Origin of the sequence: Occallatibacter sp. (assembly GCF_049582745.1) — a bacterium.
GTDB lineage: Bacteria > Acidobacteriota > Terriglobia > Terriglobales > Acidobacteriaceae > Telmatobacter.
Genome location: NZ_JBAUUO010000175.1, coordinates 1 through 57,671 on the forward strand (window position 1 = coordinate 1; position 57,671 = coordinate 57,671).

Consider the following 57,671-nt stretch of genomic DNA (forward strand, 5'->3'; position numbering starts at 1 on the left):
CCTCATCGTCTTCCTCCCTAACGCGAAAAACGGCGAGCCTACGCTCGCCGTCTTAAACGTTATAGAAACAAACAATATGACCTCCGATATGACTCCCTCGGAGGCCGTGATGAGCCCTGAACTGAACAAAATTTCACTTCTAAAGCCTGCGTATTTCCCTGCTCGCGCGCTCGCTCCATCATGCACGCAGTGGACCAGCTCGAGAACCCAAACTCAGCAGTATTTTAGACTAGCGCCACAGAGCTGATGCCTTGCCTGTAGTCGATTTTGTGGCTTTGAAAGCACCGCGAAGCGATCAATTTCAATAACGTTCAACAAGAAGCTTGTAATACGTTCAATCAGAAACAGTTACGAACTGCACGATTCCATAAATTTCAATAATCCCGGAATTCCGGTTCGGGACCAGGTTCTCTACCCTAAACTCCTCCCTTAGAATCAGCGAGTTGCAGCGGCATGTTTGTGGAATCTGGGGTTCTGTGGTGATCCTTGAGGTTCAATTTCGACTACAGCTAGCAGTCTCGGTGGTTGGCTCACAATCGGAAGATCCTCAATATTGAGCTCGTTAGCAATTCAGTGAGGCAGGCCGACCCTCTGGGTTTGAACCAGGAGCTTCCCTGATATCCTTCGTACCTGTCGTTGCGCACAAGGGTCTTTTCCGGATCGAGGGCGAACTCGACATTCCCGCTACAATTCACTGGCCGTTTTCGAGGGCTGAGTCGTTACCATCCATCGCCCAAGACGCGCCAAGAGAGCTCTGCCAACGTTAAGGGTCGCGTCTACCTTCTTTGCCGGATTGAAACCATCACTCCTCTTGTCCTTCCGGTTATTGGGAGTCAGCGGATTCTGGATAGCTAAGCGTCTCCGGCGAAGCATTACGGCCTTTCATTAGGAGCCGGATTGGTCGAAGTAAACGCGCTTGCCATTCGCGACGCAGATGAAATCGATCGGCGAAGACAAGATCTTCATCAATGAGGCGTGTGGCTAGAATTCGCTGATGACGAATGCGGCGACGCAAGCGGCTCCAACCAGGAGATTCGACTTCGATATAGAAGCGATGCTGGGCGGCCCAATCGAGCGCTGGCTGCGGCCAAAGCATCAGTTCCTGCCAGAGCCGGTCCGAAATCTTCTCCAGCCGAATGCGATCTCTGGAGCTGATTCGCATCATTTGCAGGGCAGGAATATCTGCATCGAGATGAGCGGCCATCATCCAGCCAAGAACGAGAACGTTGTTGAAAACGGAATCGGCCCAATGGGGAATGCTTGCGACGGGACGCTGAAGTCTGCGAAAGGCGAGACTGAGGTCGAGAATCAGACAAATGCGGTCGAATCGATGACGAACCGCATGCAGGCAGAGGTAGAGCAACTCGTCAAAAGGCGCCATGTAAAACATTGGAACGCCATGAAAGTTTGAAGGGATAGCACGCGACCAGGTCCCCTCGATGTCAAACTCGAACGCGAGCGGATTCTCTACGTTGTGATGTAATTCGAGGTTGATCGATTTGCGGCTGAAGGCACGATGATAATCGTCGGCGCGGCCGTTGGGAGAGAAACCAATATCTCCAAGTAATTTTTCGGCCTTATCAACGTCGTTGCTGCGCACGAGCAGGTCAAGATCGTAGCACGTGCGCAAGGAGGAATCTCCATAGATGCGTTCAGCCAAAGACGGCCCCTTGAGCGTTATCACGGGAATGGCGGCGCGATGAAAGGCATCAAGAGTGGCCTTGAGTGTCTCGGCCCACACGAAAGCAGAAAACTGAGCAGCGCGAAAGAGGTCATCTAGTTTCTGTTTCTGCTGAGGTGAGAAATCAACATCTAGACGGCGCAAGCACTCGACCACCCAAGGAACTACGTTCTCCTCCTCCGCAATCCCAAGCAGGAGAGCAAAATCAGGTTCCAACCACCGACATTGCTGGTAGTGGCCTTGGAGTACATCCAAAAGACACTGGATTCCAGACCTCATGCCAGCGCCTCATTGAAGCCCAGAAATCTGGACCAGATCGCCGGAAGCCTCCGGAGGACGATTGCCACTTCGAATCATAGCGGCGGAAGGGATGCCGGTGCGAGCGTAGGACTTCTTGCAGTCTGCCGATGACGGACCGCGGAAGTCTCCCTCCATGTAGGCAAGTCCCGGGCAACGGGAACAGTATGCTGTGTGGCTGCATTGCGAACAGGTGTGCAAATCGCGCACATGCACCGACCGCAATTCCTCAAAGGCCGCGGAGTGGAACCAGATTTCGCGGAAGCGCTGCTTGCGCACGCTGCCGCATGGCATCGGAAATTGCACGCACGGAAATACGTCACCAAACGGTGAAATGTACGCCAGCGTGTGACCGGCGCTGCAACTATAGCCCTCAAGAATATCATCGCCGACGGTGGAGACTGGAGCACAGAACTCGGCAACGTCCCCAACGAATTCTTCGGTGCGCATTACTGCTTGCAGGTCATCAAGAGTGATCCCAAGCTTGGTGATTGACCGGTCGCCGTTCAGCATCGGAGTAATGGTCGGGTCGATGACAAAACTAACGCCCAATTCTCTGGCCATTTGCTTCACTGCCAAGCCATCCTGGCTGTTGGATCGCATCAGCACGTTGGTGATCGAGACTTTCACGTCGTTCGCTTTGAGGCGCCGAATTGCATCTATCGTCTTGCGCAGCGAGCCTGGCAACTTCGTGATGGCATCGTGGACTTCGGGACGGTGCGAATAGACACTAATCTGGACTTGTTCAATTCCGAGTTTTCTCAGATGTTGCGCTTCTTTCGCACCGATCATTACAGCGTTGGTCTTAAGCTTTACATTGAAACGTAATGAGCGGGCGTACTCCAGGATCTCGAAACAATCGCGACGCAACAGCGGCTCGCCGCCGCTGATGCTGAGGAAGAAGGTCCCGACTTCGGCAAGTTGTCCGATCACGTCCTTGATTTCTTCTGTGGTCATCTCGCCTTTGCCATCGTGGTCGAGATAGCAATGCACACACCGTTCATTGCACCGCCAGGTCACGTCTAGATGTGCGCTCAGCGGTACTCCGCGAGCAGTTGCCTTTTCATTCATTTCATCCAGTAGATTCATTGACCCTCCACCCCGGAAACCGGAAGACCCGAAACCGAAAGTATGCCGTGTTCGGCAAGTTGATGGACAAACTCTTGCGCATCCACAAGAGCCTCTTCATCGCTGATATCGAATTCAGAACAAACCCGATCACGAACTATCTGCGAAAGCGGGGTCTTACCATCCGCAGCGTTCCATATGACAGTGCCAACCGCATTCAGCACAAAAACTGTTGAATCCAGCGTCGACATGATCAGCGTATCGTCCCCGATAGTACGGGCAGCGATGTCAGTACTTTGGGAGAGAAACATTTCCGCAGATTCCATGGTCACCTATAAGTTCCCAAATTCGCCGATCAGGGAAGAATGAGAGTTCGTAAACCGGCACTGCTTCCACGAAGGCGCAGGCCGCATAAAACACTTGCCGAACCATCTCTGGCTGATGCGCGAAAAAGAGAATGTTCCGGAGAAGGCAATGTATCGCTTCCGCCGAGGTCATCGGTTCGATTCGATTTTCTCGGGCTTTCTTCAACAGGTAAAGCGCAGCAACTGGCGCTGAAATGTTCTTGCCCGGCTCTCCAAGCTCGCCGGCAAATGGAGTGCCAAAGGCAAAGTATTCTTCGTTGACTTTGCGCACATAAGAAGCCTCATCCGTAAGCAGCGTTACATCCTGAGGCGCCAAACGTGCCATCGTTGTCTTTCCCGCTTCGGACACCCCCGAAAAGAGATATGCCTTCCCGGAGCGAACGGCGCTAGAGGCGTGCAGCAAAAATCCACCCTCAGGAGCCAAAATTAGCGTGTGGAGAATGCGAAGCACCGAGTCGATCGAGTATGGATTGGCTGACTGTCTCACCTCTCCGCGGCGCTCGGTCGTACTCCAACAGGCATGGAAATCACCCCGTTTCATTCGCCACTCAGTGCCCTCCAGCCACACCTCCGCATCACCGTCCAGATCGCTAGGATCGGGGGGCGCTATTTGCACACGGAGTGCAAAGATCGGCTCACTCCCCGGACGAATGAAATCGCGATAACGTCCCCGCAAAACATGCTCGAATTCTGGATCTGTCGTCTGCACTTCGATGGGGACTCCACCAATTTCAATGACAACAGTACGCGTGGTTTCGACTTCGGGGAGTTGCGTCGATACCGACATACTGTTCTTCGCCTCCTAAGAGAACATTGAAGTTTCCGTGATTAGGTTCGCACTCTGAGCATCGACAGCTCAGTTCGACCCACAGAGATCACGCCAAGTCAGGAATTCGCGTACTAGAACTAAGTCGCAGAAACACACGGGCAAACCATTCAGAATGCCGAAGCACGAAAGCAATCCCGCTATGCCAGAGCGAACCCTCCAGATCTATTGATCGTCCATTCCGGACGACCAATTCGACGCGTCCAATGACATCAGCGAGGCAGACCGGCTCATCGAGCCAGGAATGAGCGTCGCCCCTGGCAATAATTTGGTCTGGAGTCCGGAAAATCAACCTGTGAACAACCAAGCCCCCGTTGCGTCGAAACATAACAATGGATTGGGGCAACAACTCAGAGGGTTCGCATCGACGAACAACAAGCTCGTCGCCGGGCCAGATCGTAGGGACCATACTGGTGCCGGTCACTCTCAGTCGCACTTTGCCGGAAATGCGCGCAACATCCACTGCGAGATCGCAGCAAGCTCTCCGCAAATGTGCTCCCTGGATCATCTCGGCAGTGCTTATGAGTTCTTGCGGTTGAAGCCGCACCCTCTCTGCGTCGACTGTACTTTCCCGCACGAAAGCGCCATCGTTTCAAACACCCGTTCATGCCGCACGATTGGCTTTACATAAGGCCTTTTGGTCGAGTTCTTGGCGTCACTCTGAGTGGCGGGCCGCTGCTTCTGATCAGAAGTGTTCGTGTCCAAATTGGACCTCACTCCCCTAGGGGAATTGGTTTGCTTGCGGTTTGTACTTTGGATCCAAGGTACCAGACAGGGAGCTAATCGACAAACGGGCCGGGAAATTTCAGGACCTGTGAGGCCCGAATTCCACAAGAGACTCGGACTTCGGGATGAACATGAACGGGCAATGAGATCGACGAGAAATGTAACTCAAACGTTAAAGATCACTTTCTTGTCTTGAAAATTCTCTTCCGGTGCTTTTTAATCGCTCTGAGAGTAGTTGGCCTATTTCCACGGCTGCGCGGGGGCGTCCTAAGCCTGCGTGTTTTGTGGCAGATTGCTACTTCACGTCACACCCATCCAGGAAAGACCGGCGTTCTGCAATTTCAGATATTGGGGTGTGCTTTGCGTCACAAGATCCAGAGTTGAGATTGGAGTGCGCCGATGTTCCATGCAGTTGGTTCTTCGTCGAGAATCATGGTGTGCATTTTGACACTGGCGGCGATACCTATCGTCGCACAACGGGCAAATGGCCAGCAAAAACCGGATCTTCCGGACGTTGCTAAGAAGCAAGATTCAACCAAAAAGCCTGATTTTGCGCGGTATCAGGCCCGGCCAGACGGTTCTATGCCGTTGATTCAAGATTGGAGCAACCGCCACGTCATCTACACAGCGGGTCACACCGACGAACAGGCCGACAGGATGGCAAAAGACCCGCGCGCGTATGTATCGTTTTTGGCCCACGGCATTGTTCGCAGGCACCACGAGCCGACCAAACCTCACCCAGTCTCTCTGCACGGAAAGCTGAAACGCGATTGGGCTGTCTCGCTAGGAAATGCCGGCTCGTATTCTTACCCCGCAAAATACACCTTCGATGTGAATGCACCGCCGAGTTGCGCAAACGATTTTGTGGTTTTTTCCACCTCTGGGACTGGAAGTTCTCGCGCCAACGTTTACGGAACATTTACTAACGACCCTGCGATCGGCCAAACAGTGTCCATCACGATCACTCCCACGAGCTCGAGCCCCATAACACTGACGCTGACCGCCGGCACATCGAATTCAGGGACGACGTTCGCGGTGAGCGGCACGAACAATACGGCAACTGATGCGGGCAATTTCGCGGCAGCCATCAACCGGAACCTGAGCAGCATCGCGCTCGACGAGTTGGCTGCGGTCGAGAATCCGAGTTCAGGTTCGTCCAGTTCCGTTACGGTGTATGCGCTTACCCCTGGGACGGGAGTCACCCTTAGCACTGCCAGCCATTTAAGCAACTTCAGTTGGGGCTTGCCTACTGCGGGAAGGAATGGAACAGGGGCGAATATAGTAGGACTCAACAATCTGTATGCGGGTTCCGGCTCTCCGTTGTGCTCGGGCTACACCTACCCAACGTTCACCTTTTCCTATTCCGCTGGCACTGGGTCGATACCGACCTCGCCCGTTCTCTCGCTCGATGGCCGGAAGATCGCATTTGTCGAGAATGCGATCTCTGGACCAATCCTGCACGTGCTGACGGTGGGCACGGGCACGGAACATGGAAGCTGCACGAATAGTGGGACGGTAGCCCCGACTTGCGCCACAGCGGCAGTCATCCCAGGCAGCACGCCCGGCAGCAACGCCACCGATTACATGCTGCCGATGTGGCCGGGCGGCTTAGGCGCGACAAACGACACTCTTTCTTCACCATTTGTCGACTATGCAAACGATGTTCTCTACGTCGGCGATGACAGCGGTAACCTCTATTCCGTGTCGCCGGTCTTTGGCGGTGGCACTCCGACGATCAGGAGCAGTTTTCCGGTTGTTGTGGATACCCTCAATATTGGTCTGTCATCACCGGTAGTGGATGTCGGTAACTCCGGTGATGTCTTCGTCGCAGACGCGGCGGGAGCGCGCCTCTACAAGGTCACAAGCGACGGTGTTGTTGAGGGATATTCGACAATCGGGACCCGCGAAGGTAGGGTTGCTGACAACGGTCCCGTCGTGGATTCAACAAACGGGGTGGGTTATGTTGCCTCCCCATGTAACGCGGCGAACAGCAGCTCACCGGTTGTTGTTCAGTTTTCAACCACCGGGACCGGAAGCCCGGAGCTGCTGGCAACCGCGGACCTTAGCGCTTCGGCTTGCTCTGCAATCTTCGGCCCGACGCCGGACAATAACTACTTCACCAAGGGGATTTCAAGCAGTACACCCGGCAACAATGGAGAGTTGCTAGTCGCCTACGACAGCAGACCCGGCAGCTTGACGCAGATTCAATTCACGTCGGGGATCATGAACACGACGGCTGAGTATACAGACACCGATAACGGCGGCTTCGGCAATCTTAATTTCTCTTTCTCGCCCCTAACGGAGTTTTATGGGAATGACCAGGCGTACGCGATTAGCGCGGTGACGCAAAGCGGGAACAGGTTGACGGTCACGACCACCGCGAATGCATTCGTTTCCAACCAGGTGGTGGTGATATCGGGGGTGGTGGCGGGAACGGGCGGATGTACCAGCGCCGCAGTGAGGGCAATGGGCGGAGAACCGACCGTCACGGTTACAAGTCCGACCACTTTTTCCTTCACCAGCGCGGTGGACGCGAACATCGGGGGCGCCAACGGAAACTGTAACTTGGCCAGTGCGCTGGCGATAGGCCCAACTCAGGACTATTTGTTTTTTGGTTCGGCTTTTCCGGCCGAGGTGTCTACCTTCGACCTGCCGCTGACAAGCGATACTCAGACAGCGGCAGCCACCAACGCCACAAGTGTGGGCTCGAATGGCACTAGTGGAATTATTATCGACAACGATTCCAGCGAAGGCCAGGCATCGAGCATCTATTTCACCACACAGGGTACAACTTCGAGTTGCGGAATATCCTCCTATTGCGCGGTCAAGCTGACGCAAGCAGGGCTGAACTAGGCGGATCTCGTCTTCACCGCCTCCAGCGTGATCCGCAGGCAGGGACACTTGGCACCATTGCTCGCACCGACGGCTTGGGAATCCACGCTCGGAGCACTTAGCCGCCATAGGAGAAGATGCGTACTTGTAGTCGATTTTGTAGTGCAGAAATCACCAAGGAGTGATCGATTTCAATCGTTCTCAACACTAGACGTGCAAACTATTCAATCGAAAATAGTTACAAACTGCGCGATTCAATAGATTTCAATAATCCCCGAAATCCGGTTCGGGACCAGGTTCCCTACGTGAAATCCTTTTTGTAACTCATTTGTTTTCAATTCCTGGTTCTCGGCAAGTTGTTGAACCGTGTTGAATTTAGAGGATCTGACAGCTACAAAATCGACTACAGTCGCACATCGAACACTGCTGGACGCGCCAGAGTGCATTGAGAATACTGGATTTATGAGGAAGTCTTCGCAGGCAGACCTTCTGGGTTTTGCCCAAGGGCTTACCAAAGGTCCACCTTGTCTTCGGCCAGGTTCAACCATGGTAGACGCGGAAGGTCCCGACCCATTCAAGAACTGGAGATCGCCAGCCGTCCCGTTGACTGAGAGGATTGACCAGATAGCAAGTGGCGCAGTCGGGGTTCTGATAGCGGGGCGCGGCTCTCGGACTGGCGACAATCTTGTGGTCGGCAGGAGGCTCAGGAACTACCTCCAGGGGATACATGCGGTTCTGAGTGAGCGTCAACTTGACGGCGAACAGCCCAAATCCCGGTTGGCGCGCCATTCGTCGTCTTGGCCATTGGCGGCGCCTTAGCTCTTGAGTTGACTAAGACGCATGGCTTTTCAATGACTTCGCACTCTATCCGAGCGTTCCGTTCGTTTGGGTCCCAGATCATGCTCATGGAACGCAAGTCCACAGGCTGACCTAGTGAGACTCGTTGCTATGCGCAGCGTCATTTCTTCCAGTTCAACCGGGCTCGGAGATGTGGAAACCTCTATTTTAGGCACTGGGTTCCGCTGTTGCGTATGATCCAATCGGAGGTTCATACATTATGCCCGACCAGCTTCCCGCCGGTCCTTATCGCCACGTCACATTGGCCGACGGAACCGATGTTCCCTACTACATCATTCCATTTGACAAAAAAGGCCGCTGCGAGGGTCCGAAAACTCGCCAACATTTAATCGACTACGCCAAGGAATACACTGACATATATCTGTTCTCGCACGGCTGGAACAACGACTGGAAGACCGCCACCGATCGCTACGAAAGCTTCATCCAGGGCTTCGTCAAAATGCGGAAGGACAACTCACTCGCAATGCCGCCTGGCTACAAGCCTCTGCTGGTCGGAGTGTTTTGGCCGTCCGCGATCCTGGTGAAAGAGAGCGAAGAAGGACCACAATTCGCGGCCGGCGATCCCGCGATTATGGATGCCGAGATAGGGGCAGCACAGCAGGCCCTGCACGATCTCGCGAGCGAATTGCCCAACGATAAGGTGGAGCGCTTCTACGAACTTGCACAGAAGGATGGTTTCAGCGAGGCGGAAGCTCTGGAATTTGCCAGAATCTTGCAGCCGATTTACACCTCCGGAAACGATGAGGTCACCGGCGCCGCCGCTCGTAGCCCCGAAGAGATCGTAGCGAGTTGGAAACAGCTCGCGCCGCAGGCCGACGCGGCTGTCCCAAATCTAGATGACTTCGGAGTGACTGGCCAATCGAGTGGGGCGGTAGCAGCTCCCGCAGGCATCATCGATTTTATGCGTGACCTGCCTCGCAATGCCCTGCGCGGGGTCACCGTGTGGCAGATGAAGGATCGCGCAGGGACTGTGGGCGCCAACGGGGTGAGCCCGCTGCTTGTGGATCTGCTCAAGAGTACCAATGCGCACGTGAATGTCATCGGACACTCGTACGGAGGCAAGGTCGTATTGTCAGCGCTGTGCGTGCCGGACCGATTGCCCAGAAAGGCGCACTCGGTGCTTCTGCTTCAGCCGGCGGTTTCGCATCTGTGTTTTGCGGAGCAACTGCCCATCACCGGCAAGCGCGGTGGCTATCATGAGGCGTTCGAACGGGTTGAACGGCCGATCCTGTCGACGTTCAGCAAGCGCGACATCCCGCTCACTCAAGTCTTTCACCTCGCTCTGATCCGCCCGTCCGATTTGGGCGAAATGAAGATCGCGGCGGAGGGCGAGCCCCCCAGCATATTCGCTGCCCTCGGCGGATTTGGACCGCGCCGTTGTGGCGAAAAGCTGATCGACATGCAAGATGTGAATCAGCCATACGCGTTGGACTCCGCAGTCCGGATTTACGGCCTGCGCGGAGATCGCACAATCGCCGGCCATGGTGACATAAGTAACCCGTCGACTTGGTGGGCTCTGTACAATCTCGCGAAAGCATAGGTGTTGCAATGGCGATGTTGATTAAGAAGGCATACAATCTCGCGGGGCTTAAGGTTTCGTTGGTGACCGGCGGCTCCGACGCCACAATTCGACTGGAGTTCGAGGTCACGGAGTCGCATAACCCATACACAATTCGATCATGGGAAGTGGAGGCGAGCCAATTCGGTCTGCCTCCCCGCTTTGATCCTGACAAGGTGCTCTATCAGGGCTACCAGTTTCGTTTGCCGCAGCAAATACAGCAGGAACTGCGCGAAGAGCTGAACAAACTCGATCACCCCGGCACGATCTGGCTGCATCTTGTGAAGCCTTACGGTTACCTGGGGATCGTTCCATGGGAAGAGTTGCTGATTGAAGCCGTACCTCACCCCATCCTTCGTCTGCCTGACGTGTGGTGTGACCCTCCAACCGAGATCCCTTCCACTCTCGACGTCGCCCTGTGCGCAAGCGAGCCGGTCGCGGATACGCCGTTCAATGTCGAGCAAAACCTCATCGGAATTACCGAGCACTTGCTGAAAGTTCCCCGGTCCCATGTCCGCGTCGACATATTTACAGACCTGCGGTACGCGGGGCGGCTCGAAAGCTATTGGGCCGGGCAGGGCGAATTGAACACGAGAGTATTTGTGCATGATCCCGCCTCCGCGGCGTCGTACGCGATCCCACGCAAGAGCCTTGAAATCAGAAGCGTGCCTGAGATCGAGAGTCCCTGGTTACTGTGGATGCGCGAAGCCCTGCAGGGCCGTAGCGTAGATCTAGTCCACTTCCAGGGTCACGGCTACTTCTCCGGGACGAAAGGAGCCCTCGGGTTCGCAGAATCGCCCATGCTCAATCAGGATGCTTCCTGGTGCCGCTTTGTGGGAAGCGATGAGCTGAACCTGTTTCTGCGCCAAGTGGGTGCATGGTCCGTAGCGATCGATTCGCCGATCGGAAATTACTCGGAGATGGGACTACGCGCGGTTGCGGATGACCTCGCGCAGCGCCGCCCTGGCCCGACTCTGCACCATGAATCCAGGCTGGACAGAACCGATCTGTTTGAGCTCAATCAGGCATTTCTATTCTTGTTCAATCGCGAGCTAATCCACCCAGCCATCACTCGTTCGATTGCGCTTTGCTGCCAACCTTTCCGCGTGGCGGGCTATAAGCAGCAGGCCCTAGAATTAGAAGGCATTCGTACTCTCGAATCGGAATCGCTCGCTTTTCGAGCGACCGCGCTGGGCGACCCCTCTTCTGAGGAAAACGTCCCGGCTTGGATTGCAGCCACGCAACGCTATGTCGAACAGAAGCAGTTCGAGGTCAATCAGGTTCGCAAGACCACCGCAGCCCGCAGGCTGGCGCGCACCAGTGCCCAGACGGCTGGCGTTGAACGGGGCTTGGACGAGATCAAACAGGCCATAGCTCTAATGGCACAAAAATCAAGGGTAAAGCTGTGAACGGCCAAATCGTTGTCCGCATCGCGCGTATGCCGGGCAACAGACGCTTGGTCGAGTTGCAGCGCGCTCCCAACATCCCGGATTTCGGCCCAACTCAATTCTTCGAGTGCGACCCCTCGTCGCTTCCGGACTTGAATCAGCCGGACACGATTCGCTTGTATGGCCAAGTGTTGCTATCGAAGCTGACCTCTTCGAATGAGATGGTACGGAAAGCGGTGGATTACGCACTCGGTCTCGGTCCCGCCGCCAGTTGTCCAATTTATTTCAATCTTGGGGGTGTCACCGACGTGGAGCAATTCTTCTGGGAGGCGCTATGTGACGACAAAGGCAAATTTCTCGCCTGGGATAAGCGCTGGCAGGTGGGACGAATTGCGGACTCTCCAAGGTCGGTGCCCAGGAATCCAGTTCCGTTTCAGGCTCCCGTGAAGATTATGGCAATCGTGTCGGCGCTGGGCGTCGACGCGATCCCAGAGTGGGAGGCCTTTTACAAAGCGGTGAATGACGCGCGGGCAACTGGGCTTCCGCTCCGAGTCTTCGCCGCGATCGGCGATGAGCACCTGGCGGATAGGGTTAGTGCCATTGTCGGCGACAATCAACTCACCAGCGTGACGATCACTAATCAGACGGATCTGCTGTCGCAGCTCGACAAATTCGGCCCGCACATAGTTCACTTCTTCTGCCATGGTTCCACCGCGTTCGGGCAATCGGAGCTGCAATTGGCGACGTTTAACGACGCGGGTACGAACAATAGCTCGGTGAAGCTAGCGATTGACGATCTGCTGACCAGTGCCGGCGTCCGGGACGCCTGGTTGATTACCCTTAACTGCTGCGAGGGCGGCGCGGCCACGAAGGAAGTACATTCGTTGACACAGTCGCTCGTGTCGCAAGGCGTTTATGCGGCCGTCGGAATGATGGAGGCCGTGGATGCGCTGGATGCCCACGAGTTCTGCAAGTATTTCTATCCTGCTATTTTCCAGAAGCTTGGCGAAATCCTGCAAGGCATTGAGAGCGGCGATATTGAGACGCTCGATTGGGTGAGCGCGCTGCACGCCCCTCGCGTCGCCATTCGGGACCGTCACCAGAACCTGAATGAGAAGCTCGGAAGGCAGTGGGCTTTGCCTGTGCTATACGTCCAGCCCGAGGCGCTCCGCGTGCGCCAGCCACTGCCTGCGGTGCCAGTCACATTCGGCGTGGCCGGCCCTACGCAGACGTCCCAAGACGAGGATCGTGGGCACGAGGAGACCATTGAAGGACTGCTGGCGATGATGCCACCCGATAAGAGGCAGGGATTCTTGCAGGCACTGCAAGAAGTTCGAGCCAGAGCCAAATGAGCAACGAAGAGTCACTCCCAAGCACCTTCTCCATCAATGCTTGGACGGGTGCTGAGGTGCCAGCTACTCCTGTTGCATCCACGTGGCGGCAGTGGGCCGTGGCGCGCCATCAGCAGATCAAGGTAAAGCCACTTGCCGCGGACGAACCGGTCGATTTGCGGGACTGGTGGGATGAGCGCGTGGGCTGGGGCCTGGTCCTGCGCGATAACGATGCGTTAAGCGAGAGCAATCGCGCCACAGGAACCGATGTTCCCGAAGAGCTGCGTCCACTGCTCGAGAAGCGCAGGGGATCCCCGATCTTGCGATACCGGCCAGAGGCTGGCGGCGAATCGTTGCGTCGCTATTATACGGATCGTCCGGCGCAGAGCGTAATGCTTTCTGGATCGCAGCGGGGCACCGCGCCGGGACGCCTTCCACGTTACCTGCTCATCTACGGCTCGCCGACCGAGGTTCCATGGGATTTTCAATATCTTCTGAATGGCCCTTGCTACACCGGCCGCCTCGATCTGACCGGTGAGGCGCTGTCGAACTACATAGCGGCGCTGATTAACAACTGGTGTGATGCGAAGGTCAAATCTGACCAGCCACTCATCTGGACGGTCGACAAGGGTCCAAATGACATCACGTTCCTGATGCGCTACCTGATCGCAGAACCGGTGCGGGCGGCTCTCGATAAGGATCCGCAGGTGAAGGGTAAGGTAAGGCATCTGGCGGGTCCAGACGCGACGGTCGATAAACTTGCAGCAGCACTTAAAGACCCGGACCGTCCGCCCGCGATGATCGTGTCCACCAGCCACGGCATGACCGGTCCGATTGACAACCCAAAGGTCATGGGTCGGGATCTGGGTCTGCTGGTGGATGCCAATTCGCAATTGGTTCGACCCGAATCGATGCTCGACGGCTGGAATCCGAATGGAGCGATCTGGTATTCGCATGCTTGCTGTTCGGCGGGATCGAATAATAAGACGGCCTACCTCGGACTCGTACCGCCCGGGTCACCGGTAGAGCAGATTCTTCTGGCCGTGGCGGGCCTTGGGGCTCACATGGCGCCGTTTCCCCGAGCGTTGCTCGGAGCGAAGCAACCCTTGCGCGCTTTTATCGGTCATATTGAGCCGACCTTCGACTGGACGATCCGCAATCCAGAAAGCAAGCAGCCCCTTACTTCGACGGTCGTCCAAGCGTTGTACAACCGTATGTACCGGACCAGACCGGAACCGGTGGGGCTGGCGTTCTCGGATATGTTCGCGCTGGTAGGCCAGCTGTTTCAGCAGTGGTCGCAGGCGAAAGACGGCGCGCTGGATGCTGATGCGGCGATCAGGCAAAGAAATCGTGAGGTCGCTTTGAGAACTCAACTGACCGCCCTCGATAGGGAGGCTTGCGTAATCCTTGGAGATCCCACGGTGGCGCTCCCGCCAATTTAGTGCTCAATCCTGCTGGCGAATGTTTCCTCCGGCGCCTCCGAAACTGCCGTCCTGTGTGATTTCGCGGTGTGGGTGTAGGTTTCACCGACGCCAACCCCTAGGCGCCAAAAAACGCCGCAGTGTCCGGCCATCCACGTGCGCATGACGGGATGGCGTCGCAAGTGTTCTGAGGTATTTTCGGGCCAACAACGGTCGCTCGTGCCTCGGGCCGTCGACAGCTTTGGAAATGTCGTCTCAGGCGCGTTTGTGTCCGGTAACAGCTGTTCGACCATCGATGTCTTCTGGCCGAGGGAGTTGCACCCGTAGGACGTGACGCGGCCGAGGGCATCGCTTTGCGGGTCGTAGGTGAACTGGGTGCGGACTCTTCCACGCTTACACTCCATGATCCCGCACACATTGCTCAACCGCGAGCTGAGTTCGTAACTTCTTCGCAATTGGGTCCTGTGCGCCGTTAATAAAGTCCAACTGCGTGTGCGGCAGTTTCTTTACCTGCGATTTCTTTTGTTGAAAGATAAGTATCCGAAATCCCCATGTTTTAGGGTCGAGTGGAACACCGGCCAACAGAGCATCAAATGATATGGCGCTCAAGTATTAATGGCAGCCGATTCAACCACAAAAAACAATTCGATGCTATCATTGCGCTGCACTTTCCAAGTAGGTCCAATGAGCACACTTAAATTGCGGATCTTCGACGGGACACGCCAGCTCTTTTCCCCGGTTGTTCCATTCCTAGTGACAATCATCGACGGAAACCGAAAGCAGTTATTCCGCAATTTCGTACAAGCAAATCAAAGGCAATTTGACCTGCCTTTCTACGACAATGGTGGAGACAATTACTCGGTTGTCGTCTATGCAGACGGATTTAAGCAGGCTGGGTTCATGCCGGTCTCTCTTTCAGACAATTACCTGCGAACTCTGGACATAATGCTGATCTCGAATGATCCTGGGTTCAATTTCGCGGCGGCGACATGGCCTTCGGTCGGTACTCGATTTCCATTTTAGGAGCGGATGTCGATGGTCCTACCGCTGAGACTCGATACAAAGAGCTTCTGGAAACACATGAGGACTCGCTTGCTTGCCTACTGAACTTGTGCGAAGCAATGAGCCAGATTTCTCTTTCGCAGGGCACTCCACTCGACTACATCAAAGCCCTTCGATGGGAAGCCCCCTACGCACCTGCGCATGATAGGTTCTTCGCGTGGTGCGAACCTACCTTGATTGATCAGGTTAGGATCGCGGCAAATGCAGATCTGTTTGCGGTCGAGAACAATCCTGGTCTCTTTCATCAAGGTGCAACATCCAGTTGGAAGCAGATTCAGTTCGGTGAAGCGAACGTACAGCTGACCTTTCATGAAAATGACAAAAAGACCATCGGCGGTATCGAATGCGTTATGGTCGAGCCAGATATCGACTATTTCAAGGACCTTGGAGCACACGCCATCTTCGAGGTAGTCCCGAACGGGCTTACGCACTCCTTAACTGATCCCACTCAGGTCTATGTACTTCGCTGGATCGCCGGGCGCGCAGCCGGAGTCCCCGAGTTCGCTCCGATGTACACCATCACGTCCTAGCTCCAAGATTGCCTCGTGGAGCTTGAGCGTGATTATTGCGGGTTTGGAGCTGCAGCCGAAGCATGTCCAGGGGCGGTCTTACCGGCAATCAGCTTTGTAATTCCGTCGTGAAGTCCTTGATCGTCGAGCACGAAGAACATCCCTCCTCGAACATTCTGTGAGACTGCACAGGCCGAGCCAGTTCCAGAGAGAACACCATCCTGATTCATATCCGCAAGAACAGTGAGAGAACTTCCATCTTCGGTGGATACGCCGATCTTTGCATGATTCGCACCCAAGGGATCGCCATCACTGTTCTTCTGTGAGGAGCCGGAGAGCCCGATGGTCTTTCCATTCCAGCTTCCCGTGAGGGCTATTTGAATTGCGCCAGGAGAGCCGAAGTCTTTCGATAGGCACGATGTCCGCGTCTTCGAGGTTGTGGAATAGATTTTGCTTCCACTCCAGAAACTGGCGACTCTGAGCGGCATTCCATTAAGCAGGGCGGAAACCAACTGCCATGGTGGGGCCTTAAGTCCTCCGGCTTTTGCGATCAAACGAACTCCGGATGAGAGCTTTTCACTCGTAACGGTTGCGTCTGTATTCGGAGAACCCAGTTCTGAAACGGCGGTCACGATTTCCGGAGGGCCTCCAGTTCGGACTAATTGCGAATTGCCAGTATCGGTGACCGCACCTTCTTGCTTTAGAGCAGCCAGAACCTTAAGCACATCCGGCTCAGTCAGCTTTAACGCAAAAAAATGCTGGCTGAGGTCGACGTCGTCGTCACTCATGGTGCATCCAAGGGAGTTGCCTTCCGCCCGGGGGAGTGCCTTTCCTCCAGATCCCGGCCAATCCGGGGTAGTGACCTGGATTACAATTCCTACACCTTCACTATCCCACGCGAGAAGCCCTTTCGAGTGCCCCCATGGCTTGCCGCATTCATTGGCAGAGGACCCTTCGCATTGCAGCACAGGATCTCGGTAGAACTGGTCATTCCAAACAACATAAAAAAAGTCGCCGTTGTAGATTTCGTCGAATGTCGCACCTAAGGGGTCGTCTGTGCTGTCACCGATAAAGCCATCTCCCTGTTGGAGCGCAGAGTTTTCTGAACTCGCATAGACAAACGACTGGCCTATCTTGCTGAAGTACCCTCTGCTCCCTCCCGCCTTTCCTCCGAAAAGACAGCTTGGCTTCGAACCGTCGCTTCGCGGGAAGGTCTCAGCATTGAATTTGAATGCGAACCACCAATCTACGGGATGCTCACTACGAAGCAGAGGAACAGGTGCATCGCTCGTCGGATTGTCCTGAGCAGCAGTTCCGGTCAGATACCATCCACAAAGCAACAAACATGCAAGAACTTTCACCGCATCAGACATTCGACGAGCCACGATTCGATCCTCCGTGCTCAAATTTGAGACTGCTCCTAGGTCCATATTTTGCAAAGGAACTTGGTGTACGGATCTCCCGCAACTTGCTCCAGGGTGCACTGGAGCGCCTCCTTTGACATCTTCAGTTTGTCGCTGGCGATTTCTTGAAGCGCTGCGACTGCTTTGGGGTCAGGGTTTGATTGCGTGAGACATGTGTAAAAGTATGCGACCTCTTGCGCTCCCCGCAGAGAGAATGGCTGAAGGTCCTTAACCTTATCGCCCAGATATATCCAGAGCAGAGACTGGCTCACACAATCGACCACGTAATTGAAGTCGAAGTTACAGCGGATCGTAAGATCAAGCGGATCTGCGTAGGCAAGCTGGGTGATCGTGTAAACGCCTTCATCCTTGAATCGCTCGGCAATTTCCTTGCCGACTGACTGAAGGCTCTCAAGCTCAAGCTTGCCCGAGGCCGGATCCTCTCCTAACTTCAACTGCTGGCCGGCCAGCCTACGCGCAAGCGTGAACAACGTCGAAGTAGGGAACGCTCCTAAGAAAAATGCTACGGGGATTCCGACTTGAAGCGTAACTTGAAGTCGGGTCAAGGCCCAGCCGAATGGGACCGCGATGAGAATTCGGAAGATGTAATAGTAGAGATCGAAGGAAGTGAAGTCCCGACGTCGGAGGCGATCGATTTCATCAGCAATGATCCATACAAATGCGCCTGCGATCGCCGCAGCGACCAATCCACGCATAGACTCCAGGCTTTGAACGCCGCTTATCCAATCCCATAGGTTTAGGCAACCCCACCAACCGCAGATCCCGGTTAGCACAGCTAGGATCATTATCGGAAATATGTAGTATCGCCTTCCATACCATTTCCGAAAGTCGTGCGCGAACGCTTCTGTGTAGTCGCCGTCGTTCAGCGAAGGATCTCCAACTTCCTTCCCCTTGATCGATGCTCCAGCACGAAACTGCTGGTAGTAGAGCTTCATGGATTCGCCGGAAAGCTGGGCAATCAAGTAGTCGCGGCGGAACGCCCAAGGCTTCGCAAGATATCGCCCGATGGGATAGATCACCATCAGAAACGTGAAGAAGCACAGAGTTGCCGGGACAACCCGATCGGCGCGGTTAAGACGAGGCACAATCTCTGTCAGATCAATCTCTTGCTGGGCACCTTTTTCATCCAATTGGACTTCTTTTGTTCCGAAGCCACTGGGAATCTCTGCTTTCAGACAGTGGTCCCCTGAATCGATCTCAGGCACATAGACGGATCCGTCATCGGCGGTCGAGAATGGTCCCGCCTCTAATTGGTTTGATTTGCAGTTGTAGATGGATACGAGTGCATGTCGCGCGGGCCTACCGTCTACGACGATTTTAGGTTTCACACTGATCTTCGCATTTGCAATTGCGGGTGAAGCGATGACAACAAGAGTGCAGGCGAGTAGACCGAGCGATCGGCAAATAGAAGTTAAGGTGCGCTCTCGATAGAGACGATTGAGTTTCATGTTGCCAAACCTCACAAAATCCGCGAGTAGCGCTCCAACCGCGTCTCGTGGATGGCGATCCAGAAAAGTGCGGTATAAAAGGGCAACTGTCTCTCATTGTGTTTCGAGAGGGCCTGACGTTTCATTAATTGTGAGAATTTGTATTTCGCAATGTTGAGATCACCTAGAGCACGCCCGATCACCTCGTCTGTCGATCGATTCCAGGAATACAAGGATGCGAGGTAGGGCAGTTGAACAAAGGCGGCTCTGCTCAGGGTGGCTACGTTTCTTCGCTGTTCCGCAATACGAGCCTTAGGGCGATTGTGTGTCAACTGCAGAAACCTAAGAGACTCGTTTACTTCGACCTGCCTGAGCTCTTGGTCTGGTCGGCAGATGCGGGACCAGAAAGATCAAGCTGGTCTCCGATGGGCGTCCGCTGGTCTCGAGCAAAGTACCATCGCAGCGAGATCGCGAAGGTACGGATTTGCTCGTGCACGCTGCTCAGTTGCGGTTGATAGTAGAAAACATTGAACGTGGGAGCTACGTTGAGGTTTCCCCACACCGGAAAATTGAGGGAGGAATTCCACGTTACGGCATACTTGGTCTGGGTGGGCAAAACTGCATCCTGTGGCCGGCCGAAGTAAGCGTCGCCCTGGCTGTCGCTAACCAGGATAAAGGGATTCTTCATTTGACTCAGTTTCCCGAAATCCAGTTTTCGGCTCAGATGGACGTCCCAGTAGCTTCCAGGTGTGTGTAGGGTTCTTGCGTCCGGATGTCCGACCACCGTTGTACTGGGACCAATCGGGAAAGTACTTTTCGCATTTTTAAAACAGGTGCCAATATCGATCGTTGCAGAGGCCGTGCACTCAAGCTGGGTCGTACCATTAGCGAGAGTGATAGAGTTCAGAATATTGTTTTGAGCGCTGTATTCCATGCCACCTTCGGCGTAGCTGCCTCCGTCCAGATTCCAGGATGTTTTAAGTCGGTTTCCCCATTCGTGCCGATATCCGACCTTGTCGTTGAAACTGTTCACCATGGGCAATGCAACTGCGAGTTGGCCTGGAATCGGCTGTCCGGAAGCGTCTTTCGCGGTGAAACCAATGAACAATCGACCATTATTGATCTGAGTCTGGAATTGGTGCGGTGTAAGCACAAGCAGGTCTCGTGGCAGGGCTCTGCTGCGCGTGTTCGGATCCCTTCGCAATGTGTACTGCCCGAAGGCTCCGAAGGTGGCATTGTTCTGCGGATAGGAGATGGTTTCCGGCGATCCAGTGAGGTTGCCCTTAATGGACCGCTCGTAAACAAACGAGGTCAGCGTTCCCATTGCCGCAGATTGGAAAAAAACATGGTCGTCGACCAGGCGAAGTGTCGCCTCTAAGTCGACGTCCTGTGCATGGGGCTGCGCTGCACGCGAATCGGCTACACCTTGGAGCTGGGCCGGGACCTGATCGGTAGGTCCAAGAGCATGATTGTTGCTGAAGCTCAGAACCAGCTTGTTGAAATCGACCTGATAGAGGCGCTGCTGCTGAAGGTTGTTGTTCTGAAATGCAATGGCTTCGACATTGGACGGAAATTGCGGATAGTTTCCCCGGAAACCTTGGAAGGCCCTGACGGAAGCTTTGGTGAGAAAGGTCGATGTTGCGTGCCGGTTAGAGGGGTCGAGGGCTCCAAGTTGCGTGTAGATGGTGTTATCTTCGGCTAGACTATCGCTCGTTACGACCCAATAGATCTGATCGCTCGCGATTGGCCGTCCATTGATGCAGTATAGGATCTTCCCCGATTTATTTTGGTCAGCCTGACGGCATTCTGGATCTGCCGGAATCCAGGAAGGATCACTTCCGGTCGAAAGCTTGGTCAAGTTCGTTAACGCCGATTGCGTGATTCCGTACGTGACCAACCATTGCTGCCAGAGGTCAGTCATCTTGAGATCATTTTCACCAGCTGCCTGTGCCGCAGAAGTATCAAGAATCTTCTGCAAATCACTTCCTGTAATTGCGACTCGTTGGAGGTAATCTCCCTTCCACAAGACGCGATCGAGGGCCACGTGCAGTAGGCAGTCTGACAATTTGTGGTGGTCTGTCAGATTCGGACAATACAGGTTGTCCGCTTCGCCGCCTCCATAGCCGTCGGGTATTTTACCAAGATAGATGTCCCGTCTCTCAAGCAAGACGACGTCGGCGAAGGGCTTGGCGCGTTCGAGAGAAGCAAGCATCGCCAACACCGTTTGGTAAGTGCAGTCGACTGTCGGCTTACTCGGATCCCGCGGTTTGAGACATGGCACGACATAATCTGCGTTTTTAGGCAGGAGGCGTCTTAGCTCAGATGCGGTAGTAATCCCTGACAGTTGCGGTTCAAACCGGGGCTCAAAGGCTAGTTCATTCTTGTATGCATGGCTAGAAAGATCGTAGGACAATTTGGCAACGTAACCAGCCATCGCGGGGTCCTCCCGTGTGAAATCCACGGTCGGCGCAGAGAAGATCGGCGTCATCTGCTCGGGATGAACATCTTGAATCGTCACAAGAGGAGTGGGATAGTCAGATTGGCCTTCGCTTAAGATAACGTCGACGAATTGACCTGGGTGTTTTGATTTCGCGATGTTTGAGAGCTTCCCGCGAATACGAGAGCCTAAGATCTCCGCTTCGGGTAAAGGCATTTGGGCCATCACGATTATCTTTGAGAATGGCCCATGAGCTACTTCGGCAGCACGGACGGTCGTTGCGACCGCATCGACAGGATCAAAGACGCTTACGTTCAGAGCTTTGGATTGAGTTGATGGTGTGCATGGACGCAAAGCCTTCTCGTCAAAACACACCTTCAGGTTCTCCGGAGACACTGCACTCATCGTCTCCTTTCCGACCACTCCAACGATCAGCGTTCGATAGTCTCCGTCGATGGCGATTGCATAGCCGGTGCCTTCCATCTCCTGACTGATGTTGCGAAGCAGCTGCCTCTGGGCCAGATCCGCGTCCGCGCGCGTGATCAGGAGGTCTCGGATTTGGGGTTCCTTGGGTAGCTTCAGAGCACTCTCAACTGACGTCTTTAGATCTGTCCAATAGCGGATAAGCTCGGTAGCGTCGGAATACTTTGCGCACGGACCTTCAGGTTGCGAAGAGATGGCACCGTTAGCCTTGTGTTCAAAGAAGGCGCCTACGTTCTCCCAGTTCTCGATGTTCTTGATCTCGTCTGTCGGAAACTTCGGATCGAGGCCACAATTAGCTCCCCAGGCTGCCACCATGATGCTCAGCTCATTTTTGACGACCGTGGCCCTGACTTGTTCGGGATCTAGCTTCTGACTCGGTGTTCCTAGGTCGATCATGGCGCTTTCGATTGCGTTCCTCACCAGTACAGTCTTGGCACTGTCGAGTCGGCTAACCCAGTCGAAGCTTTCGGGCGCGGTTCCGGCTGCAGTGCACGTAATTGCGTCTTTGCCGAGCGGATCGGAGGAAAACAGAAGGGGACACGCCTTGTTTGATCCGTCGCCGGAGCTTGTGAAACGGAGGTTTGCGGCCAGGAAGTCCAGGCGCATCTCGTCGTTCCGGATGAGCTTTCTCTGATCCTCGTCCTGATTCGCCAGGTGCACATTCTCTGCCGTCTTCCAGAGCCAGTATGAGGAGTAGATGAAGTCCTCTCGTCCTGGCACGATCGCTCGATATCCCGCTTTCATTAGAAAATTGGTTACGTTGTCACAAGCGGCGGACTTAGCGTAGCGCGTATCCTGCTTGTAATAGAGCTCGGGCGGATCGGGCAGCTTTTCACCAACGATAGGTTCAACCTGGGCGCAATTGTTGTCGAGCTGGATGCTGGCACCAAATTCCGGCCCGAAGTTGTCTCCCATTCCGAGAAGCCAGCCTTCCTTCACGCCGCGACGCCAATTGAGGAATTTATCGACAGTATCGAGGTGCACGTCCTTCTCGATGCGGTAATAGCCAAAGAGTCTCCCCGTGTAATAGATCTGCTGCTGTGCATATAGGAGAGGATTTGTGCATGCGATAGCCGCGAGGCTGATGATTGACCAGATCCAGCGAGAAGATTTGTTCATAAGGGGCCTCCCAAAAGTTGCTGCCTTCAGCGGTTAGTTCAAGCTCGCTCCAGCATTGCGTACGAAGTTTCACTAAGGCCGATGAGGACGGTCTGGAAAGAGGAACCATGATACCTCTTCGCCGATCCCGGGTCTCATCGTCGTCGAACGATGGAGCCCGATCAAGTACTCAATCATTGGTGTCACAAGACCTCACTTCGTTTCACACAACGTTGAAAGGATTTTTGAGTATTTGCTAACGATCCTAAGTTGGCTAAATCCTCGCCCTGACGATCGGTCTCGACCCACGCCTCATTGAATAACCGCCTTGCACGGATATTGAAGTCGAGGTACATTCGTTGCTATGCCCAAGAACATTGTGGTGTGCTGTGACGGAACAGCCAACGAGTTTGCGCATAGTCGCACAAATGTCATCAAGCTCTACTCGGTCCTCATTCAGGACACTCCCGATCAGATCAGTTTCTATCATCCCGGCATCGGGACCATGGAGCCATTTGGATCTTTGAGCCCCCTTACTCGCGCATTTACACGATTGCTGGGGATGGCGATTGGATATGGCCTCGAAAACGACATTCGCGATGCCTACAATTTCTTACTCGAAAAATACGAACCCGGAGACAGAATCTATCTGTTTGGCTTCAGCCGCGGAGCATTTACGGTGCGGGCGGTTGCCTCTCTGATCCTTTGGTACGGGCTGATCCGAGAGGGAAATGAGCCATTGGTCCCATATGCGATTCGTATGTTGATGGCCATCGAGCGCGCCAAATCTCCCGCCGACGTTAAGGCCTATTTCGACCTTGCCACCCAGTTCCGCGACACGATGGCCTGTGCCAAACCGACGATCCATTTTGTTGGTGTCTGGGACACGGTGAGCTCCGTTGGCTGGGTCGATAACCCTCTGCACCTCCCCGGAGAGGTAAATAATCCAAACATCGAAATCGGGCGGCACGCCGTCTCTATTGACGAGCATCGAGCCTTCTTCCGTTCTCACCTCTGGGTTCCCTCGCCCGATCCTACTAAGCCCCATGGCCCGCGCGATGTAAAACAGGTCTGGTTTCCTGGCGTCCATTGCGACGTCGGCGGAGGCTATGCGGAGCAGCAAAGTGGTATCTCGAAATACGCGCTGAAATGGATGATCGATGAGGCAAAGGCCGCTGGCTTATTGACTGACCCCTCGAAGGAGCCTGCTGTCCTCGGTCTTACCGCCGGAAGCCAGTACGCGTCGGCAAGACCCGATGCCGAGAAGCATGAGTCTCTCAAGGGTCTGTGGAACCTTGCCGAGTTTATACCCAAGAAGCACTGGAATTCTCAGAAGAAATGCTCGGAACACCGGATGAACCTCTACCGGCGCCGCACCATTCCCGATGCATCACTGATTCATGAGTCGGCGTATCTGCAAGGCGCGGAATACCAGAAGAGATTTCCGCCTGGGGCGATTAAAGTCCCGCTCTGAGAAGTTTTTCGGTCCTTATTCCGCCCTATCGGCGAATCAATCCGGCAGATGCAATGAGTGATCTGGGCGACAAAGGGTGATTCGCTTCCCCACCCGAAACGCAAAGAGGATTCGTTTGGCGCACGGGTCGCCCTCGCCCGAGCGCGACTCGAGAGTGCCAAAGACGGAGTTGATCTCCGAGAGTTGGTGCGGATGTGCGGATCGTCGACCTTGAGCGAACAACGCCGGGCGTCTTATCGTCGACGTATACCATCCTCGATCGATGAGCGGCACGTTGAGCGCATCGAAGCTCTGGCCACTCAAGATCCAGGGAATGCGCGGCGTTCGATTCCAAGGCCGTGAACCTTGTCCAACTCATACCCTCGCCAAAGCTGAAACGCTCCGGCTGCGAAGATCACTATGCCGAGAGATCACTTCTTCTCTTCGCCGGATTCGAGGTTGTGCTATGCTTCGTCCAGCTTTTTCTAACTCCCCCTTCCCGAGAAAGAATTCGATGGCCCCCGAGGAGGTTTCGTGCCTGACGCGATCAAGCACCTCGTTGTGTTGATGATGGAGAATCGTTCGTTTGACCACATGCTCGGCTACTTGAAGACCGCTGACTATGCGATCGATGGTCTCAACGGAGATGAAACCAACCCTACCGATTTGGCCGATCCTCCGACCATTCGGGTCAGCCCCACGGCACGATCCAATCACGATCTGATTCCCGATCCCAACCACGAATTCCTGGACGTGAACTGGCAGATCTTCCGCAATTCGGACGGAAGCGATACCGGGCAGCCCAAGATGCAAGGCTTCGTCGAGAACTACGCTCAGATCAGCAACGCGGTGCAGGGTCGCAATGCCATGAAGGCCTTCCACCCCGGATCCCTGCCGGTTCTTTCTAAGCTGGCCAAAGAATACGCCGTGTGCGACCGCTGGTTTTCGTCGGTGCCGGGCTCGACGATTCCTAATCGTCTCTTTGCCCATGCCGCCAGTTCCGGAGGGTCGGCGACGCAGGACGCAGTTCTCTCCCCGGCCACCACGAAGACGATCTTTCAGGTGATCGATGACCCCAATAACGATGCCAACTGGGCTATCTACACCAATGGCGCCTCGATTCTGATGGCCAATATCTATCTTGCCCACCATCAAAATAATTTCTTCGATTTCTCGCAATTCGAGACCCACTGCAAGAAGGGCCTGCTCATGGAGTACACCTTCATTGAGCCGTCTTACGATGACGACCTCGACAACGGAACGTTTGCTACCAGCCAGCACCCAGACTTCGCCGTCGATGCCGGAGAAGCGCTGATTGGGCAGGTCTATAACTCGCTCGTCCAGTGCCCATCTTGGAAAGATACGCTGCTTTTGATCGTCTATGACGAGCATGGCGGCCTTTACGATCATGTGACTCCGCCCACACTCACGGCGGATCCGAGCCAGGGAGACGTGCCAGCTTCAGATGCTCCACCGTTCAAGTTTGATCGCCTGGGAGTGCGGGTCCCGGCGGTATTTGTATCGCCGCGGATTCCCCCTGGCAAGATCATTCACACGCAGTACGATCACTGCTCGATCGTGGCGACCGTGCGTAAGCTGTTCTGCAATCAGAAGACGCCCTTCAACTGGCGAGAAGCCCAGGCAGCGACCTTCGACGATATCTGCACACTCAGTGGAACCAACATCCGCGCGGACGTCCAACTGCCCCAACCGGTCGTCTCCGACGGAACCATCCCGCTAGTGCGTCCCCTGATCCTGAGTGCGGCTGATCGCCAGCAATCGGACCAGGCTCGCGTCGCGCAAGGAGGAATTGTAGGTGCGGTTCCATCTGACGCCAAGGCCGTCGCAGCCTCAGCGCCCCCTGTTCAGCCGGCTAATCAGCGTAAACCCACGGATCTGACGGTGCTGATGGCTAAGGCAATGGCGCATACGCTTTCTCTCATGGGAGAATCCGCCCAGCGATCGGTCTTGAGTATTCACACCGCGCAAGATGCGGTCGACTATCTGTCCGAAGCCGCAAGCGTGATTCAGCAACGCGGCACACAGCGAGGCTGAAAATGATCCGCTATCGTTCTCTCATGCTGTTGGGGTTCCTGCTCGTTGCGGGAAGAATCGGTGCGCAGACGATTCGAATCTCCTGCCCTTCCTTTCTCGATGACAAATCGCAAAGAATCGCCTGCATCGAGGCCCTCTTCAGTCAGGACAAGTACCACTTCACCATGGCCTCGCTCCCGCCGTCGAATGGGTTCGGGCCGGGACTCGTGCTCGAATACCGGCGACACCTGGTATCCGCCGCGCCTCCCGGTGGGCAGGCCAAGAAATCTCTCATCGATCTCAGTACCACGCTCGCCGGCACCACCAATTCGTCCTGGCTCGCGGGCGGGGATCTTCGTTGGGTCCTGCCGCGAGGGTATGACGCGGCGAAAGGAGCCGGAGAGAATGCGTACCTCTGGCTTGAAAATCACCAAGAGGCCGAGACGCTTCGCGCCTCGTTCGCTCATCGCACCGTGCACACGTTGTATTACTTCGGCGAAGGATCGGGTTCTGCTAACCAGCAATTCGTATTTGCTGAGGATGACAACTACGGATTTCTGCGTTTCCGGTATCCGGTGAACGATTCGCTCGCCTTCATCCTTGAAGGCGGAGCCGATCAAACCACGTTGCCCGCCATCAATGACGCCTCAGCGGTGGCCAAGCACTTTCCCTCGAACCTCCCAGGGCTCGCCACGCAGCCAACCTATGCAAAGTTCTCGATCGGAGCGTCCACATCGTTCGAGCGAGAGATCGGCGGAGTGTTCTCAGGCCTTCCGAAGCAGGACAATCCCCACTTTCAGAAAGAAATGCCTTTCTCTGCTTCCAATCAGGTCGCCTTCGGGTGGAACGAGGCGATGGATGGATCCGCTTTTACCTTCGAACAGTTTACGTTCGCAAGCGATGAACAACTAGGTCTGAAATTCCGATCTCGCAATATGTTCTCGGCTGACAAGCACCCATTTATTACCAAATACGTTTGTGAGAACGACAAGCAACGACAACTCTGCAGCTTCGGTGAAATCGATGTCCACGCGCTTTTGACCTTCTCGCACACCGCAGACAACAATCAGATGCCTTTCTATCTCGAGCCCACCCTGGGCGGCACGGATGTGGATTCCCGTGTCACGCTGCGCGGTTGGGACAACTACCGCTTCCGGGGAAAAGACCGGGCATTGCTTCAATTCGAGTATGGTGTAACCGTGTGGGATCCCTTTGGAGCTTTCGTGTTCTATGATGCTGGCAAGGTCGGTACCTCACCATCGGATCTCTCTCCCATGGACTTTCGGCAGGACACGGGTCTCGGAATGTCGGCTCGACTCCGCGGGCATGTGATCGCACAAACCTATGTTGCCTGGGGCGCAGGAAGCACGCGATGGAACTATAATTTTGCGAAGACCTTCTGAATCCGCCAGATCATTCTCTTAGGCGAAGGCGACTCCTAGCGTTCCATCTCCCGTCTCCTTTGGGATTCGTTGTGTCTCTTCCGCAGCTCGAATTGAATACCCCCGGTGAATCGGGCTGTGGCGACTGAAATAGAAAGGTCTACCAACTTGGACCCGCATCTGAATTGTTAGGTTCCCATTCGCGTCGTATTGAACCTGCGAGCGTCGTTTTTTCCAACAGCCAGGGAAATTCATCGAAACAGAAGCGGCCTGGATGGATTAATCAACCAGTCCAGCTGCGATAACGAATTGCGCCTGCCCGCACTCTATCCATCGCGTTTTAGTGGGTTGCGCGTTGAAGGCGGTCGTACTCTCCTCCTATGCTGATTTTGTACTGAGTCCCAGCACTACACCCGGTTTCCAACTAGCTCGAAATTCGCTACAGAGGTATTTAGCTTTCCAGATTTTCTGGAACACCATAATCTTCGAGAGTGCTGCATCGGCTTTTGACAGCTGAAGCGCTGAAGCCGCCGCATTCGAGCGTCAGGCTTGAAATTTGCAGCGCGTAGGTCATTCAGATAAGCGCGTCAGAATTCAGGGATTGCCCACCAAACAAGTTGCAACGATTTGAGATGGACTGACCCCACAAAGTGGGACACAGGTGTAGTCGAAATCGTAGCGGTCAAAGCACTCTAGAACCATTCAGAACCACAGCCATCAATAACATGGCCGCAACGCATTCATTCTAAAACGATTAATTTCACTGAAATTCAACAAGATTCAATAGGCGGCTGATTCCGGTTCGGGACCAGGTTCCCTACCCGGAGTTCCTTGTGGTTCTGTGAGGGACGCTTTTGAGACCTGTTGAACTTTGAGGCTTTCAAAGGAGCAACTTCGACTACAGGCTCGGATTGGATGGGGAGGCCTACCAGTTCAACCCGAGGGATTTCCTCCATTCCCGCAAAGGAAACGGCAATTAGGCCCCTGGCCCTTCACCAGGGGCTTGGTCGCTTCGCACAGTGGCCGACCGCCGTCTCTCCTTATCGAGTAGGACCGCAAGATGATCCCATCCAATTAACTTGATCGGAAATCTCCGAGGCGTTCATCGAGGCTCGTGCATTGGCCAGGGGATGGTGTGATGCAGCTGGGATAGTCAGCCAATTCGCGAGGCTTGCGCAGAGGTTTTTCGATATTTCGGTGCTACGCTTGCCATATGCGGTTCATTGAGGATGACAAGCTGCCGAGCGATTTAATCCGTAAGGAGTACTCGGAATCGTGACACGCGCTCTGTTGTTTGAACTGCGGCTTTGAATCTGAGTTCGCACCTCGACTGCCGGACGCCATTGGCAGACCGCTCTATGTTCTGATGGTGCACGATTGTCCCGGTTCAGAAGCAGCAAATTGATCTAGACGGTCGATTAGCGAATCGTCCTCTCGCCAAAATCAAACGGTCCGCGCGATCCCTTGTGGGTCATCCTTTCTCGCGACCAGTCGCATTCTGAGATTCAAACGGATATCACCATTGCCCCTTTTTTGGCTAGCAGCAATCGAGCGCTTCCACAGAGATGTTTTGCCAATTCAAGTCTTCTGTCCCGGCGTATAATCCGGCTACGCCCGATGAATTAGATATAGGAATCCCTTGGGTAGCAAAGGACTTCGGGGCGGAACCGCTAGGGAGGGTCAATGAACCGGAAGAACTCAGCAACACACGGTGGAATCGATACAGGAGGCGGCAACCTGACAGGTCACGTGATTGTCGCCGGGGACCAGATTGTGTACGGTGACCAGAATTTCACACAAGAGATATCCCGCCAAACACTTGATAGTCTCTTTCATCCGTTATCTGGCCTAGTGCGATCAGCGCCGGTCCAGGTTCAAGCAGAAGCAGCCGAGAAGGTCAATCAACTGAAAACTGAAGTTGCTAAAGGCAAGCAACGGGATGACAATCTTACCGCAAAACTTATCGAGGGCATTGTGGGGCTGGTCCCATCCGCGGTATCTACCATTGCCAGCGCTTTTGGAACGCCTATTCTCGGCGGCCTGGTCGGACCGGCAACAAAGTACGTACTCGACAAGATACAGGGGAAATAGCCCTTCGGATTGGGTCATCGAGAGCATAAAGCATGAATGCGTTAAGGAAACTGTGGATGGCGTTAATTTCCGTCCTGGAACGGAGCACAGGCGGAGTTAGTACGCGAGGTGGAAATGTTTCTGCTTATAATCTTGTCGGCAATGACCAAATCAATGTTTTTCTCTCCCCGATGCAGGCGACTGCGATTTATCAGCTCCCTGCACCGGTGGCAGATTTCGTGGGTCGCGAAGGCGAGATTGCTGTAGTTCTAAAGGCGGTTCAGGCGGGAAAACCTATAGGCATATTTGGGCTGGGAGGCTTTGGCAAGACTGAATTGGCGCGAGTCGTCGCAAGTCGGCTTGCCGGGAATTTTCCGGATGCGCAGCTATTGATCAGCCTTCAAGGAGGCTTGAAGGAACCGCGAAGAGCAGAAGACGCGCTGCTGAATTGCCTCGTTGCTTTGCGTGCTCTACCCCCGGAAAGAAATATTCTAAATATACGGGAGCTTCAGCAACTCTACCTCGGGGCCCTCAAGGGAAAACGGGCTTTGGTCCTGCTCGACGACGCCGCGAATCTGAAGCAAGTCGGCCCTCTTCTTCCCCCCGCGGGCTGCGCCCTGATCATCACTGCCCGTTCGCCGATTGCTGTACCCGGTCTCGAACGGGTCCTGTTGGACTCACTCCCTCAGCAGGAGGCACTCCAGCTCTTTGAAAGTATCGCCAAAGACATCGACAGAGACATTGCCAACCAAATTTGTTCTCTATGCGGCTTCCTTCCGTTGGCTGTCCGAGCATGTGCAACGAGGCTTGCTTATACGCCGGACCTCGATCCGCGGGAGTATGCCACACGCCTCGAAGAGGAGAACAATAGATTGACTTTGATCGCAAACCCAGATATCGGCGGCAACATCGAAGCCGTTCTCGACTCCAGCTACCAATTACTGAATCACGTGGAGTCCACAATCTTTAAGCGCCTGGCCGTTTTTCAGGGCTCTTGGGATAGCGCAGCCGAGGAACACATTTGCGAGGATCACTCACACCAGGCCTTGACCCACCTGGTCAAGTTGTCTCTGGTGACATTTGATAAGAATCAAGCTCGCTATCGATTCCATGATCTGGTCCGCTTGTACGCATCCAAGAAGCTGGATTCATCGGAGCTGGACGGACAGGGTCAGCGAACGGCATAGCGAATATTTTACTCTGCTTATCAGCAAGGCAGCCCCTCCAAACGGCACTTACGATGTAGGATCGCAGGCCTTCCGCAGATGCATACAGGAATGGGGCAACATCTTCCAAGCACAAGCTTGGGCGGCGAAGAATGTGGGAAGGATCAATGCAGCAGCACCGACTTGCATCATTTACGCATTTGCTGAGAATGCGTTCATGTTGGAAGGCGTGATGCCGCTGCGCGACCAGATCCGTTGGGCCGAAGATGGCGTAAGAGCGGCGCGTATGACGGGAAATGTCTCCGTGCAATGCAATCTGTTGCATGGGTTAAGTTCTGGCTACATGTTCCGCATGGATTTTCAATCTGCCCTCAACGCGCTGCAGCAATGTCTAGATCTCGCTAAAAAGTCGGGACTGAAGAAGTGGGAAGGACGTGCTCTCAAGATGATGGCAACGCACATGTCGTTTAAAGGAAGGCCGATCGAAGCCCTACCGTTTGCCTACGAGGCAGCTCAAATTCTCGCCGAGATCAATGACCCTGATGCCGCTGATGCCGTCGATTTAGTCCAAAGCCTTGAAGCGAGGACATCCAAGGCACACGACATCTCCAATCGGCCGTTCTGGAAGGTGCCGTAGAAAATCGAAGAGGTCAACTAATCTGCGAGGTTCCTTGTTGTAGTCGAATATGTAGCGGGCGGAGCCTCCAAAAGCAATATGTCCCCACAGCTTTCAACAACGGAGCCGCAAGAGCTTCAATCAAAATGGGTTAAGAACATCGGATTTCAACAGATTTCAAAAGGCGATCGAACCCGGTTCGGGACCACTGCTCGCTTTTGAGAATCGTGTTGCCGCGCCGGTTCGTCAGGAAACAGGTCGCCCTGGTCAGAGATTCTTTGACGCAGTGGAAGAGGTGTGGATTACCGAAACTCATGCTCTAACGGCTTATTACAAATAGAAATCCACGCTCTGGGCGTGCAATGGATCAGTCTTCCGAAATCGTCTGCTTCTCCCGGTCCTCGACCAGATAAGTTCCGATGGAGGTCCACTCCCCTTTTCCACTCACTTCAAAGTGGCTCATTGGGAGGGGAACCAATTCCATCACCGACTGAGCGTCGTCGCGGAGGGTAGAATACTCAACGGAGCGCGCCCCAGTACAAGGCGCGTCGCTTCGGGCCGGAGCGCCTATGACTGGACACCCAAATTCAACACGGGGTGATCCTGAATGGCTTGCTGGGTGGCCAGTATGGCGAGCGAAAGTCAGAACAATGGGAAGCAACTCCCATGTATCCTGCTTGCCGAAACTGGTCGGTGCCGCGGAAGTTGCGGCAATCATCGGATGCACTCGCAAGCACGTCTACGATCTGGCCCAGAAGGGCCAGATCCCTCACTACCGCATCGGAGGCTTAATCCGATTCAACCTGCAAGAGATTGCGGAATGGCTTGAGTCATTCAGGATTGCGGCTTAACCTGGCTCGGCGCTTCGAGCGCCGGGTCAGCCTCAATCAGGTCCACTTCATTCGATTCACCAGCGCCTGGGTTTGCACCTTTTCTGCCGGCCGCAGATATCGCATGGTGCTGGCCAAATCTGAATGGCCCATCAGGCTTTGAAGAGTTCTAAGATCCATCTCTGGATTGCGGTGCATTTTGGTGCAGAACGTCGCTCTGAACTTGTGAAGAAACCAGCGTTCACATTCCCTGTATTTTCCCAGGCACCCCTCGCATTTGCCACAATTCAGTTCTGCGCGCCGAACCTGCCGCTTGAGAGTGCGAAGCATGTGGCTGTCCGGTTTCCCGTTTCTCGAGAAGATCAGCGGAGAGACTCCAGCATGCTTCCGTTTGTAAGTCATCAACCTCGCAATTAGGTCATCAGACAAGGGCAGTTCTCGCTCTTCAAAGTCCTTCAGCCTGAACCCCCACCGCTTGACCTTCGATCGCAGTCTCAGCACTTTCGTTTCACGATCAATGTCTTCCCATTCAAGAAACATCGCTTCCTGTTCTCGCACACCGGTTTGGAGCAGGAGCCGGCAAAGGAGGTTTTCCCTTGGAGAGGTCACGGCTTTGAACAATGAGTTCAGCTCTTTGTCGGAATAGATTTCCGGCATGGTCTTGTCATACTTGGGTGGCTTGGGCAATTTCTTTGTGTCGTATTCCAAGAACTTCAGGAACGTCTTCATGTTCGTGTGGCGGTTGCTCACCGTTCGTGCGCTCATGCCGCGCTCGGCCAGCGCCTTGTGGTACTTGATGATGTCTTCCGGTTCAATCTCGTCGGCATATTGCCGGCCGCTCACTTTCAGGAACTCATCACACGCCAGCCGATATGCCTCAAGAGCCTTCAGCGAGCCCCTGCTCGCAGTATCGGAAAGGAATTGAGAGAGATCCGCAGCCAGTGGCCTGTGTTTGAGAGGGTCGTGCACCTTGATCGCAATGCCGGCTTCTCTGGCAACGATGATTGCCGACATGCGCGATTCCTTCACAATGCGCTTGGCCTCAGCCTCTGCCGGACTAGCGCCCTTGAGCGCTTCAACGATAAGCCTCGTTCCGTGGTAGTACCGCAGCGCGTAGTGCCCTGCCGGGTACTTCACTTCCACGCCATCTGCGACGACCACTGCTGGCTTTACCTTGCCGTTCGCGGCGTACGCGGCCGGATAGTATCTCCAACCGGAGTCCGTTTTCACTCTTCTTACCAGCGAGACTTTACTGTTCGCCATGGCTCTTTTTCCTGCCGATAACCATAGCACGACCATAGCACGGGCATATGCACAACACTAACTATATTAGATACATACAGTTACTCGGCTATGGTTTTAAATCCCTTCTTCGGCACCATAGCAATTCCCATCTCATTGAGATCAAATGTAAATGCATTTAAATAAGCATCTTATAAAATATTTGGCGGCAAAGAACTCATCTGACCATCCAACTCGTCTGACCATCCTTGGATTGGGGAATTGTCTCTAACGAACCGTAAGTTCAGAACCCTGTCAACTAAAATCATGACCTATTGCTCAGTTTATAAATCGAACGCCGCAATGCAGCTCAATGAGCTGTCAAGTCGTTAATCTTCGACGCGCACGCTGAAAGCTCTTTGCGCACGCGCTCTGCTTCTCCTCTGAATTCCGGTGCCTTCGCTCCCACAAAAGTAGCGTGCTCCCAGGTCTTTTCGCTCTTCTCGAACCAGCTTTTGGCCTCATTCAGATTTCGGAGCTTCGAAGATTTCGAGGACGATTGATGTGCGAGCTCTTCGTAAGCCAGACCAAGCACCCGGTATGACTCTGCCTGCCCGTCGACATCATAACGACTCTTGTGATCCGTAGGCTCAAAGATTGCGACCGCCTGATGCGCCTTGGAGATTGCTGGTGAGACGCTGCGTTGCCACAGTAGATTTCGCGCAATCCCAAGGGTGCTAAAGCCAAGATTGCTCCTGGCCAGGGCGTTTGCGTGATCAGCGGCATAGAGTTCGGCGAAGATGGAGTTGCCCGCTCGGTAGTTCTGCAATGCATGAACTGTATCGCCGCTCGCCTCGAGGACGTGAGCCGAGAGATCGTAAGCTTCGGCCAGGTACTCGCGGAGGGTGGCATTGTCCGGGTCCGAGTGAGAAAGGTCGAGCAATATGTTCAGTCCCTTTTTTGAAGCGTCAGATGCACCTTTGGGATCGGAAATGCCGCCTAACGCTGTCGCCAGGCCGATGTAGTCTCCGGCGAGGTGCGTGCGAAGGCCTGCGTTTGCGTTCGGTGCGGTTGCCGATGGTTCCCGCACCAGCACCGCCTGCCTGAAACTTTTCGCGGCGCCCGCGTAATCACCCGCGCTGTTCTGTACAGTTCCCGTTTGCCAATAAATGCCCGCGAGAAAGTCGATGTTCCTGGGATCAGGCGAAGAATGTGCCAGGGTTTCTGCGATGGGCAGGCCAGATCGAAGGTATTTGAGTGCTTGTGAGTACTCGCCTCGGTTGAAGAGCGCAAAGCTCACGCGAAAGTACTCGCTAAGCAGTTCTGATTGCAGAGAAGCATCGTTCGGACTTGATTTGGCAACCACTTCGCGTATAGCCAATGCTTTCTCATAGCTTTCCATTGCGCCGTTGAAATCTCCCAGATTTGCGGCTCCGCTGTATCCCATCAGATCCCCGACGCGATCATAGGCGGCGGCCAATTCACGCTGCAGTGAGAGATCCCCCGCGGATTCCTTCGAAAGGCTGTCGAGATATTCGAGCGCGCGGCTCACCAGCAGTTTTCGGGCGGGTGTTGCTCCTGAAAGATCTCGGATGGAATCGTGGATTTCGAAGAGCAGAGAATTTGCCAGCTTGCGTACATCGTTGAAGCGTCGTTCAGCGCGAATGCGTTGCTGGCGGGCGACATTCGCTTCATAGAGCGTGACCGCGAGGCCCACGAGAAGAGCGATTGCCAGGGCGGTGGAGAAGGCAACTCCTGCCTTGTGGCGAAAAATAAATCTCGATGCGCGATACCAGCCTGTAGCGGTTCTGGCGGAAACGGGAAGGTTTTCCAGATGGCGGCGAATGTCTTCCTGGAACTGCTCGACAGTGCGATAACGGCGCTTGGGGTCCTTCTCTAAAGCCTTCAGAATGACGTTGTCCAGATCTCCACGGAGCCGGCGGCGCAACCGATCGGGTGACATCCCGCGCAATGCACTCAGATCTTCCCGACTCGCTACGGGCGTATCTTTCGCAGTGTAGCCACGGGACACAACCAAACTTGGCCTTACCGCGTCGGTCGAACAGACCGCGGTAATAAATTCCTGTGGTGTGCCGGAAGTGCGCCGGTAAGGGCTGCAGCCGGTCAGCAACTCGTAGAGGACAACGCCAAGGGAGTACACATCACTTGCCGTTGTCATTGGGCCGCCCTGCATCTGTTCAGGGCTTCCATACCGCGGGGTCAGAACCCGGAATGCCGTCATTGTCTGATCGAGGCTCTCTCCGGGGACATCCGCCTCGAGGATCTTGGCGATTCCGAAGTCGAGCAGCTTCGGCACGCCATCGGCGGTTACGAGAATGTTCCCCGGTTTGATGTCGCGGTGGATCACAAGGTGCTGATGAGCAAATTGCACCGCGGCGCACACCTGGACAAAGAGACCCAGTCGCTCATTGAGGGAGAGCTTGTGATGATCACAGTAGTCCGTGATCGGTTCGCCTTCGATCAATTCCATTGCGAAGAACGGAAGGCCATCTTCCGTTGTGCCGCCGTCGAGCAGGCGAGCGATATTCGGATGCTCCAGGCCTGCCAGAATCTGGCGTTCGTTTTTGAAGCGTCTGATGACGAAGCTGGAATCCTGGCCGGCCCGGATGACCTTCAGGGCAACTTGCTTTCGGTATTGATCGTCGGCCCGAAATGCGCGATAGACCTCTCCCATTCCTCCCGCGCCGATCTGCTCCACGATTTGATAAGCACCGACGCGGCGGCCGATCCATGACTTCTCTTCGACGGCGACGACAGAAGCTGCCACCGCCGCAAAAGAGGACTCGTCAAGAAAGCCGGGATCTACGTGGTGTTCGCCACCGAGAAGTGTTTCCACTTCCCGGCGGAGCATGTGATCATCACCGCAGCGCTCCTCAAGAAATGCGGCACGCCGATTCTCCGGCAATTCCAGCGCCTCGCCGAGAACGTCTTTGACCCTCGACCACGTGTCGGCATTCATTGCTCAGGACCCTTGCTCACGGCATGGTGCAGCCACAAGCGAGCCGTGGCCCACTCGCGCTTGGTGGTGGCGGGCGAGATGTTTTCCACCTTTGCGGTCTCCTCGATCGAGAGACCTCCGAAGAAACGCAGCTCGACGATTCGGCATTGACGCGGATCGAGCGATGCCAGCCTTTCCATGGCGCTGTCGAGAGCCAGGATATCGACGCTGGGAACGCCGGAAGCTCCCGGCAGGTCGTCAACCACCACGGTAACGGCGTTTGCACCCCGCTTTCCGGCCGAGTGCTTGCGGGCGTGATCGACAAGAATTTGCCGCATCATTCGTGCGGCCAGCGCAAAGAAATGCGCGCGGTTCTCCCATTCGATAGAGTCGTGTCTCGCGAGTCGCAGGTAAGCTTCGTGTACCAGAGCGGTTGGCTGCAGCGTATTTCCCGCGGACTGATTCGCAAGCGATCGACGCGCGATTCTGCGCAACTCGTCGTACACCAGCGGGATCAGCGCATCACGGGCCGAAGCATCCCCTTTGCTCCAGCGGACAAGAAGTTCAGTAACAGGCTGTGAAGGAGTCGAGCTCACGGGAACCTCCACGTGCCAACAAAGTTGAGAAATCTTAGCTTTGGTCAAATCAGAAGTCAACGAAACATTGCAGGTGCTCACCTGGAACGTCCTGAATTCTGTAAGTTTCTTCCTCCACCGTGAGCTACTTCAGCGTGATTCTGCGTTTCCCAAGATAGAAGCCGCTCCGGAACAGGTAAGCACCAGTTCTTCCCGAGCAGGATGACTTCCCCCGCGGATAACCCGGAGTCCGCTTGTTTCCAACCGAAAACCGGCAAAGGAGTTCACCATGCCAGCGCGTTCCTCTAATCTTGCTCTCTGCGTTCTCGCGATTCTTTCGATTTCCGTGACAGCTGCGGCAGACGACCTGCACTTCAAGAAAAGCATCTCCGTCGGAGGCAATACGGTTTCGACCTCGGAGACCTGGGTGAAGGGTGCGCGCCAACGCACAGTTACAGGGTCGGCTGCGGGAAATCTGGTGACTTTGCGGCAATGTGACCTCAAACGTACCGTTACGCTGAGCGAACAGAATCAATCGTACCTGGTGACCAGGGACTCGGAAGATGAGTCCGTGAGCCAGGCCGCAGCTATGATGGGAGGCGGCCCATCGGCCACCTCTGGAGGATCGATTACGCAGACGGTTACCGTCACCGATACCGGAGAACGGAAGCAAATGTCGGGATACGCTGCGCGGCACCTGAGGACGAAGGTGGTGGTGGAGTCGTCGGCTGACGCTTGCTCGAAGACCAATCAGAGTTATGAGATTGACGGCTGGTATGCGGACATCTCAAAGGGATCCCTCAGTTGCCCGCAGATCTTGCCGCCGATAAAACAGGGTGCGAGTTGCGCCGATCGGGTTATTGTTCACCGCAAAGGCAGCGGCAAGCCCGGTTATCCGCTGCACGAAACCATCACTCTCCAGAACGATGGCGGAACCCCGACAAAGATCGAAGTTGCCACATCGGATATTTCGAAGGACACAGCGCAGGCCGAACTCTTTGACGTTCCTGCCGCGTATCACGAGGTCCATTCCGAATCCGAGCTCTATGTTGCTACAGCCCTCCCCCCGGGGGCGGCCTCCACCGCCCCGCAATCACCCGCCCCGCAATCACCTGCTTCGTATGGCTCTGGTCTTCCCAACACTCAACAAATGATGGCTCAGGCGCTGCCTGCCGGTATGAACGGCCGCGGGGGAATGGCGTCCCAGCTGTCCATGATGCAGGCCATGAGTGGCAAAGCTGGCGGTGCGTCGATGATGCAGGGTCCTCCATCGGGTGCCGCAGTCCCTCCGCCTCAAGTACTCGGTCCCAAGGCGCCCGGAAGGATCCGGATAGGTGTCGCTCCCGCGCAGGCGCAGATGGGCCAGGGAAGCACCTCGCAGGAGGACTACGGCGCGCCCGTTCGAAATGCAATCGTTCTGATGATGAGCGGACCCGCCATCGAGATCGCTGCACTCGAGTCCAGGATTCCCATACAGATTCAGGCCGAGGCCCAACAGAAAGAATGTGATTACATTCTGCTTGCGAACGTGACCGTGAAGCGCAATGCGTCGACTGGTTTCGGAAAGTTCATGAAGGCCGGTAGCATGGCCGCCAACTTCACCCCAATGGGGATGATGGCGCACAGCATGGGCAGTATGGGTAGCATGGTCGCCGCGCAGGCAGCTACCTCCGCTATGCAAACAGTGGCGATGAGCGGTCAACAGCAAGCCATGAGCCAGTTGTCGGGATTCAACGGCCAGATCAAATCAAAGGACGAAGTCACCGTTGAATATCAGCTCCTGCCAACGGGCCAGAGTCAGCCCAAACTCGACAATACGCTGAAAGGCAAATCCAAGTCGGACGGCGAAGATGTGCTCACGCCATTGATTCAGCAAGCGGCGACCACCGTCTTGACTGAGGTCAGCAAAAAATAGAGCGGGTCAGAGAACTGCAAGCCACTGAAAACTGCATTCGCCGATCATGAGATTCACCTTGGTATCTCTCGTCTTAAACGGAAGGAGTCTGGCGTGACAAGTTGGCAAAGTTGCGTGCTTCGAGTCTGGTCGCTGCTGCTGGTTTCAATGCTGGTACCGGCGTCTGCGCAAGACTCCACCTCCGTTCATAAGCGATTCACGAATGACGAAGTGATCAGCCTCGTGCAGATGGCGCTCTCAGAGGATGTGATTGTCGCGAAGATTCGCGCAATGAATGCAGCCGATCCTGGTTCGCTCCGCTTTGACACCAGCGTTCAGGGTTTGCAGGCGCTGAAAGCGGCAAACGTACCGGACGAAGTGATCCGCGCGATGATTAACCCGACGGCGACGCAGACCAGCGTCATTGCGCTGGCAGCGCCCATGACATTGGATCCAAATTTGCCACCGCCGGAAGTAGGTGTCTACTGGAAGGACGCGAGCCGCTTTGTATTGATTGAAGGGCAGATGCTGAGCAACGCCAAAGTTGGCGGAAAAGCAGGCAGCATGTTTAGCTATGGCTTTCGCGGCATGCATTGGGATGCAACTTTGAACGGCCCCACATCCAGTCACATCGTTCGGGACCACAGACCCGTGTTCTACCTCTATGTGCCTGACGGGTCCAGTTCTTCCGACTACGTTCTGCTGAAGCTGAATAAGAAAGGAAACCGGCGAGAGTTTCAGGTAGGCACGATGGCGGGCAAATTCGGGGGCGGCAAGGCGGGTCTGAAGACCGACAAGGAAGTCCCCTTTGAAGCGGAACATATCGGCATCCGCACCTACAAAGTCACGCTGCGCCAGGATTTGAACCCGGGCGAGTTTGCTTTCTTTATGGCCACAGGGCAGCAGTTGAATGGCACGGATAAGAGAAGCGGAACCGGAGGCGCCGCGAGCGGCCGGATCTACGACTTCAGCTTGCCGGAGTGATAGTAAGACCAATGAGACCACTAGCCATGCACAAGACAAAGACCGCTCGCCGCCGTCCCTTACGCCTGATGCTGGCGCAGGGGCTTCTTCTCACAGCCGTCGCGAGTTCAGTCGCGCAGTCCACTTCGGTCCTCAATCGTTCATGGTCGGGACAAGCTCAATGCACGATTAACGTGCAGGGGTCTGGATATTCAGAGCATGAAGTCCATACCTGGAACCTCTCGGGCGGAGCGCCCACAGTCAAGGGAGCAATGCACATCTTCGCGGGCACTTGGAGCGTAACCGGACAAGGATCATATCAGAGGTCTCAGGGCAATCAAACCAGCTTGGTCCAGTGGGTGATGAATGCCTCTCTATCCAATGCCCCGATCGCGATTTTCGTTCGCGCGTCCGATGGACGCATGGTGATTAAATCGTGGCATGCGCAACTGAGATCGCCCGGAGGCGTCACGGGCACCCAGCAGATAACCGTCAACGGAGTTCCTCAAACCCCGGGCAAAATCAATCTGGAGGCATTCGAGTGGCAGTTTCCTGCCTCCGACTCTGCAATCCGCTCGGGGGATACCATCCAATTCAGCGGGTCCAGGACTGCGGCCATCCACGGTTCAGTCGGCCCTATGCAGCCCGGGGGATCGCAGGGAACGGAGCAGTGCAGTTGGCACTTTGGATCGTAAACATAACCGTCCTAACTAAGCACCCGCTCGCTGAATCCAATTGGCACTTGCTCAAGATTCTCCGTGGAGCCCGCGTAAGAGGGCCTGCAAACGCGCTTGGCTGCTGCGATGTGCCATCCGATCTCAGCTATCTGAACACCGGTGCGGAGTCGACATGAGTGACTGATCCGGTATCAGCCAGCACGGGCCTCGTGATTGCGCGTAGAGCAACGTGCAAGCTCCATTGAAGCTGACCGGGCAAACTACCGATCTTTCGCACCTTTTACTGAGATTGGGTTCGGGGTTTTGTCCGACGAATGGGCTCCACTAAGTTTGGCGCAGACGGCGAACTCTTCTCGTGCACGGTCACGCATACCTTCTTTTCGGTAAACCTGGCCAAGCTTGAAATGGAGGCTTGATATGTTGGGCGCCAACGTAACCGCCTTTTCCAATTCGTTTTGCGCTTTTGGCAAATTCTGCTGCACAGCATAGACATGGCCCAGTTCTTCATGAATCGTTGGGTTATCGGGGGACAAAACGGCAGCCTCAGCAAGGAAAGGGAGTGCCTTTTCCATTTTGCTTTGATCCGCAAGCAATGTTCCCAGGTTCAAGAATGGCTGTGCGTCGACAGGTGCGTCTCCCTGCCATTCGATGGCTGTCTGAAATGCAGCCTCGGCTTTCTCGAGATCGTTCGACTCCTGCCACGCCAAGCCGATGTTGTTTTCGGCCTCCACATATTTCGGATGCAGGATCAACGCGCGCTCGAAACTCGATATCGCCGCGGGAAAATCACTCTCATTGAATTTCGTCCGCCCAAGCAGGTAGTTCGCATCAGCATCGGTCGGCGCTTCGGCAACGACCTCAGAGAACCATTTGTCCGCATCCCCAAAGTCACCGAGCATGACGTAATCGGAGGCGACGACTTTTAACTCATCGGGACGCGGACGCCGGAATTTCGCGCCCGCGGTAAACTCGGCAAGCGATTCCTTCGCTTTCTTTTCGCGAAAGAGCACATAACCCAACAAGAAATGGGCTTCCGCGGCGGCAGGGTGAGCACTTAAATAGCCACGAATATTCGTTTCGGATTCTGCGAGCTTGCCTGTGGCCAGGAGCGCCCGGGCCGGAGCGAGTGGATCTTCAATTTGCTGGCAGATTCCGGACGTAACGCATAAAGCGGCGAGAGCAAGAAGTGATGTGCTGATTCGAGAACTCACCCATCTCAAGGTCTCTTCGCCTTTCATTTTATTTTCCCAAATTCAGCTTTAAAAGGGCTCGACTAGTGGGCTGCATTTTTGATGGTGTTTGATTCGCTGGCCTGACCTGCCACGGCCGCGCTGGCTTCTCTCTGCAAGGTCCCATAGGTACGCATTTCCTCCTGCGCCTCGGAACTCTTGCCCTGGGACCTGTAAACATTAGCGAGGAGGAAGTGAATGGTCGGCTCGCTCGGGCTATCTTTCTCAGCCATCAACAGGTCAGGCAAGGCTTCGGGCTGCTTTCCCAATCTCACCAGCGCGCGCGCGCGATCTACGCGGGCTTGCATCAGCGTGGGACAACGTGCGATAGAGCTATTCAATTGAGACAAGGCTTCTTCGCTGGAATCGTTGGCTTCGAGCATTGAATTCGCGAGTTTCCAGCGAGCCATACAATTGTTTGGATCGTTGGCAAGTTCTGCTTTGAATTCTGTCTGTGCCGACTGCCATTTGCCGATGTACCAGTAAGCGTCTCCCATATGCATATGCGTACCCGGCTGCTGGGGAGCCATGTCTATGGCTTTTTTGTATTCAACGAGGGCGAGATCGTAATTGTGCATACTCTCATCGATTTCGCCGGCGATCTCGTGCGCGACCACGGAGTTAGGATCGATCTCGTTAATCTTCTTGAGCGCATTTTCCGACATCTGGAGATAGGTTTTGCCCAGCAGGTACCAAGCCTCTTGATCCTTCGGGTTTCGCGTCACGAAGTCATTTAAATGGAGCGCCGCCTCATCGAGCTTTCTGGCATTGATGAGCAAACGCGCAAGCATCATCTCAATCTGGTCATCTTTCGGATTCGCGCGCAGGGCTTTGCGAAGAAGCGGTTCGGCTTTCTGATCCTCTCCCAACTGGACATAACTCATTCCGAGCATCGCCGAGGCGGTGGGCATATCCGGATTGAGTTCCAATCCTCGCTTGAGAACTTCTGCGGCGTGGGCGAAATCGTGCTGATTGAAGTAGAGCACCCCCAGGTTGTTGTACGCCGCGGCAAGATGGGGAGCAAGCTTGAGGATCGACCGATACTTTTCGATTGCCACGGCAGTGTCGCCGCTTTGGGTAGCGGCGCTGGCCTCGGCGTACAAGCGCTGAACCGCTGGAGTGACTTCGCTTTCGTCCTGCTGTGCGAGCGCTCCCGCATGGCAAAGGGAGAGCATCGCGCCGGCCAGGAGACAGCGCGTGCAATGCAACAGAAATCCGGCGGGTAAGTACTTCATGATTCGAGATTATATTTGATTCTTCGCAATGCGAGGACTTGGAGCAAAGCGAGGTTCGAAAATGGAAAATCGCATGATTCAACCTATTTGCAACGTGGATAAAAAATGCCGGACTGTGTGAGGGCAGTCCGGCATGGTTAGGAGAATCGCAATGGTGCATTCAGGAGACGGTTGGTTTAGAACTCCAGCCTGAAACTTACCTGGCCTTGTCGGTTCGATATATTCGAGCCTTGCCCCGTTACCTGGCCAAAGGTTCCATCACTTGCGTTGCCGTCGGGACCGTTGAACTGCGTTCGGTTGAAGGCGTTGAAGTAATCCACCGAGAGAATGCCAGTAAAGCGCTCTCCGATGTAGAAGTTTTTCTTGGCATTGATGTTCTCCAGGGCCAACGGAGCGTTTCTCGTTCCGGCATAGTCCCTTTGGGCCGTTCCGATGACATACTGGCTTGGGGTTAGCGTGAAGGCTGCGGGATTAAACATCTGGGCGACATTGGTTTTGCCCACGAAGTAATCGCGCACCCGCGAGTAGGACGCGGTGCTCAGACCGACTGAGCTGTTGCGATCCGGACGGTTGAAGCCGTTCGGGAAAGGCGAGCCGTTCTCGCACACCGAGCTACCGTTACAACCCTGAATTGGCGTTCCGGCCTCGTAGTCCAGGATCCAGCCTACCTGCCAGCCACCGACAATATTGCCCATGGTGTGATTATTTACATACTTCTTTCCCGGTCCGATCGGCAGCAGATACGTGCCACTGACTTTCAGCGTCTGCGGTTCGTCTGCACCTGAAACCGCCCATTCCGGCTTCTGGTTGTATTTGTTGATACCGCCCGAGGTGAAGCTTGAAAATCCGCTGCTCGTGTTGTCCATCAGGTGGGAGAGCGTGTATCCCGCGAGGAAGGACAAGCCGTTGGTATAGCGCTTTTCAATCTCGATCTGGGCGGCCTGGTAGTAGGTTGTTCCGTAACCTTCAAAGTTGTTGAAGATCTTCGAGTACTGTGGATAAGGCACGAGCGCCTGGGCCACCGTCGCCGATCCACCGAAGTCATTGACGAAGTTGGGATACGGCAGCGGTACGCCATCCAGCGATGTCTGGCCTGGTTGGAACACATCCGCAAGCTGTGAGCCGAACTGTGCGTCGTACTTCGGATCCATTTGGTCGATCTCATTGAGCTGGCTCGGCAGGTGAATGATGCGGTTACCTACCCATGCAGCCGTAATGAACATGTTGAAAGGCAGCTCGCGCTGCAGGTTGATGTTCCACTGCTGGCTGTACGGCGCGTATCCGTCCTTCTTCGGGCTGAAGGCATTGATCTGGTTGCCGGCTCCAAGGCCCGGACTGAACGGCGTCGGGTTGACAGCGGGTATCTGGTTGGTATCCCAGCTTCCGAAGGAAGAGGTGTAGCTGCCCGTACTGTTGCGCGTAAAGGAGCCGGTCAACAGGTTTCCGTAATTGACTGCGACCTTGTTGGTGCCGTACTCATAAGCTCCTCCATCGAGGAACGCTACATCCAATCCGGCCTGAAGAACCATCTTCTTGCTCAGCTGGTATGCGAAGCCGAGGCGTGGTCCGACATGGCCATAGTGGAGGTCGCCACTCGTAATTCCAGAGCAACCAGTGCAGTTCCCAAACTGGCTCGCCGATCCGGCAATGTTCCCGCTGGGGAATGTTCCGGGCTTGTCCTGATTGAAGAAGACGATCAGGTTGTGGTTTTCAGTAAACGGATGCTGAAGGTCCCAACGCAGACCGACATTGACCGTAAGACGCGGCGAGAGCTTGATATCGTCCTGGATGTACGGCGACAGATCCCAGTTGCGCAACTCCAACTCCTGGGAATTGCTTCGATTCGCCGAATCCGGAAGCCCCAACAGGAAACTGGCAAACGCGCTGCCATATTTGCCAAAATTCGGGTCATTTGGATTCTGCACCGAAGTGTTCCGCTGGCTGAAGTTGAAGTGTCCGCCTTCGGTCTGCTCTTCGTTGTCGTCCTGATAGGCGCGACGGAACTCCGCACCAATGTTGAATGTGTTACGCCCCTTGGTCCACAGCCAGTTATTCACCAGCGAAATTCCAAGTTTGCGGTTGATCGACTGGAACCAGGAACCGCTGGTGCCCCAACTGGTCGGAGCATGTTGGCCGTCAAAGGTGATATTCGGCGGAATGTTTTCGTTCGTGACAGCGCCGAATGTGGCTCCCTTGGTGATGTTGAACTGGTTGTTGATTTCGCCAATCCAGCCAACTCCGGCGGTCATCACCAGATGAGCCGAGAGGGCGTTGCTGTAATTCAGCAGAAAGACGCTGCCCAGTGACGGTTCAAACTTCTGGCTGTTCAGGGGATTGGGCGCAATCACGATCGGAGAGTAGTCAAAGCTGTGGGTGGTGTAGCTGTTGCGCCACTGGCTGTAGTGGAGGCTCTGCTTTGGCGTAAGGACCTGATCGACCGTGAAACCCCACACGTGCTGAATGTTCGGATTGATGAACGGAGCAAAGCTCTTGTTGGAGTCCAGGCCTCCAACTCCGCTGCCGGGCCGGTCTGGATCGGGAATGTCACTAATCAAGCTCGACGACAACGGGCTGATGCGGTTGGGGCAAATTACGTTCAGCACGCCGTTGCACGAAAACTGCTGACCGGTGGTCGGATCGTAGATCGGAATCAGCGCCCCGGTGCTTCCATCCACGTAGTCCGTGAAATTTCCGGTCTTTTCCAACGCGGTCGGCACGGTGCCAGAGCTTGTGTTCTCGTTGTTCTGCTTGTACCACTCCTGGCTATAGTGGCCGAAGGTCCTGTTGCGCCCGTCGTAGAGGTGGGGAATGCTGATGGGGCCGCCAACACTGAAGCCATAATTGTTCTCGTGATCCGGAGTGGGCTTGGTAGATCCACCCCAAGCCGGACCATTGAAGAATCCGACCGAATCAAAGAAACTGTTGCGGTTGATCTCGAACAAATCCCCGTGATATTTGTTTGTGCCCGACTTCATCTGGTAAGTGAGCGCGCCCTGTCCCAGGCCGAATTGTGCAGAAAACGTCGAGCGCTCGACCTTATACTCGTCCACCAGTTCGAAGGGCGGGTTGAAGTTTGTGGTATAGCCCTCGGTCTCTGGTTGTGGAGCGGGAATGCCGTTGTACACAATCTCCTGCTCAAAATCGACGCCGCCGCTCACGCGGTGCGAGAAGGTGCTGCCCGTCGTTCCGGGAGCAGTGAACTGCAGTTGATCGATCTGACGGCCGCGGCCAGAAACTTCCTCAGGCAAAGCCGCGACAACGACCGGCTCGATTGTACTGCCAATCTCGGGCGCGGTTGTGTTCAGGGCAATCGCGTCCGATGTGACCTGTACGGTTTCGTTGGCGGTGCCGGTCGAGAGGGCGAAGTCGAACGTCGCAGTTGTACTAACCTCGATCGTGACCCCGCTTCTCACGTCCTTCTTGAATCCGGGGGCATCCACGGAAACGGTGTAATGGCCGGGTAGAAGCCCCTTGAAGGAATAAGTGCCAGCGCTGCTGGACACCGTGCTGGCGGTGATCGACGTCTGTTCGTTGGTGATGGTTATCTTCGCATTTGTAATCACGGCACCGCTCGGGTCCGTGATGGTGCCGGTGATGCCGGCGCTGGCCTGTGCAAACCCGGTACGCGGGGCCAACGAGATCAGGCATGCGATTGCGATCGCGACGCACCATACGCCTACCCTCGAGCGGCGCAGAAATGCGCGCTCGTTTGAAACGGGGAACAGTTTCACTTTGCCTCCCTGGTCTTACCCAGTTTTTTTAGAGTCCCAGTTGTTTTTGAAATCCTTAAACAGGGGAATGGGACAGCTGCTCGGCTCTCTAGGGCCTTCAAACTCTGTGAATATGGAATCGATACCATTTCTTATGGTAGCGATCCCATTTCGCGAACTATACGTCTGGCAAAAATCAACTGTCAAGGAGTTTTTTGCGGACCGGTGACGGCCTCTCCATGAGAACAAATGAGTTTTCACCTATTTCGGCCAACGCCAGAACATCGACGGTGAAGAGTCAGAACCCGCCGTCCCCCTCGTCTGCCCGGAATATCGATAATCAAAAAATCGATTTATTTAATGAGAACTAGGGCGCTGAGGCATCGCACCGCTGCGATCGCGCCGCTCCGTTCGGGCCGTCGACCGCAGCTGTCTCATCCACCTGGATCTGCCGGTCGCCTTTTACGTTGGCCAGGGTTTGCACAACGCCGCTTGGCCAGCGGATTTCAATACACGCGGCCGCCGCGTTCTCACCCATGCCGAAGTGGACTCTCGGTTCGCTCGCGGACAGGTAACCCCCGGATGTTGTCACCGTCGCCCATTGTTCGCCGGACGCTGTTTTCAGTTCCACAACAGCTCCGATACCATCGCGATTGCTTTTGTGTCCGGTCAAATGCAGCGTGATCCAGTGACCTGGGGCTGGCGTCTTGTTCAGCAACACATGGGCGGCGCCGCCATTTGTTGAGACCACGGCATCCATGTGACCGTCGTTATCGATGTCGCCGATGGCCATCCCGCGCCCTACCCAAGCCTCGTGAAAGATATCTCCGGAGATTGAGGAAACATCGACAAACTTCTCGCCGGTGTTCCGCACGAGCATCATGGGTTCGCGATAGCGAAGCTGCGGATTGGTCTTTTCGATGGTGTCCAGGTCGTGGCCTTGCGCGATTAGAAGATCTTTCCAACCATTATTGTCATAGTCCATGAATCGCACGCTCCAGCCCGAATGAAGCATCGACATGTTGCCGATACCGCTCGGGCCGGATGCATAATTGAACGTTCCGTCACGTTCGTTCTGGTAGAGTGCGTACCGCTGGTTAGCAAGATCTGTCACGATCAGATCCGGCCAGCCGTCGTTGTCATAATCCGCAAAATCAACCCCCATCCCGGCATAGGTCTGGCCTTCGGAATTCACCGCGGCGCCGGATTCCAGGCCAACTTCTTCGAATGTCCCGTCTTTCTTCTGGTGAAAGAGGAACTCCGGCATCGAATCGTTCGCGACAAAGATATCCATGCGCCCGTCGCGATCGTAATCGGCGAAGGCAATGCCCAGAGCTTTCACCGGCTTGTCGAGCCCCAGTTTGTGCGACACCTCGGTGAAGTGCCCATTGCCCTCGTTGTGATATACGAGCATCGAGATGGGCTGGAACACATCCGGATGACAGTAGCCGCGATAGCCTTCGCGATGCTCCCCACACCAGACATCCTCCCAATCCCAGGTGACATAGCGATCCACCACCAGGTCGAGAAGACCGTCGTTATCCAGGTCCACCCACGCCGCGGAACTGGACCACCCGCTGCCCCCCACGCCGGCTCTGTCTGTCACATCGGTGAAGGTGCAGTTGCCATTGTTGTGATAAAGACGGTTGCCGCCATAGGCAGTGACGAAGAGATCTTCATAGCCGTCGTTATCGTAATCGGCGACTGCGACACCCATGCCGTAACCGACACCCCGTAAGCCGGCCTTTTCAGTAATGTCCTCAAATGTCCCATCCCGCTTCTGGTGATACATGCGATTCCAATACTCAGGTCCTGTCTTCTGCGGGATAAATCCCTTGGGAGTTGGATCGGTGTAAGGTGCGCCATTGACGAGGTACAGATCGAGGCGGCCGTCGTTATCGCAATCGAACAGTGCGACGCCCGAACCCATCGTCTCGATCAGATACTTGCGGGAAGTATGCGGCGCCTGGTGCAGAAAATGCACGCCAGCCTTCTCTGTGACGTCTACAAAGCGTCCAGGGACGGATGGCGCCGGAACGGGATGAACCGCAGTTTCTGATCCGGCATGAGTGGCCTGCGGCCACAAAATAGCACTTGCGGAAATGCAGAGCCCGATTGCACCGAGAATATTTCGCACGCGACAGAACCAGACAGCCTTCATTGCCTACCCTCGGAAGGTTTTGCCATATCTGCGGTCTGGCGCACTCGATTGCCGCTAAATTCTGCTGTGATGCCCTTCCCTTCCGCGATGGTGAAGATGCGGTCGACGGCTGGCAGTTTGATCGTCTCTTTTGCTCCCGATGGCCAATGAATTTCCGCGGTCCCGGCTTCTGTAGAGTCACCCAGACCGAAATGCAATCGGGGATCGTTGCTCGAAACGTAGCTTCCGCCGCTGATCACATCCTGCCGTTGGCGCATTCCATTAGCGGTGAGGTACACGGTGGCGCCTACCGCGTCGCGGGGACTTTTGGAACCTCCGATCAGTTTCAATTCCACCCAATGATGGTGATCGGCATTGACGTTCTTCAGCAGCACGGGCGGTCCATCGATCTGGTTGATGATCACGTCGATCTTGCCGTCATTGAACAGGTCACCGAAAGCCGCTCCCCGGCTTGACAGGACCTCTGCCATTCCGGAACCCTTGACCGGCGGAACCTCGGTGAAGCTGCCGTCGCGATTGTTGTGAAACAGCAGCGATCGCTGCGCGTACGACGTGCCCCAGTCGAGCCGGTCCGCAGCGGGATAGATGTGCCCATTCACAAACATCAGGTCGAGCCACCCGTCGTTGTCGAAGTCCAGAAATCCATCACCCCAGCCGAGGAACGGAATGGATAGTTTGCCGAATCCGGAGCGCATGGAAACTTCGTTAAATCCGCCGTTGCCCTGGTTGCGAAACAGCAGTTTCGCCTCGTCGGAGAAATCGCTGATCGCGAAATCCAACAGGCCGTTGTTCATGTAGTCACCAACAGCGACGCCCATGGCGGCCACTTCTCGCCCGTCTTCATTCAACCCGAAGCCCGTCGCATAACTCGCATCTTCGAATCTTCCGTTCCCACGATTGAGATAGAGGTAGCTCAACGTGGAATCGTTCGCCACGATCAAGTCGAGTTTGCCGTCGTTGTTTACGTCCACAAAGACGGGGGTCAGGCCGTAGTAGCGATTGACTTGGTCGGCGACACCGGCCTGGACGCTCACGTCGGTGAAGGTTCCGTCTCCGTTGTTGTGGAAGAGATGGTCGGGCTCGCCTTCAAGATTCATAGGTCCGCACATCACCGGCTCACCCCGGAATTCGCAGTACGAAAAGCCCGTCGCCTTGGTCTTTTCGTAGGGCAGGTTGTTCCGATCAAAGTGAACGTAACCGGAGATAAACAGATCGAGACGCCCGTCTCCGTCGTAGTCACCCCACGTTGCGCCTGCCGACCAGTTGCCAAGCGTAACACCGGCCTTTTCCGCAACATCGGTAAAAGTACCGTCGTGGTTGTTGTGGTACAGCCGGTTCTTGCCCCAGTTGGTCACGAGGATGTCGGGCCAGCCATCGTTATCGTAGTCGGCGATAGCGACGCCGAAACCCCAGCGATCGTTCGTGACTCCGGCCCTGGCAGCTACATCGGTGAAGGTGCCATCGTGGTTGTTATGAAACAAGGCCGCGTGCGGAGGCTCCTGCTTGCCGTCGAGCGCATTGAACGTTGAGCCGTTAACGAGGTAGATGTCGAGCCAGCCATCGTTGTCATAATCGATGAGCCCTGCACCGGATCCATTGGTGTCGATGATGAGCCGTTTGTCCGCTGCGCCCATGACATGCTTCCATCCGGCAAGTCCAGCCGCTCGGGTGACATCCTCAAAGACTACAGGGCCGGAATCGACAAACCCACTCACCGTGATCGGCCGTTTCTGCGGGTCGTGCAACGTCTCTGCAGAAACCGTACTACGGCCGGCTCCGGACGGCGGATTCGACCTGGCCTGACCAAAGGCGCTAGCGGTTGGCACAAGCAATGCCGCCACGAATGCGATATGTGTACGGGCGCGCATGCGCCGGATGTACGGCAATGGTACTCCTCCAACGCCGAGTCTAACGCAGACCTGGAACGGTCGGCCGCAGGCTCACAGCGCTCGAACCGGTGGCTCTCATCGCGATGGGCATGACCTTCCGCCGCAGAGAGAACCTGTTACGCCTTTACCTTCGCTGATGGTGTAAATACGGTCGACAGCATGAAGCTTCACCGCTTCGGTCTTTCCAGATGGCCAATGAATTTCTGCGATGCCCGCATCGGTAGAGCCGCCTAATCCGAAGTGGAGTCGCTGATCGTTCGACGAAATGAAGCTGCCACTGGAGAGCACGTCCTGACGCATGCGCATTCCGTTGGCTCTGAGAAACACCGTAGCGCACATTGCGTCGCGCGGACTCTTTGGGCCGCCCACCAACTTCAGTTCCACCCAATGGTGATGGTCGGAATTTACGTTTCTGAGCAGAGTAGGCGGCCCTTCGATCAAATTGATAACCAAGTCGATTTTGCCGTCATTGAAAAGGTCGCCGAAGGCCGCGCCGCGTGCTGGGATCACAACCGCGAGACCGGAGCCGACTACTGGCGGAACGTATTCGAACACTCTTGCTGCCGCGCCCTTCACGTTATGGAAGAGCAGCGGGCGCTCCGCGAACGTGGTTCCCCAATCGTGCTTGTCCACTTCTGGATAGACATGGCCGTTGACCATAAACAAGTCGAGCCAGCCGTCATTGTCGTAGTCGAGGAACCCGTCTCCCCAGCCGACGAAGGGAATCGGAATCGTTTCCAGGCCCACCTTGTCGCTCACATCCGTGAATCCCTTGTCCTGATCCTGGCGATAAAGCACCTTATAGTCATCGGAGAAATCCGTAACGAAGAGGTCGATCCTCCCGTTGTTTTCATAATCTCCCGCGGCAATTCCCATCGATGCGATTTCGCGCCCATCGCCGTTCAGAGCAAACCCCGAATCGTAGCTCTGGTCTTCAAATGTCCCGTCACCCTTATTGATGTAAAGGTAGTTGGGCTCCGAATCATCGCCGACCACCAGGTCCGGCTTGCCGTCCCCATTGATATCCAGGAAGATCGAGGCAAATCCGTAGAATGCATTCCTGTCGGCGACACCGGCTTTGACGCTTACATCCGTAAATGTTCCGTCGCCGTTGTTATGAAACAAGTGGTCCGGCTCGCCCTTGAGACCGCGTGGTCCACACATCACGGGCGCGCCGCGATACTTGCAGAACGAACTGCCGACCGCCTCCGCGCCTGAGGCGGCAAGGTCCGTGCGATCGAAATGCACGTATCCCGCCACAAACAAATCCAGCCGTCCGTCGCCATCGTAGTCGCCCCACGTGGCGCCCGACGACCAGTTACCCAACGTCACCCCGGCCTTCTCGGCCATGTCGGTAAACGTGCCATCGTGATTGTTGTGGTAGAGGCGATTCTTTCCCCAGTTTGAAACGAAGATGTCGGGCCATCCATCGTTGTCATAGTCCCCGACCGTAACGCCGAAACCCCATCGGTCGTTTGTGACACCAGCCTTGGCTGCAACGTCAGTAAATGTGCCGTCATGGTTGTTATGGAAAAGCGCAGCATGAGGAGGCTCTTCTTTGCCGTCAAGGGCATTGAAGGTCGAACCGTTCACCAGATAGATATCCAGCCATCCATCGTTGTCGAAGTCAAGAAGCGCCACTCCGGATCCGTCTGTATCGATGATGAGCGGTTTATTGGCCAAGCCCATCGTGTGGCTCCAGCCTGCCAGCCCTGCGGTCTTGGTAATGTCCTTGAAGATCACTGGTCCAGACTCAACGAAGCCACCTGCAGTGATCGGTCGCTTTTGCGCGTCATAGACGGGCGCAAACGTGCCTCCCGTGGCGTTGCCGCCCTGCTGTTTCTGCATTGAAGCGCTTTGGTCCGGTGAGGATTGAGAAGAGGCAGTGATCGGGATGAGAATAGACGCGGTCAATACACAGTGAAGCAGACCCCGAACAGGCGACAAAGAAAGGCCTCCAAGCGTTGAGTGTAGTGCAGCCGCAAGGGCAGGCCTCATTGCGGCATTTCCTCTGAATTATGGTTGAGAGGGATGAATACTTCGCAATGAGACTATGCAGACGCCCAGGTTGGTTTCGAGGCATATACCGGAAGGATACATGCGCCCAGAAGTCCCGCCTCAGCCCCAAGCTTTGCGGGTAAAACCTGCGTGCCGCCGCCCGGCATTCCCTTTGAGGCAACTCTCCCCGGCGCGGTGAGCGCATAGACATAGCTCCGACGCTCCAGTTCCTCAAACATAATGGGTGATAGCAGATCCCATGAGTTGGCGACGCCGCCGCCCACCACGTAAAGCGGCAGATTCAGAATGTTGATCAGCCCAGCCAGGCTGATCCCCAGGGTGCGGCCCGTCTCAACGTAGATGTTCTGGGCATCTGCGTCGCCTTGCCGCGCAGCATCGGCAAGATTCTGCGCAGTCAATGCCGTGTCTTTCTTGAGCCGAGCGAGCCCCGGGGCCTTTCCCGCGGCGATCAATCTATCGGCGGCATTCACAACTGCGGTCGCAGAGGCACATGCTTCCAGACAGCCGTGGTTGCCGCATCCGCAGAGGGCGCCGTCCGGATAGATCGTCATGTGTCCGGCTTCGCCACCCATGCCCGTCGCTCCGTGCCATAGCTTTCCTTCCAGAATGATCCCGTTGCCGACACCGGTACCCAGGGTCAACATGCACATCGAATCGATGCCGAGTTGCTTTCCAAGGCCTAATTCAAATTCCGCAAGCACAGCGGCGTTGGCGTCGCTCTCCAGCGTGACCGGCCTCTGCAGGAGCTTCTCCATTTCAGCCAGAAGCGGAAATCCGTCCCACCCAGGAAGATTGGGCGGATGGTGAAGGCGTCCCGCCGGAAGCTCGAGCGGTCCCGGTGATCCAACTCCGATGCCGGCAATCTCGCGGCCATTGGAATGCTGATCGATGAGTTTGATAATCGCGTCGCACATGTCATCTACAACAGCCTGGGGACCGGCTTCGAGACGCGTGCGAAGTGAAATCGAGTTCAGCACGCCAATGCCTGGCGCGTATGCAGCGATCCTTAGACTTGTTCCTCCAAGATCGACGCCGATGGTGAGAACTTGCGCGTTTTTCAAGGCCATTCCGATCACCGCAGAAGCCGATATTCCAAATCGCGCGTGCGCCTGAAACCGCGATTGAGACGACGCAAGTGCTGGAGATACTCGAAGAAAACGACCCCGCTCCCCAAAGTATCCCCATCACCGCCCGTTGTCCTTGGAAACGATACCATACAAAATCAAGAGGCTGCCAGATTGCCCTGAAGCCAGTGTCATTTTCTTTCAACAGAGCAAAAACCGAAGTTGAAGCTTGATCGAATCCCACACTCCCGTGTGCGCGAATCGGGTGCAACCTGTCTCCGCGAACGTGCATTTCCGGTTCCATGGTATCGTTTCCATGATTTGTGTTCCCTGTGATATTATTCGCGCCGGTGTTTCGATCGCGCCCCGCGCCGGACACAGGTCTGCTTGAAATCGCGCCAATCGGCAAGGAAGGTCGAATGGAAAACGCATCGGGTCTGGAAGTTAGAAAATCGATGCCCAGATTCGTTTGCATCGCGGCGGGTCAATGATCCGCGCCAATAAATCACGGCCAACTTTTAAAGACCGGTACTCCGCGCAACGCGGCTGCCCGGCTTCACAATTCAAGCAGGAGTTGGAGAACATCCGCACGAACTCCGTTGGACGAGCCGCGTTTCGAGTATCACTTGTCGAGGGCGTTTTGATTTTCCCGGTATCCCGCTGCTCCGCGTGCCAAGAAGTTGTTCAAAGAGGAGCTCTGCTGCAACTCGGCCAATCTCTTCAACGGGCTGCTGAACCACGCTTATGGACGGCCGCACCGTTGCCGCGAGTTCAAAATCATCAAAACCAAGCAAGGCGATCGTCTTGGGCACTGCAATGTTGAGCTTTTGAAGAACCTCAAAGGCGTAAATCGTCGTGCTGTTTTTGAGTGTGAACAATGCATCCGGAGGGTTTGCGCCGGAGAGCATGCTCTCAATCGCATACTCAGTTGACCTGTAGTCCTTCGCTGAAGTGTTCAACGTTGACGGGAGACCTGCGGAATCAACAGCAGCTCGATATCCCCGGGTGCGCTCCTGAATCGTAAACAAGGTGCTTTCGCCCGTAAGACAGACGATCCGTTTGTACCCATGATCGATCAAATGCTGCGTGGCAAATTTGGCTCCCTTGAAGTTATCGGTTACGACTGAGGCGACAAGAGAGTCGGAGACCGGGCGATCGATAGACACAACCGGAACGGCAACGCGCTTAAGCAGATCGCGTAGCGCCTGACTCTGTGAATTCGCAGGCGCCACAATAAATCCGTCGACCCGATGACTTATGAGAATGTTCAGATTCTCAATCTCGGTGTGCGGATCGTTATGCGATGCGGTCACAATCAGCAGCGAGTCATTGGCGAGCGCGACAGCTTGTACGGCCTCCGCGCAACTTGAGAAGAATGGATCGGCGATGCTTGGAATCACTAATCCGATGGTTTTTGTCCGATGCCCTTTGAGGACGCGAGCCGCCTGATTGGGGCTATAGCCCATGGCTTGAATGACGCGCTGCACATGAGCAAGCGTCTTCGGACTCACACGATCGCCGCCGTTAATGACGCGGGAAACAGTGGTCGTGCCAACGCCTGCTGCGCGAGCTACTTCGCTGACAGTCGGCGGGGTGCTTCGCTTCTTCATTCGGCTGGTCCACTCGAAACCGGCGTGGTATCAAGAGTCTAAGCTACACGAGTCGCGGCGTACAACCAGGTTGCACCGATCGCCGGCCGGCGCCGCGCTGTCCACGTTTGCGAAACTGGTTTGCGAATCGCCTCCGATACCGGAACAAACCAGCATGTTGTTGCCGGTGAAACGAAAACTATGAGAGGCTTCTCCATGGCTTTCGCTCGCATCCGACTGCTGATCAAAGAGCTAGCGAATGAGTTCGCCGCATTCCAGCTCGCAAACGTTTCGCAGGACCTGCGCTATTCGATCAGGCACTTAGCTCGCAATCCCAGCTTCTTTATAACAGCGGTACTCACTCTGGCGCTGGGCATCAGCGCGTCCAGTGCAGTGTTCACGGTTGCTTATGGCGTGCTGATCGATCCATTCCCCTATAAGGACGTTCACACGCTTGCCACACCGAAGCTTTGCTGGCCCGATCGCGCCGAGTGCGGCTGGCGATCCTATAGTCCACAGCAGTTCAATGAGATCGCCCAGAAAACCGACATCTTCGCCGGCGTGACCGCATCAACCGTTGGCTTTGTTGAACTCACCGGGAAATTCGAGCCTCAGCGTGTACGCGGCAACTACATTACGGCAAACACATTTGAAGTCCTCGGAGTGAAGCCGGTCCTGGGGCGCGCAACCATGGACAACGACGTCGACGCTGGCCATGAAGAAGTCGCGCTCCTCAGCTTCCGCTATTGGCAAGCACACTATGGCGGCAGTTCCTCGGTCATCGGTCAGGTCATCAACGTGGATCGGCATCCGCGTACGGTCATTGGTGTTATGCCACCGCGCTTCTTATGGCGAGGAGCGGATATATACCTGCCGATCAAGATGACCAATGAATTCGCGGTGGAGGGGCAACGACGTTTTGCTCTGGTTGGGCGCCTTAAACCCGGAGTGACTGACGCACAGGCGGCCGCGGAACTCGCGCCGATTTTCGCCGAATTTGCACAAACTGAGCCGTTCATGTATCCCAAGAATCTGCGCCTTGGAATTCTTCCGTTTGACGAGATGTTCAAGTCGGGACTGGCAGGCATTCTTTATCTGTTGCTCGGTTCGGTATTTGTGCTCCTGTTTATTTCCTGCGTCAACGTGTCGAGCTTGTTGCTCGCTCGCGCGGTAAGCCGTGAGCATGAATTTGTGGTACGCGCTTCGATCGGCGCTTCGCGATTGAGACTCGTTCGACACGCTCTCACCGAATCGCTCCTGCTCGCGTTGATCGCATTTCCTGTATCGCTGGTTTGCGCCTATGCGGGATTGCAGGCAATTCTGCGCATTGTCCCCACCGACACGATTCCCGATGAAGCAGTCATTACGATGAATGTGCCGGTCCTGCTGACCTCGTTGGGAATCGCACTTGGCACTGTGTTGATCTTTGGAACCATGCCGGCCTGGCACAGTGCAAGACCCAGGCTGGCCGCGGCGCTCAATAGTTTCCGCTCTTCCGACAGCCGTGCGCACAGGCGCCTGCTCAGCGGATTCGTCGTCACGGAGATTGCTCTCTCGCTGGCTCTTCTGATGCTCGCAGGCTTGATGGTTCGGTCCCTGATAGCGGTAGAGGGCGTGCCCGTGCCGTTTACGCCCGATCGCACGTTGATGCTTCGCATCCCGCTCTCGGACACGCGCTACCCCACGCCCGAAAGTCGCACCCTGTTTTTCAGACAGTTACTGGATCGCGTGCGAGCCGTCCCGGGTGTCAGACAGGCCACGGTGGATGCTGCTTTCCCGTTCATGGACATGTATGCGGATCGCGTGCAGATCAGCGGGCAGGACATTGACAAGCGTGTCGTGGCCCTGGATTTGACTGATCCGGACTTCCTCGAAATGTCGGGCAGGAAGATGTTGCAGGGGCACTTCCTGGATTCTCGTGAAGTGGCCGCGTCGTCGCATGAGGTAGTGATAACGCAGAATTTTGCGCAGCGCTATTTCGCGGGCGAGAACGCCATCGGCCGAACCATCCACCTGCCGGAATTCAAACCCGATGGGAAGAACAAGCTGGCAGACAACGCTTTCACCGTGGTTGGCGTCATGAGCGATCTGCCATTTTTCGTCGGATTCAATGAGAACTATCCACATGTCTTCTTGCCCTACAC

At 55.3% G+C, this 57,671-nt stretch carries 37 protein-coding genes (1 of these 37 running past the window's edge); 18 read left to right on the top strand and 19 right to left on the bottom strand.

Features of this window, described 5'->3' with window-relative positions:
• Nucleotides 1-823 precede the first annotated feature (823 nt).
• From WCA10_RS24985 to WCA10_RS25000, 4 genes are read right to left on the bottom strand one after another with little or no spacing between them, the layout of a single operon-like run.
• A complete protein-coding gene (locus WCA10_RS24985) occupies nt 824-1,960 on the bottom strand; it encodes a nucleotidyltransferase domain-containing protein (RefSeq protein WP_472825270.1) in 1,137 nt (378 codons plus the stop codon).
• Nucleotides 1,961-1,969: 9 nt separating this feature from the next.
• On the bottom strand, nt 1,970-3,067 hold the full coding sequence (locus WCA10_RS24990; protein WP_472825271.1) for a radical SAM/SPASM domain-containing protein: 1,098 nt from the start codon (nt 3,065-3,067) through the stop codon (nt 1,970-1,972).
• Nucleotides 3,064-3,357, bottom strand: coding sequence for a PqqD family protein (locus tag WCA10_RS24995; protein ID WP_472825272.1), 294 nt, complete (start codon nt 3,355-3,357; stop codon nt 3,064-3,066). Before WCA10_RS24995 ends, WCA10_RS24990 begins: the two co-directional genes overlap by 4 nt.
• A complete protein-coding gene (locus WCA10_RS25000; RefSeq protein ID WP_472825273.1) occupies nt 3,335-4,198 on the bottom strand; it encodes a hypothetical protein in 864 nt (287 codons plus the stop codon). Before WCA10_RS25000 ends, WCA10_RS24995 begins: the two co-directional genes overlap by 23 nt.
• A 1,347-nt stretch (nt 4,199-5,545) precedes the next feature.
• Here WCA10_RS25000 and WCA10_RS25005 point away from each other — a divergent pair.
• The gene (locus WCA10_RS25005) at nt 5,546-7,816 is read left to right on the top strand and encodes a hypothetical protein (protein WP_472825274.1); all 2,271 of its coding nucleotides are present in this window, start codon (nt 5,546-5,548) and stop codon (nt 7,814-7,816) included.
• A gap of 519 nt (nt 7,817-8,335) precedes the next feature.
• Here the strand turns inward: WCA10_RS25005 and WCA10_RS25010 are convergent.
• Nucleotides 8,336-8,584: a hypothetical protein gene (locus tag WCA10_RS25010; RefSeq protein WP_472825275.1), complete on the bottom strand. Its 249-nt coding sequence runs from the start codon at nt 8,582-8,584 to the stop codon at nt 8,336-8,338.
• 268 nt (nt 8,585-8,852) lie between these two features.
• Here WCA10_RS25010 and WCA10_RS25015 point away from each other — a divergent pair, with 268 nt between their 5' ends.
• The 6 genes from WCA10_RS25015 to WCA10_RS25040 all read left to right on the top strand — a co-directional run bounded on the left by WCA10_RS25015 (nt 8,853) and on the right by WCA10_RS25040 (nt 15,943).
• Nucleotides 8,853-10,193, top strand: a complete 1,341-nt coding sequence (locus WCA10_RS25015) for a hypothetical protein (RefSeq protein ID WP_472825276.1) — start codon at nt 8,853-8,855, stop codon at nt 10,191-10,193.
• A gap of 8 nt (nt 10,194-10,201) precedes the next feature.
• On the top strand, nt 10,202-11,620 hold the full coding sequence (locus WCA10_RS25020) for a hypothetical protein (RefSeq protein ID WP_472825277.1): 1,419 nt from the start codon (nt 10,202-10,204) through the stop codon (nt 11,618-11,620).
• Nucleotides 11,617-12,951, top strand: a complete 1,335-nt coding sequence (locus WCA10_RS25025) for a CHAT domain-containing protein (RefSeq protein WP_472825278.1) — start codon at nt 11,617-11,619, stop codon at nt 12,949-12,951. Before WCA10_RS25020 ends, WCA10_RS25025 begins: the two co-directional genes overlap by 4 nt.
• A complete protein-coding gene (locus WCA10_RS25030; protein WP_472825279.1) occupies nt 12,948-14,372 on the top strand; it encodes a hypothetical protein in 1,425 nt (474 codons plus the stop codon). Before WCA10_RS25025 ends, WCA10_RS25030 begins: the two co-directional genes overlap by 4 nt.
• Nucleotides 14,373-15,035: 663 nt before the next feature.
• Nucleotides 15,036-15,374, top strand: a complete 339-nt coding sequence (locus WCA10_RS25035; RefSeq protein ID WP_472825280.1) for a hypothetical protein — start codon at nt 15,036-15,038, stop codon at nt 15,372-15,374.
• Nucleotides 15,375-15,472: 98 nt separating this feature from the next.
• Nucleotides 15,473-15,943 (top strand): hypothetical protein, encoded by a 471-nt coding sequence (locus tag WCA10_RS25040; protein ID WP_472825281.1) that lies wholly within the window; start codon nt 15,473-15,475, stop codon nt 15,941-15,943.
• Between the two features lie 32 nt (nt 15,944-15,975).
• Here the strand turns inward: WCA10_RS25040 and WCA10_RS25045 are convergent, their stop codons facing one another.
• The 3 genes from WCA10_RS25045 to WCA10_RS25055 form a co-directional block, all read right to left on the bottom strand.
• The gene (locus tag WCA10_RS25045) at nt 15,976-17,352 is read right to left on the bottom strand and encodes a deoxyribonuclease II family protein (protein ID WP_472825282.1); all 1,377 of its coding nucleotides are present in this window, start codon (nt 17,350-17,352) and stop codon (nt 15,976-15,978) included.
• Nucleotides 17,343-18,794: a hypothetical protein gene (locus tag WCA10_RS25050; protein ID WP_472825283.1), complete on the bottom strand. Its 1,452-nt coding sequence runs from the start codon at nt 18,792-18,794 to the stop codon at nt 17,343-17,345. The genes WCA10_RS25045 and WCA10_RS25050 overlap by 10 nt, the downstream gene beginning before the upstream one ends.
• Before the next feature lie 334 nt (nt 18,795-19,128).
• Nucleotides 19,129-22,812, bottom strand: a complete 3,684-nt coding sequence (locus WCA10_RS25055) for a hypothetical protein (protein ID WP_472825284.1) — start codon at nt 22,810-22,812, stop codon at nt 19,129-19,131.
• Between the two features lie 343 nt (nt 22,813-23,155).
• Between WCA10_RS25055 and WCA10_RS25060 the strand changes: the two genes are divergently transcribed.
• From WCA10_RS25060 to WCA10_RS25090, 7 genes are all read left to right on the top strand, one after another.
• Nucleotides 23,156-24,265 carry a DUF2235 domain-containing protein gene (locus tag WCA10_RS25060; protein ID WP_472825285.1) on the top strand — a complete coding sequence of 370 codons (1,110 nt, stop codon included), beginning with the start codon at nt 23,156-23,158 and terminating at the stop codon, nt 24,263-24,265.
• Nucleotides 24,266-24,778: 513 nt separating this feature from the next.
• Nucleotides 24,779-26,299 carry an alkaline phosphatase family protein gene (locus WCA10_RS25065; RefSeq protein ID WP_472825286.1) on the top strand — a complete coding sequence of 507 codons (1,521 nt, stop codon included), beginning with the start codon at nt 24,779-24,781 and terminating at the stop codon, nt 26,297-26,299.
• A 2-nt stretch (nt 26,300-26,301) separates the two neighbouring features.
• Nucleotides 26,302-27,681: a hypothetical protein gene (locus WCA10_RS25070; RefSeq protein WP_472825287.1), complete on the top strand. Its 1,380-nt coding sequence runs from the start codon at nt 26,302-26,304 to the stop codon at nt 27,679-27,681.
• A 1,662-nt stretch (nt 27,682-29,343) separates the two neighbouring features.
• The gene (locus WCA10_RS25075) at nt 29,344-29,751 is read left to right on the top strand and encodes a hypothetical protein (protein WP_472825288.1); all 408 of its coding nucleotides are present in this window, start codon (nt 29,344-29,346) and stop codon (nt 29,749-29,751) included.
• Between the two features lie 32 nt (nt 29,752-29,783).
• Nucleotides 29,784-30,917 (top strand): NB-ARC domain-containing protein, encoded by a 1,134-nt coding sequence (locus WCA10_RS25080; RefSeq protein WP_472825289.1) that lies wholly within the window; start codon nt 29,784-29,786, stop codon nt 30,915-30,917.
• 196 nt (nt 30,918-31,113) lie between these two features.
• Nucleotides 31,114-31,533, top strand: a complete 420-nt coding sequence (locus WCA10_RS25085) for a hypothetical protein (RefSeq protein WP_472825290.1) — start codon at nt 31,114-31,116, stop codon at nt 31,531-31,533.
• Nucleotides 31,534-32,162: 629 nt separating this feature from the next.
• Complete coding sequence (locus WCA10_RS25090) at nt 32,163-32,363, top strand: helix-turn-helix domain-containing protein (RefSeq protein WP_472825291.1); 201 nt, start codon at nt 32,163-32,165, stop codon at nt 32,361-32,363.
• Between the two features lie 36 nt (nt 32,364-32,399).
• Here WCA10_RS25090 and WCA10_RS25095 read toward each other — a convergent pair whose 3' ends face one another.
• From WCA10_RS25095 to WCA10_RS25105, 3 genes are all read right to left on the bottom strand, one after another.
• Nucleotides 32,400-33,605, bottom strand: a complete 1,206-nt coding sequence (locus tag WCA10_RS25095; protein ID WP_472825292.1) for a tyrosine-type recombinase/integrase — start codon at nt 33,603-33,605, stop codon at nt 32,400-32,402.
• Between the two features lie 328 nt (nt 33,606-33,933).
• Nucleotides 33,934-36,543: a protein kinase domain-containing protein gene (locus tag WCA10_RS25100; RefSeq protein WP_472825293.1), complete on the bottom strand. Its 2,610-nt coding sequence runs from the start codon at nt 36,541-36,543 to the stop codon at nt 33,934-33,936.
• Complete coding sequence (locus WCA10_RS25105; RefSeq protein WP_472825294.1) at nt 36,540-37,118, bottom strand: sigma-70 family RNA polymerase sigma factor; 579 nt, start codon at nt 37,116-37,118, stop codon at nt 36,540-36,542. The genes WCA10_RS25100 and WCA10_RS25105 overlap by 4 nt, the downstream gene beginning before the upstream one ends.
• Nucleotides 37,119-37,386: 268 nt before the next feature.
• Here WCA10_RS25105 and WCA10_RS25110 point away from each other — a divergent pair, with 268 nt between their 5' ends.
• From WCA10_RS25110 to WCA10_RS25120, 3 genes are all read left to right on the top strand, one after another.
• Nucleotides 37,387-39,012, top strand: a complete 1,626-nt coding sequence (locus tag WCA10_RS25110) for a hypothetical protein (RefSeq protein ID WP_472825295.1) — start codon at nt 37,387-37,389, stop codon at nt 39,010-39,012.
• A 93-nt stretch (nt 39,013-39,105) separates the two neighbouring features.
• Entirely contained in the window at nt 39,106-39,975 is an 870-nt protein-coding gene (locus WCA10_RS25115; protein WP_472825296.1) for a hypothetical protein, read from the top strand.
• Nucleotides 39,976-40,001: 26 nt separating this feature from the next.
• Complete coding sequence (locus WCA10_RS25120; RefSeq protein ID WP_472825297.1) at nt 40,002-40,649, top strand: hypothetical protein; 648 nt, start codon at nt 40,002-40,004, stop codon at nt 40,647-40,649.
• Nucleotides 40,650-40,891: 242 nt separating this feature from the next.
• Here the strand turns inward: WCA10_RS25120 and WCA10_RS25125 are convergent, their stop codons facing one another.
• The 8 genes from WCA10_RS25125 to WCA10_RS25160 form a co-directional block, all read right to left on the bottom strand.
• Nucleotides 40,892-41,869, bottom strand: coding sequence for a tetratricopeptide repeat protein (locus WCA10_RS25125; RefSeq protein ID WP_472825298.1), 978 nt, complete (start codon nt 41,867-41,869; stop codon nt 40,892-40,894).
• Between the two features lie 35 nt (nt 41,870-41,904).
• Nucleotides 41,905-43,095 carry a tetratricopeptide repeat protein gene (locus WCA10_RS25130; RefSeq protein ID WP_472825299.1) on the bottom strand — a complete coding sequence of 397 codons (1,191 nt, stop codon included), beginning with the start codon at nt 43,093-43,095 and terminating at the stop codon, nt 41,905-41,907.
• 176 nt (nt 43,096-43,271) lie between these two features.
• The gene (locus WCA10_RS25135; protein WP_472825300.1) at nt 43,272-46,826 is read right to left on the bottom strand and encodes a carboxypeptidase-like regulatory domain-containing protein; all 3,555 of its coding nucleotides are present in this window, start codon (nt 46,824-46,826) and stop codon (nt 43,272-43,274) included.
• A 346-nt stretch (nt 46,827-47,172) separates the two neighbouring features.
• Entirely contained in the window at nt 47,173-48,966 is a 1,794-nt protein-coding gene (locus WCA10_RS25140) for a CRTAC1 family protein (RefSeq protein WP_472825301.1), read from the bottom strand.
• Nucleotides 48,963-50,834 carry a CRTAC1 family protein gene (locus WCA10_RS25145; RefSeq protein WP_472825324.1) on the bottom strand — a complete coding sequence of 624 codons (1,872 nt, stop codon included), beginning with the start codon at nt 50,832-50,834 and terminating at the stop codon, nt 48,963-48,965. The genes WCA10_RS25140 and WCA10_RS25145 overlap by 4 nt, the downstream gene beginning before the upstream one ends.
• Before the next feature lie 96 nt (nt 50,835-50,930).
• A complete protein-coding gene (locus tag WCA10_RS25150; protein ID WP_472825302.1) occupies nt 50,931-52,703 on the bottom strand; it encodes a CRTAC1 family protein in 1,773 nt (590 codons plus the stop codon).
• A gap of 203 nt (nt 52,704-52,906) precedes the next feature.
• Nucleotides 52,907-53,941: an ROK family protein gene (locus WCA10_RS25155; protein ID WP_472825303.1), complete on the bottom strand. Its 1,035-nt coding sequence runs from the start codon at nt 53,939-53,941 to the stop codon at nt 52,907-52,909.
• Between the two features lie 560 nt (nt 53,942-54,501).
• The gene (locus WCA10_RS25160) at nt 54,502-55,548 is read right to left on the bottom strand and encodes a LacI family DNA-binding transcriptional regulator (RefSeq protein WP_472825304.1); all 1,047 of its coding nucleotides are present in this window, start codon (nt 55,546-55,548) and stop codon (nt 54,502-54,504) included.
• 195 nt (nt 55,549-55,743) lie between these two features.
• Between WCA10_RS25160 and WCA10_RS25165 the strand changes: the two genes are divergently transcribed.
• Nucleotides 55,744-57,671, top strand: partial view of an ABC transporter permease gene (locus WCA10_RS25165; protein WP_472825305.1) — the 5' portion only. The gene runs 556 nt beyond the window's last position; 1,928 of the gene's 2,484 nt are visible here — the first part of the coding sequence; it begins with the start codon at nt 55,744-55,746; the stop codon falls past the right edge of the window.

Excerpts from the sequence above, each read along its gene's own strand:
- WCA10_RS24985 (WP_472825270.1), bottom strand. The coding sequence starts at position 1,960 with ATGAGGTCTGGAATCCAGTGTCTTTTGGATGTACTCCAAGGCCACTAC.
- WCA10_RS24990 (WP_472825271.1), bottom strand. The coding sequence starts at position 3,067 with ATGAATCTACTGGATGAAATGAATGAAAAGGCAACTGCTCGCGGAGTA.
- WCA10_RS24995 (WP_472825272.1), bottom strand. The coding sequence starts at position 3,357 with ATGTTTCTCTCCCAAAGTACTGACATCGCTGCCCGTACTATCGGGGAC.
- WCA10_RS25000 (WP_472825273.1), bottom strand. The coding sequence starts at position 4,198 with ATGTCGGTATCGACGCAACTCCCCGAAGTCGAAACCACGCGTACTGTT.
- WCA10_RS25005 (WP_472825274.1), top strand. The coding sequence starts at position 5,546 with ATGCCGTTGATTCAAGATTGGAGCAACCGCCACGTCATCTACACAGCG.
- WCA10_RS25010 (WP_472825275.1), bottom strand. The coding sequence starts at position 8,584 with ATGGCGCGCCAACCGGGATTTGGGCTGTTCGCCGTCAAGTTGACGCTC.
- WCA10_RS25015 (WP_472825276.1), top strand. The coding sequence starts at position 8,853 with ATGCCCGACCAGCTTCCCGCCGGTCCTTATCGCCACGTCACATTGGCC.
- WCA10_RS25020 (WP_472825277.1), top strand. The coding sequence starts at position 10,202 with ATGGCGATGTTGATTAAGAAGGCATACAATCTCGCGGGGCTTAAGGTT.
- WCA10_RS25030 (WP_472825279.1), top strand. The coding sequence starts at position 12,948 with ATGAGCAACGAAGAGTCACTCCCAAGCACCTTCTCCATCAATGCTTGG.
- WCA10_RS25035 (WP_472825280.1), top strand. The coding sequence starts at position 15,036 with ATGAGCACACTTAAATTGCGGATCTTCGACGGGACACGCCAGCTCTTT.
- WCA10_RS25040 (WP_472825281.1), top strand. The coding sequence starts at position 15,473 with ATGAGCCAGATTTCTCTTTCGCAGGGCACTCCACTCGACTACATCAAA.
- WCA10_RS25045 (WP_472825282.1), bottom strand. The coding sequence starts at position 17,352 with ATGGACCTAGGAGCAGTCTCAAATTTGAGCACGGAGGATCGAATCGTG.
- WCA10_RS25050 (WP_472825283.1), bottom strand. The coding sequence starts at position 18,794 with ATGAAACTCAATCGTCTCTATCGAGAGCGCACCTTAACTTCTATTTGC.
- WCA10_RS25055 (WP_472825284.1), bottom strand. The coding sequence starts at position 22,812 with ATGAACAAATCTTCTCGCTGGATCTGGTCAATCATCAGCCTCGCGGCT.
- WCA10_RS25060 (WP_472825285.1), top strand. The coding sequence starts at position 23,156 with ATGCCCAAGAACATTGTGGTGTGCTGTGACGGAACAGCCAACGAGTTT.
- WCA10_RS25070 (WP_472825287.1), top strand. The coding sequence starts at position 26,302 with ATGATCCGCTATCGTTCTCTCATGCTGTTGGGGTTCCTGCTCGTTGCG.
- WCA10_RS25075 (WP_472825288.1), top strand. The coding sequence starts at position 29,344 with ATGAACCGGAAGAACTCAGCAACACACGGTGGAATCGATACAGGAGGC.
- WCA10_RS25080 (WP_472825289.1), top strand. The coding sequence starts at position 29,784 with ATGAATGCGTTAAGGAAACTGTGGATGGCGTTAATTTCCGTCCTGGAA.
- WCA10_RS25085 (WP_472825290.1), top strand. The coding sequence starts at position 31,114 with ATGTTGGAAGGCGTGATGCCGCTGCGCGACCAGATCCGTTGGGCCGAA.
- WCA10_RS25090 (WP_472825291.1), top strand. The coding sequence starts at position 32,163 with ATGGGAAGCAACTCCCATGTATCCTGCTTGCCGAAACTGGTCGGTGCC.
- WCA10_RS25095 (WP_472825292.1), bottom strand. The coding sequence starts at position 33,605 with ATGGCGAACAGTAAAGTCTCGCTGGTAAGAAGAGTGAAAACGGACTCC.
- WCA10_RS25100 (WP_472825293.1), bottom strand. The coding sequence starts at position 36,543 with ATGAATGCCGACACGTGGTCGAGGGTCAAAGACGTTCTCGGCGAGGCG.
- WCA10_RS25110 (WP_472825295.1), top strand. The coding sequence starts at position 37,387 with ATGCCAGCGCGTTCCTCTAATCTTGCTCTCTGCGTTCTCGCGATTCTT.
- WCA10_RS25120 (WP_472825297.1), top strand. The coding sequence starts at position 40,002 with ATGCACAAGACAAAGACCGCTCGCCGCCGTCCCTTACGCCTGATGCTG.
- WCA10_RS25125 (WP_472825298.1), bottom strand. The coding sequence starts at position 41,869 with ATGAAAGGCGAAGAGACCTTGAGATGGGTGAGTTCTCGAATCAGCACA.
- WCA10_RS25130 (WP_472825299.1), bottom strand. The coding sequence starts at position 43,095 with ATGAAGTACTTACCCGCCGGATTTCTGTTGCATTGCACGCGCTGTCTC.
- WCA10_RS25140 (WP_472825301.1), bottom strand. The coding sequence starts at position 48,966 with ATGAAGGCTGTCTGGTTCTGTCGCGTGCGAAATATTCTCGGTGCAATC.
- WCA10_RS25145 (WP_472825324.1), bottom strand. The coding sequence starts at position 50,834 with ATGCGCGCCCGTACACATATCGCATTCGTGGCGGCATTGCTTGTGCCA.
- WCA10_RS25150 (WP_472825302.1), bottom strand. The coding sequence starts at position 52,703 with ATGCAGAAACAGCAGGGCGGCAACGCCACGGGAGGCACGTTTGCGCCC.
- WCA10_RS25155 (WP_472825303.1), bottom strand. The coding sequence starts at position 53,941 with ATGGCCTTGAAAAACGCGCAAGTTCTCACCATCGGCGTCGATCTTGGA.
- WCA10_RS25160 (WP_472825304.1), bottom strand. The coding sequence starts at position 55,548 with ATGAAGAAGCGAAGCACCCCGCCGACTGTCAGCGAAGTAGCTCGCGCA.